The following is a 54,647-nucleotide window of genomic DNA, read 5'->3' on the forward strand; positions in this document are numbered from 1 at the left end:
GATCGGAACCCTCCTCGACCACTTCCAACCTGCCGAATGCGCGAACTACCTCGCAAACAGCGGATATGCTTCAGTCTAAGATGATCATGCTCTAGAGGGCCGCTACGCCCGTTCCTTCATCACCCAGGCGCTTCTCACGCGAACGGCAGGAGGACCGGCGCGGCTCCTGTCGCCGCCCGGTCAGCGGCCTTCGAACTTCGGGGAACGCTTTTCGAGGAAGGCGGCAGTCGCCTCGGCGTGGTCGGCGCTTGCCATCGTCACCATCTCGAGCGCGATCGAGCTGTCCAGGACGATGTCGAGCTGCGCGCGGATGCCCCGGTTGACCGACAGCTTGGTCCATTGCACGGCGAGCGGCGCCTTTGCCGCCAGCTCCTGGGCGAGCTCGAGCGCGCGAGGCAGCACGTCGTCGGCAGGGGCGACGTGGCCGGCGAGGCCCATCGCCTGAACCTCGGTGCCGCGAAGCAGCCGCGCCGTCATGAGCAGCTCTTTCGCCCGCGCGGGGCCGATCAGCAGCGGCCATATGACGGCGCCGCCATCGCCCGCGACGAGGCCGACATTGACATGGGTGTCGCCGAACTTCGCCTGCTCGGCTATGACGACGATGTCGGCAAAGAGGGCCAGCGTCGCACCCAACCCGGTGGCATGGCCGTTCACCGCGGCGATGATCGGCTGCGGCGTATCCAGGATGTTGGTGAAGAGGCGCCGGGTGGAGGCGGCGAGGCCGATCGAGTGAGTCACCGCTTTGGGCGTCCCCGCCCGCGCGGCCATCGCCTCGATGTCTCCGCCTGTCGAAAAGGCCTTTCCAGCGCCGGTAAGGACGATCGCCCGCACTTCGGCATCGTCCGCGAGCAACGGCCAGACATCCTCCAGCTCGCGATGTCCCGCCCGGTCTATCGCATTGTCCTTGTCCGGGCGGTTCAGGGTGACGGTCGCGATACCGTCGCGGCGTGCGACGCCCAGGAACTCGAACCGATCATATCTGCTCATCGCGCGTCCCGGGTCACAGCAGCGGCTCAGGCACTTGCCTCGGCGAGGTCGGCCGGCGCCGCCTGAGCGTCGGTGCTGTACTCGGCCGGAATGCAGACCTCCACCACCGTATAATCCTTGGTGAAGGCGGTGACATTATGCCGCAGTCCGGCCGGGATGAACATCGCGTCGCCTCGCTCGAGGCGGGCATGGCCGAAGCCTTCCACCCAGAGCTCCAGCCATCCGGTGAAGGGCATGAAGAACTGGTCCATGCTGTGATTGTGCCAGCCCGTGCCGCCCGGCGGCTGGTCGGCGATTCCGACGATGTGGATGTGCATGCGATTGCCGGTCGCAGCGATCGCGCCGATGTCGCGATAGGTGAAGAAGGAGCGGGGGCCGTTGCCGACGATATAGGATTCGGGCTCGTCCCGGCTGATGTGGAGTGCGTCGACCTTCGGCTCGCTGACGGCGACGCCGGTGCGGCGCATATAGTCCTCGATCAGCGCGAAGCTGCCTTCGCTGGTGAATTCCAGGGCCTCGAAATCGGGGCTGAAGGCGAACACGTTCGGATCGAGGTCGAAGGGCGGAAGCACGAGCGTGTCGCCCGTCGCGAGCTCGACCGGCTCGCCATTCGTCCGGCGCAGCTTCAGGCTCCCGGCCATGACGTGGAAATAGAGGAACTCGACATCGTCCGAGAACCAGCCACGGCGATTGCCGCCGGCGGTGGCGCGCATGTGCTGCGCGCCGAGGAGGCCGTGCGATCCGGCGTGGAGCTTGAGGTCGCGAAATTCGAGACCGGAGCGTGCGCTCCGGCGCCACACCGCCTCGGAGACGGGCGCAAAGCCGAAGGTCAGCGGAAGGGGGCCGCGCTGGGTCCACTTCTGGCTCGTCACATTCATTCTCAACAACCTTTCCTGGTGCCGCTTGTCGTCAAAGCCTGATCCTCAGGCCGAAATAGCCTCGATGTGAAGGGCGCTGGTCAGCGTCACGCCGCCGTCGACGACGAGCGCCTGTCCGGTGACATAGCCGGCGGCGGGCGAGGCGAAGAACAGCATGGCCTCGGCGATGTCGGCGGGTGCTCCGCCCCGCTTCATGGGGATGCGCGCGATCGAGCCGTTGACGAAATCGGCCATTTCGGGTGCCGACAGCTTCTCGGTGACGATGAAGCCCGGCTCGACGGCATTGACCGTGATTCCTCTCGGCGCGAGCTCCAGCGCGAGATTGCGGACGAGACCGTTCAGCCCCGCCTTGGAGGCCGAATAGTGGGCGAGGCCGACGGCATAAGCATGGTTGCCGGAGACGGACGAGGTGAAGAGGATCCTTCCGGATGACGACGCTTCGATCAGCGGCAGGGCAGCCTGAACCAGCCAGAAGCAGGCCTTGAGGTTCACCGCCATCGTCCGCTCGAGATCGTCTTCGCTCAAGTCGCCGATCTGGGCGAAGGGCCAGACGCCGGCATTGTGGACGAGAATGTCGAGCGCGCCCTCCTGGTCGCGGATCCGGTCGACGAGGGCGAAGACCGCATCGCGCTCGCCGATGTCGACGAGCTCGAGCCGGGCCTTGCCGCCGCTTTCCTCGATCTCGCGCACAGTCTGCTCGCCCGGCGGCGCGCTCAGCGTCGCGACGACGACCTCGGCGCCTTCGGCGGCGAACCGCTTCGCGATCGCCCGGCCGATTCCCTGGCCGGCGCCGGTGACGAGCGCGACCTTTCCGGCAAGCGCGCCGTTCATGCTTCGGGAGCCTGCGGCGGCGCCACGAAGCGGTGGCCCCACAGGCTTCCCCTGGTGGCTTCGAAGACGGGCTCCTGGCTCCAATCCTCGATCTGCCGACCGCCATGGCCATATTCGACGGTGAAGCCGGTCGGCGAGTACATGTAGAAGGACACCATCTGGTCGTTGATATGCTTGCCCAAGGTCACCTGGAGCGGGATCTTCATGTCCTCGGCACGATAGAGGCCGCGGCCCACGTCGTCGAACGACTTCACCTCCACCAGCACGTGGTCGGCTCCGGCCGGGTTGGGCATCTCGACGATCGCCACGCTGTGCTGGCGTGGGTTGTTGCAGTGGTAGAAGCGGATGCGGACCGGCGGCACGTCCGGCCCCATGTTGAAGTTGACCAGATCGGACAGGGCGAAGCCGAGCACCTGGGTCAGGAACTCGTCGGTCGCGTCGAAGGCGGCAGGGGCATTGAGCACGACATGGCCCATGCCGAGCGCACCGGTGACGAAGCCGGAGACGCCGATCGGCGAGATGCAGGGCTCGTGGTCGGAGATCGCGCCCCAGAACAGCTCGTGCCGGTTGCCGGCGGGATCGCTGACGCGCAGGAATTGCTGGACCTTGCGCAGCGCCACCTCCTCGGCTGAGCCGTGGCTATATTCGATGCCCCGTGCCTTGAGCTCGCTTTCGGCTTCGTCGAAGGCGGCCTTGGTCGGCAGCTCCCAGCCGGTGGCGAGATAGGCCTCGCTGCCATGGGGGACGATCGCATAGCGGAAATGGCGCTCGTCCATCTTCAGGTAGAGCGTGTCATTCTCTCCCTCGATCGGCATCAGGCCGAGCATGTCGACGCCGAAGCGCCGCCACCGGGCCATGTCGGCCGATCCGATGATCGCATAGCCCATGCCGCGAATGTCCATAATGCCTCCCGCTTCAGAGCGATTCCTCGCCGGATGGGCTCATCCAGCGACCCGGAAATCGCGACAGTCCAAGAAGCTGAAGCGCCCGACCCGATGCGATCGGATCACGCCCCAGCGCATGTCGGTTCGAGGATAAGGTCACGCAAATGCCCAAGAGCGGCCAACCCTCATTGATCGGGAGCCTTCCGAGATTTTGTCGGCCTTGCAAGCGTTCAGGAGGGAAGCAGCGCCTCGTGCGGCTCCATCTCGTCCCAGAGTGGGCCGAACAGGAAACGTAGGAACGCCTCGTCCGCGTAGAGGCGCTCGCCGCGTAGTTTCTCCTGCCCGTAGACGAGGATGGTGAGCAACTGGGTCACCCTCACGCTGCCGTCCGCCGCTCGCCACCACACGGTACTTTCCTTCTGGTGACCGGGCCGGTCGGTGCTCTCGTAATGCACGGTCGCATCGACGAAATTGTGCAGCACGTTCTCCATGAAATAGCTGTAGTAGCGTCGGACCTTGCCGGTGCCGCACAGCTTCAGGCCGACGGGAAACAGTTCGTAGATCGGATCCGCTTCGAGCGTCGCCAGCGTCCCTTCGAGATCGCCGCCCATCTCCGCCACCGAGTGTCGACGCGCCACTTCGACGAAATGCTCGATGCCGGCCATGCCCTCATCCTCAATCGTTGGCGCCGACCGCATGCTTGGCGGCCAGGAATCCGAAGGTCATCGCCGGACCGAGGGTCGATCCCGCTCCGGGGTAGGAATGGCCCATTACCGAGGCGGAGCAATTGCCGCAGGCATAGAGGCCGGCAATCGGCTCGCTTTGCTCGTTGAGCACCCGACCACTCTCGTCGGTGACGAGGCCGCCATTGGTGCCGATGTCGCCCGGATAGATGGGGAGGCCATAGAAAGGCGGCTTCTCCAGCGCCCGCAGGTTCGGGTTGGGCTGCACCTTGGGATCGCCGTAATAACGGTCATAGGCGTTGCCGCCCCTCTGGAAATCCTTGTCGTCGCCGCTGCGCGCGAAGCCGTTGAATCGCTCGATCGTCTCTTTCAGCGCCGCGGCCGACAGGCCGGCCTGACGCGCGAAATCGTCCCAGTCGCCGGCCTTGACGAGGATCGACCGCATCTCCTTGGGAATGGTGCTGTCGGGCATGCCGGGCAGCATCGGCCCCACGGGATAGGCGGCGCGATACTGGCTGTCGAAAATGAACCAGGAGGGGATGGTCGGCGCCTCGGGACGGTTCTCCGAGAGCATCTTGTGTCCGGCGACATGATAGGACAGCGCCTCGTTCATGTAGCGGCGGCCGATTTGGTTGACGATGATGCAGCCCGGCAAGGCTCGCTCGAACGCCATCATCCGGGCGCGGTCCTCACCGGGTATCTTGATCGAGGGCGACCACCAAGCGGAGTCCATGTTCATGACGGCCGCGCCCGCGGCCATGCCGGCCCGGATCGCGTCGCCGGTATTGTTCTCCTGCGCGCCGGTCCATGCCGTCGTCGCCGCCGCGTCGGGCAGATACTGACGGCGCATGTCGGTGTTGCGCTCGAAACCGCCCGCCGCCAGCAGCACGCCGCGTCGCGCGCGTATCCGGATGGTACGGCCGTCGCTCTCGGCGAGCACGCCGGAGACCTGGCCGTCGGAGCCGATCAGCTCGACGAGCTTCGTGTTGAGCCACAGCGGCACGCCCAGGCGGTCCATGGAGAGCTTCAGGCGGCCGATCAGGGCATTGCCTAGCGTCAGGCGCCGGTCGCGCTTCGAGCGGAGCCGCTGCGGGATGTCGAACAGATAGCCGGCCATGACGCGCATGAAGACCTTGGTCCAGCCTGGCGGCCGCGTCAGCAGAGGGACCGACTCGATCGTCGTCCAGCTGACCCGTCCCAGGAAGGTCGTCAGCGGGTGCGGCGGGCGCAGATGCTCGAAATCCTTGCCGAGCTCGCGGCCGTGCAGCGGATAGCATTCGTGCGAGCGGTAGCCCAGCTTCGCGCCCGGTTTCTCCTGGTGATAGTCGGTATAGGGGAGGGGGCGCATCCTCAGCTCGGAATGGGCTTCCATCCATTGGAGCATCCGCGGAGCGCCGCGGACGAACGCCCAGACCTTCGCGTCCGGTACTTCGGGATCGGTCAGCGATCGGACATAGGCGAAGGCATCCTCGGGCGAATCCTCGCGTCCTTCGGCCAGCGCATGGTGGCTGGCCGGAATCCACACGCCGCCGCCGGAGGTGGCGGAGGTCCCGCCGTAAAGGTCGCTCTTTTCGATGACGAGTGCCTCGTGGCCATGCACGGCCGCGGCGATCGCGCCGGTCATCGCGCCTGCCCCCGAGCCGACGACGAGCAGGTCGACTTCCTTGTCCCACGCATTCTCGGCCATGTTCACCTTTCCAGGAATTCAGTCGCCGAACGCGCTGCCGTCGCTGCGTCCGCTCGACAGGACCCGCGCGATTCCGTCCTCGCCGACGCGGCTCATCAGGAACGAGGTCTGTCGGAACCGCATCTCCCGAATCAGCCAGCCCTGCGCCCCGCGGACGTAGCGGTCGCGATATTCTCCGGTGAGCTGGATCGTGAGGCGCTCGGCGAAGCCCCACTGCCAGGAGGGAGGGGCCATGACGCTGAGGAAGAACTGGTCCCACAGGCCTTCGGCCTCGTTCTCGCCGGTCAGGGTGATGCGCGGATTCTGCCCCGAATGCATGTTGAAGGCGCCGGGCGCCGCGCCGGCCCGGCGTACGAAGTCGATGAACGCTTCCGGCCCGTCGACCTTCGGCACCCCCTCCATGTCGATCGAGGCGTCGTCGGCGAAGCAGGCGCGGACCGCCTCCAGCTGACGGCGGTCGAGGCTCGTCCAATAATGCGACTTCAACTGGCGAATGGCCTCAATGTCCTCGAGCTTCCTCAGCCGACGCTCGAGCGCCTCCAGCCTTTCCGTCTCCGTGCCTGGCGGGGACTTCCTCACGCCGGAACGGCCGTTCGGGCTGCTTCAGGCGCCGGCGGCATCCCGCGTACCGGATGGATCCCCTCGACTCGGGCGAGAATCGCCTCGGCCTCCGATCGCGGCCGGTAGAACTGGCTGTACCAGATGCGCGCCTTTCCGAAAGGGCCGTCCGTCGGAAGTTGGAGCACGTTGAAGCAGGGCGCCTTGTTGGTCCAGATGTCGAAATCCTGCGCGAAGGCGAGCCGACTGGTCTCCTGATAGGCGCGGGCCGCAGCGACGTCCTCCTCCGTCGGAGAATCGCTCGGCGATTTGACCAGCAGGGCGTGCCAGGCCTTCACCACGCCGTCGTCGACGGGGGTATGGGCAATGAACATCATTGCCTCGAAAAGGCCCGTCACCCGCGACATGAGCACACCGGGGCCGGTATACCAGGTGCCGGTTTCCAGCATGGCGTTGTTCGTTACGAGGGTTCTATGGCCGCCGCCCTGCCGCTGCACGGCAACATGGGCGCGAAACTCGTTCTCGTAATATTCGACCGTAGAGCCGTGGACAGGTCCCAGATGCGTGAGATCGGCGATATTGTCGACGATCTCCTGCGGATGGCATTTCATCACGCCCAGACGATCGAAGGTCCAGCGGACGTAGGACGGATCATCCCATTGCGGCAGCGCGGGAAGGTCGTAGTCGGGCTCCCTCTCCTCGGGATCGTGCCACGTGAAGATGGCGCCGTAGCGCTCCTCCGCCCGGTAGGTCTTGATGCGGGCGGCGGCCGGAATGCGCCCGTCGAAATAGGGGATCTCGTTGCAGATTCCGTCCGGTCCGAAGCGCCACGCATGATAGGGGCAGCGGATATTGTCGCCCTCGATATGAGATCCGTCATGGACGACATAGGAGGAGCTGTTCGCGGCGAGATGCGTCTTCATGTGCGGGCAATAGGCATCCATCAGTACGACTCGCCCGCTCTCGCCTCGATAGAGGACGAGATCCTTGCCGAAGAAGCGCAGCGCCAGCGGCTTGCCCTCCAGCTCGTCGCTGTCGGCGATCATGAACCAGCCGCGGGGGTAGGTGAACGGCCCGATCTTGTATTCAGCGGTGGTTGCCATGTTCGCTCGCCCCTCGCCGGTCCGGCCGACCCGTCCGGATGGACGCGGGCGCTCGGAGACCGTTCGTCATCTCTCCTTCGGGCACCGCATCTGGCGCGCGATGGCCGCCGCCCGATCCTAGGCGATCGAGGCTGGGGCGCTAATCGCCTAGAGATTGGCGGCGATCCGACAAAATCTCGGCGCATCTCCCGGCTGCGACCAATTTGCAGTGGCGGGGAGAAGGTTGATCGGTCGCCGGCGCAGGCGCGGGCCGGCAGGAAAGAAGGATGCCGATCACGACGTCGGACGACATGTCCCATCACGAAGGCCGTCCGGCCGTACTCGACCCGCAGCTGTTTCGCCGGGTCTTGGGCCATTTCTGCAGCGGCATAGCCATCATAACCGCGCGCGACGGCGAGATGCCGATCGGCTTCACCTGCCAGAGCGTGTTCAGCCTTTCGGTCAATCCGCCGCTCGTGGCCTTCTCCCCGTCCCGTACGTCGAGCACCTATCGCCAAATCCGCGAGGCGGGAGCCTTCTGCATCAACGTGCTGGCGGAGGAGCAGCAGGAGTTGAGCGCGCGCTTCGCCTGCATCGCCGATGACCGGTGGTCGAATGTGGATTGGCGGGAAGGGCCGCTCGGAAGTCCGATGATCGCCAACTCGCTCGCCTGGATCAGCTGCCGGCTCCAGGCTGAGCATGAGGCGGGAGATCACTACCTCGTCGTCGGTGAGGTCGTCGACCTCGCGGCCTCGGACGGCAATCCGCTGCTCTACTTCAAGGGTTCCTACAAGGGGCTGGGTTCGCCGTCAGAGTCGGCGTGGCGCTGCGACAGGAGCCTTCGGCGGCAGCAGGGATCGTAGACGTCATGGGCTCGCGCAGATCTGTGGCCTTTCCGACGTCGCGTCGGCGGTGAGCTGAGGAGGCAGCGGATGAGCCGCTTGAATTGACATCGCTCGTCCCGGCGCCCGCTGGAGCGGAAATCAACGAAAGGATGGCGTGTGGAACCGATGGATGCGGCACTGTGGATGCGTGAACAGATACTGGAGAAGAGCAAATTGCGTCAGCGCGACGCTGCCGAGTTTCTCCTCCAGTTCGAGGATCGGCGGCTGGCATATGTGAACGACACCGATAGCCCCTGTGTGGGGCGCCATGTGCTGAAGCGCTTCAGGCGCAGCTTTCCCGATCTCGGCTACGATCGGCGGACAAAGAGCTGGCGCTTGCGGGCCGACCAGATCGTGCCCCCGACGTCTGACGGGGTACGCCCGTCGGGAAGTCGGGCCGCCGTCTAGGCCGATCCGCCGCCCTCCCTCAGCCTTTGTCTGCCAGCACCATGTCCCGATCGGCCTCTCCCGCGCGCGCCGGCCCGTGCGGGCACGCCGCCTCGTGGATCGCCAGCAGCGCGATGCCGAGAAGCAGCTGTTCCTCGGCCGAATAGTGGCGCGAAACCTCGCGCACCGCCGCCTCGATGGCGCCCGCATCGTCGCCGCGATGCACGGCCTCCGACCACGCGAGCACGGCCCGCTCCTTGCCGCTGAAGAGACGCGCGTCCCGCCAGTCCGGGAGCCTCTCGATCCGCATCTCGTCCACGCCTGATTGCCGGGCGGCTGCGCCGTGCGTCCGCCGACAGGCGGCGCAGCCGCCGAGCGCGGCGGCCTGGACGCGCACGAGCGCGAGAAGCGAGGCATCGAGCCCGTGGCCAGTGATTCGTGAGGAGATCTCGATGACCGGCTCGAGCAGCTCAGTCGGTCGCGGCGGGCGCTCTGATCGAATTTCCATGTCTCGTCCTCTGACCGGTGGCTTGCCTGGAAGATTGGCGGCGCCCCGCCGGCCATCCTCCATCCGGGGCAGGAGCAAGCGGTCGGAACGTATAGCGAACGGATCGACTATGGCCAATCCCCTTGAATGACGTCCCGACCGGTTTCGACCCGCATCGGGGCCGGCGCGGAAATAGGTGAAATCGTGCCGTCCCTCCCGGCGCGAAGCGGGTTGTCGCGATCATTCCTCGCGCGGGAGCGCCGTCAGGACGTGCTCGATGAAGATGTGGAACTCGGCCATGAAGTGGCGCAGGAATTCCTCGGTCGAGGCGTTCGTCACCTCGCCCTCCTCCGTGATCAGTCCCGGCTTGAACTGAATATAGGCTTCGGGCGCATTCATCTGGGGCGCATTGAGGAAGCCGAGCACGCTCCTCAGGCTCTGCTGCGCGACGGCGGTGCCGATCGCGCCGGGGGAAGCGCCGATCACCGCCGTCGGCTTTCGCGCGAAGGCATTGGTGCCATAGGGCCGGCTCGCCCAGTCGATCGCGTTCTTGAGCGCGCCGGGGATGGACCGGTTATATTCCGGCGTGATGAACAGGATCGCGTCCGACGACTTGATCGCCGCCTTGAACGCGCGCGCCACCTCCGGATAATCCTCGTCATAGTCCCAGCTGTAGAGCGGCAGGTCGCGAAACGGGATCTCGGTGAAGGCGAGAGCCTGCGGCGCCAGCCGGATCAGGGCCTTGGAGAGGGTGCGGTTGATCGAGCGGGTTGCGAGGCTGCCGATGAGGTAGCCGACCTGGTATTTCGTCATGGGAGCGGTCCTTTCGGAGCAGGCACGGCGCTAGCGGACAACTGTCGCCGCGGCGCGGAGTTGCAGCGCGCCTTCCCGGACGCGCTCCACCGCATGGGTGGCGAGGACGCTAACCTGCATCAAGATCAAAGTGCGGCTCCCTGACGGAACTGGCGAGTGATTGCTACGTTGACGAAATAGTTCCGTTTTTTCAGGGATTTCCACTTGGACACTGTCAGCAACGGCGCCGCCATGGCGGTCGCCCCGGCCCGTATGCGTTCCCGCCTTCCTGACACCCTGATCTGCTTTTCGCATCTGCGATGGGATTTCGTCTTCCAGCGGCCGCAGCATCTGATGAGCCGCTTCGCCCGATCGTGCAGGGTGATCTTCTGGGAAGAGCCCGAGCGCGCGCCGGACGGTGCCGCGCCTGCCCTCCGGACCCGCCGATGCCCGGACAGCGGCGTCACCGTCGTCACCCCTTGCCTGCCTGATGGGCTGGGCGAGGCCGAGCAGGAGATCGCCCTTAAGACGCTTCTCGATGATTTCCTCGCCGATCGTCCGGGCTCGCTTCTGCTTTGGTATTATACGCCGATGATGCTGCCCTTCTCGCGGCACGTCACGGCCGACTGCACGGTCTATGACTGCATGGACGAGCTTGCCAATTTCCGGTTCGCGCCGCCGCGCCTGCTGACGCTCGAGCAGGAGCTGATCGACGCGGCCGACCTCGTTTTCACCGGCGGGTACAGCCTCTACGAGGCGAAGCGCGATCGCCACGACCGCGTCCATCCCTTCCCCTCCAGCGTCGACCGCGGGCATTTCGCGCAGGCACGCGCGCCGCTGCCGGAGCCCGAAGACCAGTCTGTCCTGCCGGGGCCGCGTCTGGGCTTCTTCGGAGTCGTCGACGAGCGGATGGATGTCGATCTCCTCGCGGCCGTCGCCGATGCCCATCCGGACTGGTCGATCGTCGTCGTCGGCCCGGTGGTGAAGATCGATCCGGCGGACTTGCCGGTGCGGCCGAACCTCCATTTTCTCGGCGGCAAGACCTATGGCGAACTGCCCGCTTACCTGGCGGGATGGGACGTCGCGCTGATGCCGTTCGCGATCAACGAGGCGACCCGCTTCATCTCCCCGACCAAGACTCCGGAATATCTGGCCGGGGGCCGTCCGGTCGTGTCGACGCCGATCAGGGACGTGGTCCGCCACTATGACGATCTCGAAGCGGTGTTCATCGCCGAAGGCGCCGCGGACTTCGTGCGCGCCTGCGAGGCGGCGCTCGAATTGGTCCGGGGCGGGGACGATTGGCTCGCCCCCGTCGACGAGAAGCTGTCGACCTTGAGCTGGGACATCACCCAGGCGCGCATGGCCGAGCTCGTCGCCGGCATCGCCTCGCTGGGCCCTGCCGCGCCCGCCTTGTTCGCCGGCCGCCGCAAGCGCTACGACTATCTCGTGGTCGGCGCCGGCTTTGCCGGATCGGTGGTCGCGGAGCGGCTGGCGAGCCAGCACGGTGCCTCCGTCCTGATCATCGACAAGCGTCCGCATATCGGCGGCAACGCTTATGACCGGCTCGATTCCGCCGGCCTGCTCATCCATCAATATGGACCGCACATCTTCCACACCAATTCGGACGAGATCGTCGACTATCTGTCGCAATTCACCGCCTGGCGGCCCTACGAGCATCGCGTCCTGGCCCAGGTCCGCGGCCAATTGGTGCCGATCCCGATCAACCGGACGACGCTGAACAGGCTGTTCGGGCTCGATCTTTCGAGCGACGAACAGGCGGCGGCCTATCTCGCCAGCCGCGCCGAGCCGGTCGGGGAGATCCGCACCTCCGAGGACGTCGTGGTCTCGGCCGTCGGCCGCGAGCTCTACGAGCTGTTCTTCCAGGGCTATACGCGCAAGCAATGGGGGATCGACCCGAGCGGCCTCGACAAGGCGGTGACTGCCCGTATCCCGACCCGCACCGATACCGACGACCGCTATTTCGCCGATCGCCACCAGATCATGCCGCGCGACGGCTACACCGCGATGTTCGAGCGCATGCTCGACCAGCCGACCATCGACGTGCAGCTTTCTACCGGCTTCGACGAGCTACGCGACGAGATCGTGGCCGGGCACATCGTCTATACCGGCCCGGTCGACGAATATTTCGGCTACCGCTTCGGCCGGCTGCCTTATCGCAGCCTTCGCTTCGAGCACCGGATCGTCGATCGCGAGAATTTCCAGCCCGTCGCCGTCGTCAATTATCCGGATCCGCAAGTCACTTATACCCGGATCACCGAGTACAAGCACCTCACCGGCCAGGCGCATCCCCGGACGAGCCTCACCTACGAATATCCGACGGATGAGGGCGATCCTTATTATCCGATCCCCCGTGCCGAGAACCAGGCGCTCTACAAACGCTACGAGGCGCTTGCCGACGCGGCCCGGGACGTCACGTTCGTCGGCCGGCTCGCCACCTATCGATACTATAATATGGACCAAGTCGTCGGTCAGGCGCTTTCCGCCTTCCGCCGGCTCGATCGGCACCGCGGGATATCTTCCGTCCCGGTCGAGAACGGAACGGCGATCGCCGCCGAGTAGTACGGCTCCGGCCTCCCGGCAGCCTCAGGCCGGGGCCGGCGTCGTTCTGGCGGGCGCGGCGTTCATCTCGTCGAGACAGGCGGCCAGCGCCTGCTCCAGCGGCCGCAGGCTTGCGCCGCGAACGCTCACCAGGGCGGTGCTGCGCGGCTGCGGTTCCGGATTTTCGACCACCAGCCGCGGATCGAGGCCGCTCGCCTCCGTCACGCGCCGGGCGAAGCCGTGCCAGCTCACCGAACCGAGATTGGCGAGATGGCGAATGCCGGTCTCACCGTCGATGAGCAGGTCCAGCACCGCGTGGCAGAGGTCGGGAACGAAGGTCGGCGAGACGTGAGTGAGCGGGCAGGCGCCCACCCGCTCGCCCCTTCGTGCCGCGTCGATCACGTTGTGAACGAAATTGTACCGGTCCCAGGGGCCGAAGAAGGCGGCCGTGCGGACGATCAACGCGCGCTCATTGGCCTCTGATACCCCGCGCTCTGCGATCGCCTTGCTCTCGCCGTAGACGCAGGCCGGGCTGACCGGATCCTCCTCCTCATAAGGCCGTCCCTGCTTGCCGTCGAAGACCAGATCGGACGAGAAGGCGACGATGGGAATCCCGGCGCGGTCGCATGCTTCGGCCAGATTGACGGCGCCGCGCGCATTCCACGCGAGGCAGGTGTCGCGTTCGCGCGCGGCATCCGCGACCCGGACGAAGCCCGCGCCATTGATCACCGCCCAGGGGCGATAACGCTCCAGCGCACGGGCGATCGCATCCGGGTCGCAGATGTCGATCTCGTCGCGTCGGGTGAGGACCGCCGCAAGGCCGCGCGCTCGACAGACCCTGCCGAAGGCGGCGCCCAGCGTTCCGCTCGCCCCGGTGACGAGGATCGGCCGTCCGGCGGGCCGCGTGTCGGAGCGGCCTCGTTCCCAGGCATGGAAGCGGGAAGGTCGGCGCCACCAGCCGTCGCCGTCGAGGATCGGGTGATCGAATGGCTCGCCGCGCGCATAATGCGCAGCCGCCTGCGCGATGGCGGTCGGTCGCGGCGCTGGGCCGCGAATGTCGAAGGCGCCCGGATCGTAGCAGCCCTGACGCTGGGTCAGCAGCGAGCGCCAGTCGACATTCCCGAACAGCGACCAGAGCGTGACGGCCCTGATGTCGACGCCTTCTGCCCGGAGGTCTCGGGCGGATCGCCAGGCTTCCGCGACCCAGCGCAGCTGTTCGTCGCGGGTGCAGCCATGATGCACCTCCGTGAGCGCGATCGGCCGCCGGTAGCGCCGCCAGGCCTCGCGCAGGCGAGGGACGAACCCGGTGCGACCCGCAAGCCGCCTCACCCGCACGGCCTCGACGTCGACATAGGCATCGCGGCCGTTCCCGCCGGCCGGCTCGCCCGGATAGAGATGGAGGCGATCGTCGAGGAAACGCTCGCTGGTCAGATAATGGTTGAGACCGACAATGTCGGGGCTGCCGCCGCCCTGCTCGAGCCGTTCCAGTTCGGCGGCGGCGATCCCGGCGCCGGTGAGGAACGGGTGCATCGGGTGACTTGGGCCGACCCGCCCGGACAGCAGGTCGAGGCTGAGCCAGCGGCGGTGATTTTCATGCCTGGCCTGGCCCTGCAGAGGGCGGGTCGCGAAGGTTTTGCCGAGATCCTCTGTCTGCACCAGCCGCGCCCGCGGCACGCAGGCGCGGATCGCCGACATGGCCGCATCCACCGCCAGGCACTGGTTGACAAGGGCGCGCAGGAACGCACCGAGGTCTCGGGCATGGGGGTACCAGTGGCCGTAGAGCGCGGAGAAGCGGGCGGTGGTCAGCGGTTCGTTGACCGGGGTCCACATCTCGATCCACGGATAGCGCTCGGCCACTCTTGCGGCGAAGTCGCCCAGTTTCCGTGGGAAGTCCGGATCGAGCAGGCTCGTTCCGGCGGGCCCGGAGCCGTGATGGACCAGCCCGGCAACGGGGCGGATGCCGAGTTCGCGCAACCGGTCCAGACGCATGTCGGTCCAGGCGAAGTCGCACCGGTCCGTGCCCTCCGGCGCGATCGACTCCCAGAGGATCGGGAAACGCAGGGTCCGGATGCCGAGGCCGGCGATGAGGTCGAGATCGGCCGCTCGCCCGCGATGACCGGTTTCCGCGGCCTGGTCGCGCCAATGGTCGCCGATGCGAACGATCGTGCATTCGGCGCCCCCCCACAGCTCGAGATCTTCGGCCTTATCCGCCATCGGCTCGTCCTGCGGTCTGAATGGGGCGTGGCCGACAGGCCGGGCGGAAGCAAGCCATTCGTGCCAGGGGCGATCCGCGCCTAAACTGGATCAGCACGAATCCGACTGCGCACGCGAGGATGGCCGCGCTGATTTGTGGCGCTATGAAGCGACGCCCGCCATCGATGGCGGCGGGCTGGTCAGGATGGAGAATGGGAATGGCGGACGGGATTTGCGCGAGGGCCGGCGAGACGCGCGGGGGCAGGCGATGAGCGGCGAGCCCCGTCTTCCCGTTCTGGTCACCGGCGGTGCCGGCTATATCGGCAGCCATGCGGTGCTCGCCCTGCTCGACGCCGGCTGGCCGGTGGTGGTGATCGACAATCTCTGCACCGGCTTCGAATGGGCCGTGCCCGAGGGCGCGATCTTCGTCCGCGGCGACGTCGCCGACACCGAGCTCGTCGGCGACCTGATCCGGCGCCATCGGATCGGCGCGATCATGCATTTCGCCGGATCGGTGGTGGTGCCGGAATCGGTGGCCGACCCGCTGAAATATTATGACAACAACACCGCCCGCACGCGCACCCTGATCGAGAGCGCGGTGCGCGGCGGCGTCCCTCATTTCATCTTCTCGTCGACCGCGGCCACCTATGGCATTCCGGAAGCCGTGCCGGTGGCGGAGACGGCGCCGACAGAGCCGATCAATCCCTATGGCTGGTCCAAGCTGATGATCGAGCGGATGCTCCGCGACGTCTCCGCCGCCCATCCGATGAATCACTGCGCGCTTCGCTACTTCAACGTCGCCGGGGCCGATCCGAAGGGGCGATCGGGCCAGTCGACGGCGGGCGCGACCCACCTCATCAAGGTCGCGGTCGAGGCGGCCACCGGCAAGCGGGCCCATATCGACGTCTATGGCACCGACTATCCGACACCCGACGGAACCGGGGTGCGCGACTATATCCACGTCACCGATCTCGCCCTCGCCCATGTACTCGCGCTGGAGCATCTGATCGCGCAGCCGCAGGCCAGCCACCTGATGAATTGTGGCTACGGCCGCGGCTTTTCCGTCCTCGAGGTGCTCGACGCCGTCGATCGTATCACCAACCAGCCGATCGATCGGCGGATGCAGTCCCGCCGGCCCGGCGATCCCCCCGCGCTCGTCGCCGACAATGCCCGCATCCGCGCGACCCTCGACTGGAAGCCGCATTTTGCCGATCTCGACACGATCGTGGCCGACGCGCTGGCTTGGGAGCGGCGCCTCGCCGAGAGAGATTGAGGATCAGCCGCCGGCCGAGCTGCGCATCGCAAAGGAGGAGGTGATGCGGGCCACGCCCGGAAGGCGGCTCAGCACTTCCTTGTGGAAGGACTCATAGGCGCGCATGTCCGGCGTCTGCACGCGCAGGATATAGTCATATTGCCCCGCCATCAGGTGCCATTCGCGCACGTCCGGATGCTGGCGTAGCGCCTTCTCGAAGCGGGCGAGATATTCTTCGGTCTGCCGCTCCAGGGTCACGTGGACGATGGCCGTGACGCCATCGCCCGCGCCGGGGCCGGCGATGATCGCGGTATAGCCCTGGATGATGCCGCTTCGCTCGAGCGTTCTCAGCCGGCGAAGACAGGCCGATGGCGACAGCCCGACCTTTGCGGCGAGCGCCTGATTGGTGATCCGTCCGTCGAGGCGCAGTGCCGACAGGATCCTGCGATCGACACTGTCCAGAATCTCGGTCTGCGGCATATTCTCTCGTCTCTCGGCTGAATGTGCGAAAACAGGCTCGATAATCGAATATCATGGCACAGTTGTGCCGCCAATTCGACGATCCTTCCGCTATCAGCGGAGGATCGCCGCTGCGAGGCGCTCTGGGATCAGGACATGAAGGTCATCATACTCGGCGCCGGAGTGATCGGCGTCACCTCGGCTTGGTATCTGGCGGAGGCCGGTCACGAGGTGACGGTGATCGAGCGCCAGCCCGGACCCGGGCTCGAGACCAGCTTCGCCAATGCGGGCGAGATCTCGCCCGGCTACGCGTCGCCCTGGGCCGGTCCGGGGATCCCCGCGAAGGCGATCAAGTGGCTGCTGATGAAGCACCCGCCGCTGATCCTGCGTCCCGCGCTCGACATGGCGATGGTCCGCTGGGTGCTGGCGATGCTGCGCAACTGCACCGCCGGGCGTTACGCGCTGAACAAGGGGCGGATGGTCGAGATTGCCGAATATAGCCGCGACGCGCTCGACGATCTGCGCGGCCGGCTCGCGCTCGACTTCGATCATCGTGCGAAGGGGACGCTCCAGCTCTTCCGCACCGAACGGCAGGTCGAGGCGAGCGCCAAGGATATCGAGGTCCTTCGCCAATACGGGGTCTCCTATGAGCAGCTCGACCAGGACGGCTGTATCCGGGCCGAGCCGGGGCTCGCTTTCTCCCGCGATCGCTTCCGCGGCGGCCTGCGCCTGCCCGGCGACCAGACCGGCGACTGTCGGATGTTCACCGAGCAGCTGGCGCGCCATGCCGCCCAGGCAGGCGTCGACTTCCGGTACGGCGTCACCGCGTCGCGGCTGGTGGCGGAGGGCGGCCGCCTCTCCGCCGTCGAGACCGATGCCGGCCGGATGGCGGGCGACGCCTTCGTCGTCGCGCTCGGCAGCCATTCGCCCGCCTTGGTCCGGCCGCATGGCGTCAGGCTGCCCGTCTATCCGGTGAAGGGCTATTCGATCACGGTGCCGATCGTCGATGCCTCACGGGCGCCGGAATCGACCCTGCTCGACGAGACCTACAAGATCGCCATCACCCGGCTCGGCCATCGCATCCGCGTCGGCGGCATGGCCGAGCTATCGGGCTACAACAACGAATTGCCGCCGGGCCGGCGCGACACTTTGTCTCATTGCGTCGAGGATCTCTTCCCCGGCGCCGGAGACGTCTCGGCCGCCGATTACTGGTCGGGTCTCAGGCCGATGACTCCGGACGGTCCCCCTGTCCTCGGCCGGGCCGGGCTGCCCAATCTCTATCTCAACACCGGCCACGGCACGCTGGGTTGGACGATGGCCTGCGGCTCGGGCCGGGTGATCGCGGATCTGGTCTCCGGCAAGACGCCGCCGGTCGACCCCTCTGGCCTGTCCATCGCCCGCTACCGCGGCTGACCGGCGCCGCGCCTCAACTGGACCGGTGCCGGGCGCTTTTCTATAAGCGACTCGAGAGGAGCCGCCATGTCCGTCCATCAGCTTCCCATTCGCTCGGTCCGCGACCAGGTCAGCGCCGAGGAATGGCAGACCCGCGTCGATCTCGCCGCCGCCTATCGCCTGTTCGCGGTCCACGGCTGGGACGATCTCATCTTCACCCACATCACCGCTCGCGTGCCTGGCGAGGATGATCGCTTCCTGATCAATCCCTATGGCATGCTGTTCGAGGAGATAACTGCCTCGAGCCTGGTCAAGGTCGATCGCGCCGGCGCGGTGGTGCTCGACAACGGCTATCCGGTGAATCCGGCCGGCTTCGTCATTCACAGCTGCATCCACGAGGCGCGCCACGAAATGGGCTGCGTGATGCACGCCCATACGCCCGCGTCGATCGCCGTCTCCGCGCAAAGGGACGGCCTGCTGCCTTTGTCCCAGCAATCAACCTTCGTCCTCCAGTCGCTCGCCTATCACGGCTATGAGGGGCTGGCGGTGGACGAGGACGAGAAGCAGCGGCTGGTCGCCGATCTCGGCGATCGGGTCTTCATGCTGCTGCGCAATCACGGCATGCTCACCGTCGGGCGCAGCGTCGCCGACGCCTTCCTGTCGATGTACGTGCTCGAATCGTCATGCCGCATCCAGCTCGCCGCGCAATCCGCGGGCGTCGAGCTCCATCGGATACCGGACGAGATCCTGACCGGGGTCGAGTCGCGCCAGCAGGTGGTGATGCTCGGCATGGGCGGCGCGCTGGCCTGGCCCGCCTTGATCCGCAAGCTCGACCGTATCGATCCCGGTTTTCGGGACTGAAGTCGACAGGGCCGCGGCGATGTTTCGCGGGATCGCCGTCGTCTCCATCCCGGTGCCGGACCTCGAGGCCGCGCGTCGCTTCTATGGCGAGACGCTCGGGCTGGGAACGCCCGTCTATGACCTGCCCGAGGCCGGTTGGATCGAGTTCGCCAGCGGTGGGCGCGGCGGCAACGTCTCGGTGACGACCGAGGGCTGGGAAGGACCGCGCGGCGGAGCGACGATCGTCTTCGACGTCGCCGACTGCGCCGCTGCGGTCGAGGGGCTGCGGGCGCGCGGCGTCCGCTGCGACGATCCGCAGACCTTTCCCGGCTATGTGACCTTCGCCAGCTTCTACGATCCGTTCGGCAACCGATTGCAGATGTGCAGCCCGGCCTGAACCCCCGCCTCAGCGGTAGCGATAGAGGCGCACACGCTGGAGGCCGAAGCGGCCCGGCGGCAGGCGCAAGTGCCGTCCCTGATGGCTTTCGTCGCCGTTGAGGAGCCGCCCGGGGATCCAGCTACCATCCGCATAGCGACCTTCCCAGATGCTCTCGATCCCGGCCCGATCCGCGCCCACGGCGGCGGCGAAGGTCAGGGTGACGCCGCTCCCGGCGACGAGAAACTCGTCCGGTCCGAGCTGGATCGCGAGTGCGCCATGCTCGGCGATCCGCTGCTGCTCGCGCGGTGTCCAGGGGTCGACGAAGCGCGCCGTCAGCCGCCACCGCCCCATCGTCACCGACTGGTCGGCCTCGTCGAGCGCGCCGTCGAAGGCGCGCGGCGGCCGCAAGCCCGTCATCGTGCCGCGGCCCTGATGGGACAGGATGAGCGGCGACAGCGCGCGCAGCCCGGCATAGGCCTCGGCCAGGCTCGCCAGCTCGGCCTCGGTCGGACTGTCGATCGAGAAGGGGCTGAAGCCGATCGCGTTTAAGGCGCCGATCGCGAACAGGGCGTCGGCCGGCGCCTCGCCGGCGCCGGCGCGGCCGGCCTCGGGAATGAAGAGCGGCTGGCCGGCCTCGCGGTAGCGGCGGGTCCATTCGACGAAATTGGGGTAATAGATGTCCGGCGCCAGGAAATCGATCGAGGGAGCGCCGGCGCGCCAGATCGCCGCCAGATGGGGCAGCGGGCCGCCGCTCGGATACTCGCCCGGCCGCCGCCCCGGCCGCGGCAAGGCGGCATTGGCGAACATCGGCAGTGCATGCTCGGCCTTGCCCGCCGCGGCGACGCGCTCGACGTAGCGGGCGAAATGCCAGGCGGTGAAGCTCTCCTCCGCCGCTTCCCCGAACTGGCTGTGCCAGCTGCCGCGGCGCTGTCCGGACGGGACGAGCGCCGCCGGCACCGGCTCGGCGAAGGCGGCTTCGGCGAGCGGATGATGATCGCGGGCATCGGGGATCATGCCGACCTCATTCTCGACCTGGACCATGACGACCGTGCGCTGGGAGTCGCTGCGCGCCAGATGGCGCATCAAGGCGGCGAAGGCGCGCGCGTCCGCCTCGGCATTGGCTTCGGCGAAGGGCGAGAGCATCTCCATCGCCGTGCCGTCGGCGGCTCGGGCACGGGGAAAGCGGGTGAAATCGTTTTTCACCCAGGCTGGGACATAGCTGGACTGGCTGTTCTTCCAGCTGCCGAACCAGAGCAGGACGAGCCGGAGGTCGTGGCGGCGCGCCTCGCGCAACATTCCGTCTACCAGGCTGAAGTCGAACCGCCCTTCCTCCGGCTCGATCAGCTCCCAGCTCACCGGCGCCAGCACGGTATTGAGGTTCAGCGCGCGCAGGCGCGGCCAGATCGGCGCCATATAGTCGAGGCTCGAGGCGCTCGAATTGGCGAGCTCGCCGCCCAGGATCAGGAAAGGTTCGCCGTCGACGATCAGCTGCCGCGCAACGCCCTGCTCGCGCAGGTGCGGAAGCGGGGCCTGGGCCGCAGCCGGAGCGCTCGCGAGCAGCAGCAGGAAGATGAATGCCGCAATTCCGCGCATGCCCGCTTTTCGCCCCCAGCCTCGCTTCGTCCATCAAGCCGCCGATCCGGCGCGAGCGCAAGCCCAGGCAGCGCTTCAGGAGACGGGGTGTGCCAGGACCGGCCGGACGTAACGGTTCAGCAGCGCCAGGATTTGCTCGGGAAAGACGAACAGATTGTGTCCCGCGGCGGGGACGATCTCGAAATGCTTGGTGGGTGCCTCGATCCAGTCGAGCCAGTCGCGGGCCAGCGAGACCGGCGCGTTGAGGTCGTTCTCCCCCTGGATGACGAGGACCGGCATTGCGAATCGTCGGCCTTGGTCGCGCGCCTCCCAGTCCCAGGTCTCGGCGAAGGTGGCGCGCTGCGTCTCCAGGAACACGTTCCAGGCGTCGTAAGGCGGCAGGTCGCGGGCGATGTAGCGGGCCTCCGGCGAGGGCGGCTGGCTGAGGAGGGCGCCCTGTGCCGCGCTTGCGGCCGCCTCCTCCTCGCTCGGCGGCAGGCTCGGCGGGTTCGTATAGCGCTGCCGCACGAGGAAGTCCTCGAAGCGGGCATAAGGCGGCGGCCCGGCCCGCTCGAGCGCCGCCACTGCCTCCGCGTCGCCGCGCGCCCGGGCCGCTTCGAGCCCCAGCTCATAGCCGGTCCGCGCCCCTTCAGGCCCGCTTACCGCCTGGGCGACGCCGACATAGGCGGAGAAGAGGTCCGGCCGCCGGCGCGCCATCGTCACGCCAAGCATCGATCCCCAGGAGGTGCCGAGCAGCACGATCTTGTCGGTGCCGAGATGCGCGCGCGCCCACTCGGCCACGGCGAGGCCGTCGGCGACGTAGCGATCGACGGTGAGCGGTCCGGGATCGCGGCCTAGATTGCGTGCATGGGTGGCGCCGCCGCCCGGCTGGTCCCACTGGACGATCGTGTAATCCCGCTCCCAGTCGGCCAGGGCCGGCGCGAGGAAGCTCATCGGGAAGCCGGGCCCGCCATGAAGGATGAGGAGCACCGGGTTGGCGCGGTCGCGGCCGCGGACGGTGATCCATTGCTCCATGCCATTGATGGGGACGAAGAGGCCCTCGTCGATCGCGCCCATCGCATTTCCTCCCTGAGCCGCCGCCCCTGTTGCCAAAGCGAGTGCGGCCGCGAAAGCCAGCGTTCCGAAGTCCCGCCGCGAAAGCGCTTGCATCTTCCTCTCCCCCCTTGCCATCGGTCGGACGGCACCCGCCGCACGAAACATTCTTATGGTACGTACTAACGGTATGTCAATTGGACGAGCCAGGGCCGGCATGAGCGAGCGGCGCGCGCGGACGCGCGCCAAGCTGCTCGACGCAACTCTGGCGGCGATGGCGGAAGGCGGGCTGCACGGCGTGTCGCTCGACGCCGTCGCCCGGCGGGCGGGGGTCACCAAGGGCGCCATCTACGACAATTTCGAAAGCAAGGACGCGATGATCGTTGCCGCGCTCGCCTCGCTGCCCGAGGTGGCGCTGGCGCCGATCCGATGGCCCCGGGGACGGGAAGGGACGGTGGGCGAGCGGATGCGGCGGCTCGCGGAGGCGGTGATCGAGGCCACCGATCCAGGCGCGAAGCGGGCGCTCGGCGCGGCCGAGTTCAGCCTCTACGCGCTCACCCACGAGGATCTGCGCAGCCGCCTCGTCGAGCTCGAGGCGATGGGGCCGACCCGCGCTCGCGAGCATCTGCTCGACCTGTTCGCGCCGGACGAGCTGCCGATGCCGGTCGAGGCTTTCGTCCTGCTCCTGCAGGCGCTGGTGCCCGGCCTTGCCCAATATCGCGCCATCGCCCCGCGTCCGCCCGAGCCGGAGACGATCCGCGCGATGTTCGAGGCCATGACAGGCAAGGGATCCCGTCTCCCGGGAGGGGAAGCGTAGGGAGGGGCCCGCTCCACCTGGCCGGGACAGACCTTAGATTGCTCGCAGCGCCTGCGCCGGCCGCACCGACAGGACCGGCAGCGATCCCAGCAGGCCGATCCCCAGGGTCAGCACCGCGCCTCCGCCGAGGGTCGCCAGCACCACCGCCCAGTCGGGCCGCCATTCGAACTCGAAGATTCCGGTGATGACGTACCAGGCGGCGGCGAGGCCGAGGGCGAGCGAGACTCCGGCGAGGACCAAGGCGAGCAGCCCATATTCGATCGCCTGCGTCCCCAATATCTGGCCGCGGGTCGCCCCGAGCGTCTTCAGGATGACGCTGTCATAGCTGCGCGCCTGCCGCGAGGCGGCGATCGCGCCGATCAGCACGGCGATGCCGGCGAGGATCGCCACCGATGCGGCGAGCAGGATCGCGCTCGACATCTGGCCCAATATGTCGGTGACCCGCGTGATGATCTCGCCCACGTCGATGATCGACACTGACGGGAAGTCGGCGAGCAAAGCGCGGGAGATGGCCGGCTCGCTTCTCTCTTCGGTGCTGATCGTCGCGGCGAGGTTGTGCGGCGCCGCTTCGAGCACCGACGGCGGGAAGACGAGGATATAGTTGAAGCCCATCGTATCCCAGTGGATCTCGCGAAGCGAGGCGACCCTTGCCTCGATCTCGCGGCCGAGCACGCTCACCGTCAGCGTGTCGCCGACGCCGATCCCCATCACCCGGGCCGCCTCGCGGTCGATCGAGACGAGAGGCGAGCCGGAATAGTCGGCCGGCCACCATTCGCCGTCGGTCAGTTCGCTGCCCTGCGGCAGGGTGCGGCTGTAGGTGAGACCGCGCTCGCCGCGCAGGAACCAGGCCCCTTCCGGAAGCTCGGCGAGGTCGGCCACGCGGGTGCCGCCATAAGCGGTGATCGTGCCGCGCAGGGTCGGCACGACATTGAGTTCGGCGCCCGGCGCGGTCCGCGCGATCAGTGCCTCGAACTCGGCGCGTCGCTCGGACGGGATGTCGAGTACGAATTGGCTCGGCGCGCGATCGGGAACGGTGCTCTCGAGTTCCGCGGACAAGCTCGTCTGGATGCCCGCCAGCGTGACGAACAGGGTCAGCGCCAGCCCCAGCGCCACCACCAGGGCGACGGTCTGCGCGCCCGGCCGGTGCAGGCCGGCAATGGCCAGCCGCAGCAGCGGCCGGCGCGGCCGCGGCAGCGCCTTGGCCGTCCGCCTCACCGCCCAGCCAATGCCGAGCAGCACCAGAAGGACCCCGCCGGCGCCGCCGAGGACGACGGCCGAGAAGAGCGGCTCGCGCGAGGTCAGGATGGCGAGCGCCGCCACCGCGGCGGCCGCGGTCAGCGCCAGCAGCAGGCTGCGCCGGTCGAGCCGGACGCGATCGTCCAGGCCAGGCCGGAACAGGCTCGCCACCGGGAAGATCCGTGCCCGTGCCAGCGGCGGCAGCACGAAGATATAGGCGACGAGCAGCCCGTAGGCGGCGGCCAAAGCGAGCGGCAGCGGATGCAGCGCGAAGCCCGGCCGTACCGGCAGCGCTTCGCCGGCGATCGCGATCGCGGCCGGCGGCAGCAGCGCGCCGACGACGAGGCCGGCGGCGACGGCGAGCAGGGTCACCAGGCCGACCTGCGCGAGATAGATGCGGCCGATGTCGGTCGAGCTCGCGCCGAGCACCTTCAAGGTCGCGATCCCGTCCCGCTTGAGTCGGAGATAGGAGGAGACGCCGTTGCTGACGCCGATCCCGGCGATGATCAGGGCCGCGAGGCCGATCAAGGCGAGGAACTGGCCCATCCGCTCGAAGAAGCGGCTCGCGCCCGGAGCCGCCCGATCGCGGTCGCGGACTTCCCAGCTCGCCGTGGGGAACCGCGCCTGCAGCTGCTCCGACACCGCTTCGGGCGATGCCCCGGCCGGCAGGCGCAGGCGATACTTGCTGGTGAACAGGCTGCCCGGCTGGATCAGGGCCGTGCGCCGCAAGCCCTCCATCGAGACGATCGCCACCGGGCCGAGGGTGAAGCCCTCGCCGACTCGGTCGGGCTCGTCGGCGATGGTGGCGGCGATGCGGAAATCCGCCTCGCCGAAGCGCAGCCGGTCGCCCGGCCGCACCAACAGCCGCTCGGCCAAAGCGGGGGCGATCACCACCTCGTCCGGGGCCAGCCCCTCGAGCGCGACGCCGTCGCCGACGGTGAGCGTGCCGTAAAGCGGGTAGGCATCGTCTACCGCCTTCAATTCGGTCAGCACCGCCGCGGCGCCGTCTCCGGCGGCAGGGCGGGCCATGGCGCGCAAGCGGATCGTCTCGCTCAGCGTGCCGGCGGCGGCGAAGGCGGCCTTCTCCTCCGCATTCGCCTCTCGCTGCATCATCGAGATCTGGAGGTCGCCGCCGAGCAGGGCGCGGCCGCGCTCGGCGAGCTCGGCGGTGATCGTCGCGGTAAGGCTGCCGATCGCCGCGAGCGTGGCGACGCCGAGGAACAGGCAGAGGAAGAGAAGCCTGAGGCCGCGAAAGCTGGCATGGAGGTCCCGCCGCGCGATCCTCCAGGCGAGACGCCAGCCCGACGCGCTCACGCGGCGCGGTCCGCGACGATCAGCCCGTCCTGCATCTCGACGATGCGGCCGCAGCGTGCGGCGAGCTGGTGGTCGTGGGTGATGATCACCAAAGTCGCCCCGGTCGCCTTCTGCCGGGCGAAGAGCAGGTCGATGATCGCGGCCCCGGTCTCGCCGTCGAGATTGCCGGTCGGCTCGTCGGCGAAGACGATCTCCGGGCCTGGCGCCACCGCTCGGGCAATGGCGACCCTTTGCTGCTCGCCGCCGGACAGCTGCGTCGGATAATGGCCGAGCCGATGGCCGAGGCCGACCGCTTCGAGCTCGGCCCGGGCGCGGCCGAACGGGTCGTCAATGCCGGCAAGCTCTAGCGGCACCGCGACATTCTCCAGCGCCGTCATCGTCGGCAGCAGGTGGAAGCTCTGCAGGACGATGCCGATCCGGCCCCGCCGCGCTCGGGCCAGCGCGTCCTCGCCGAGCGGCCCATATTCGGTGCCGGCGACGCGCACGCTGCCGCCGCTCGCCCGCTCGAGGCCGGAGAGGATCGCCATCAGCGACGACTTGCCGGACCCCGAGGGGCCGAGGATGGCGAGGCTCTCGCCGCGATGGATGTCGAGGTCGATACCCTTCAGCACCTGCGTGCGCGCCTCGCCGCTGCCCAGCGAGAGCGTGACATTCTGCGCGCTGATGACGATATCGAACCCGGCTTCGGCACGCATCAGGAGGACCCCCAAGGATGAATCGTTTCGGTCGATATGTGGCGCTCGCCCTCCTGGTTCAATTGGCGGCGGCCTGTTCCGGCGAAAACGAGGCTCCGAGCCAGACGGAAAATCACCCTGCCGCCGCCCAGGCGCCGGCCGCTCGGACCGAGGCCGCGCAGGCCGACAATCTCGTCCTGGCCTTCGGCGACAGCCTCTATGCGGGCTACCGGCTCGGCCAGGACGAGGGCTTCGCACCGATGCTCGAACGCGAGCTCACCGAACGCGGCGTTTCGGCGCGGGTCGTCAATGGCGGCGTATCCGGCGACACGACGGCGGCCGGGCTCCAGCGGCTCGCCTTCACGCTCGACGGGCTCGACCGCAAGCCCGACCTCGCTCTGGTCGGCCTGGGCGGCAACGACGTGCTGCGCGGCCTCAGCCCCGACGAAACCCGGCGCAACCTCGCCTCGATCCTCGATGAACTGCGCCGCCGGCAGATACCGGTGGTTCTCACCGGCATGATGGCCCCGCCCAACATGGGCGCCGACTATGTCGGCCGGTTCAACGCGATCTTTCCGGAGCTCGCTCGCGAACATGGCGCCGATCTCTATCCCTTCTTCCTCGATGGCGTGATCACCCGGTCGGACCTGCTGCTCGAGGACGGCATCCACCCGAACGCGCAGGGTGTCGCCCTGATCGCCGACCGCGTCGCGCCGGTGGTGGCCGAGGCGCTGGCGGAAGGGGAGACGGGGTGAGCCTGCACCTGAAGTCGCGCCGGCTTAGATGACCCCTTCGGCCAGCCGCGCCAGCGCGTCCTTTTCCAGAGCGTCGAATCGCCAGCGCGCGGCCTGCGACAGTCGTTGGCGCCGCTCGTGGCCCAGTTCGTCCCAGCTCGGCGCGCGGGCATGTTCGGCGCAGCGGTCCAGGATCGTCGCGAATGCCTGGTTGGAGGTGAGGTGGGCATCCATCGCCTCGTCGCGCTGCATTCCGGTGAAGTGCGCGGCCCATCGGCCGGACCGGTCATCGATGCAGGCCGTCCAGGCGAGGAGGCCCGGATCGGCGTGAAGCCGGTACCATCGATCATGGGGCGATGCGCACGCGGCGGACATGATGAGAAGACTTGCCAGCAACAGCTTGCGCACAGGGATGCGCTGGCGGCGTGCCGTCGGCTGCGGACGGGCTGGAGCCGCTCGTCCGATCAGCGGCACCGCATCCTGATCCTGAACGGTGCGCGGGAAAAATCCCGGGCGCTCCATGCCTGAGGTTCCTCGCCATAGCCCCTGAACAGGCGGCCCTTGCAGCTTTGACTGCGGACGCGAAAGCGGCACCGAGCCGAGCCGTCTCGCTGCCCTCGGCAGTCGAGACCTTCTATCGCGGCGGCCGGAGTGGCGAGTGCGCCGTCGCACTGGTCGATCAACTGCCGGCACGGCTCGTTCACATACTCGCTATGCGCCTGCGCGATGTCCTGCGCATTGGGCGTATCGCTCGCCTGGGCAGCGGCCAGCACTCCGCTTGTCGGCAGGATCATAAGGAGGATCGCCAGCCCCTTCATCCTCCTGGTCTAGCATGCGGCGAGGCGGGTCCGCCATGCCGGCTTGCGCCGACGCGTTCGCACGCCTTTATCGCCGCCCCAGCCAGATCACGTGCCGCGCGCCCTTGCGCCCGCGCGCCCGCACGATTTCCTCCTCGACCCGGAAGCCCGCCCGGCGCAGGCGCGCGGCGAAGGCGGCGTCCGGCGCGGCCGACCACACGGCCAGCACCCCGTCGGGGCGAAGCGCCGTCCGCGCTGCGGCGAGCCCGGCCTTATCGTAGAGCCGATCATTGGTCTCGACCGTCAGTCCGTCCGGCCCGTTATCGACGTCGAGCAGAATGGCGTCATGAGCGTTGTTCGCCTGTCGATCAGCGACGCCACGTCCGCCTGCACCACCTCCACCCGCGGATCATCGAGCGACCCGCCGAAGACCTCCGCCATGGGCTCTCGAGCCCATTCGACCACCGCCGGCACCAGCTCGGCGACGGTGACTTGCGCTTCCGGCGGCAGCCGATCCAGCGCGGCGCGCAGGGTGAAGCCCATGCCGAGGCCGCCGATCAGCACCGAGGGCGCTTTCCTCCCGCCGATCCGCGCCAGCGCCAGCTCGGCCAGCGCCTGTTCGGACCCGCTGACCCGGCTGTTCATCAGCTCGTTGCCGCCGAGCATGATCGAATATTCCTCGCCGCGCCGGAACAGCTTGAGCTCGCCGCCGCCGGGGAGGGGAGCCGTGTCGATCAGCAGGCGGGGTATCATCGCGCCCGCTCCTAGGGCTTCGAGCCGGCAATTGCATCCTTGCCGTCCGGAAAGAGGGACCTTGACCCCGCCCCGGAACCCCGGTTGGGCGGCCGGCAATGTCCCCTCCCGATCCCGCTTATGATGCGATCGTCATCGGCGCCGGCGCCGCCGGGCTGTTCTGCGCCGCGATGGCCGGCCAGCGCGGGCGCCGGGTCCTGCTCGTCGACCATGCCGATCGGCCTGGCAAGAAGATCCTTATCTCGGGCGGCGGTCGCTGCAACTTCACCAATGTCGGTGCCGGCCCCGAAAACTATCTCTCCGCCAACCCCCACTTCGCCCGATCCGCGCTCAGCCGCTACACGCCGCAGGATTTCATCGACCTGGTCGAGCGTCACCGCATCGCCTGGCACGAGAAGACGCTTGGCCAGCTCTTCTGCGACGGATCGGCGCGCCAGATCGTCGACATGCTGCTCGACGAGTGCGCGCAAGGCGGGGTCGAGCTCGCCTTCGGCCGGACTGTTTCGTCGCTCGACCATGGCGACGGCCGCTTTCGCATCGGCGTCGGCAACCGCACGGCCTTGGCCCCCGCTCTGGTGCTCGCCACCGGCGGGCTGTCCATTCCCAAGCTGGGCGCGACCGGTTTCGCCTATGAGGTCGCCCGCCGCTTCGGATTGAAGATCGTCGAGCCGCGGCCGGCTCTGGTGCCGCTGACGCTCGGTCCGGACGAGGCCTTGTTCCGCACCTTGTCGGGCGTTGCCGCGGAGGTCGCGGTCCGGTGCGGTCCGGCCGCTTTTCGTGAAGCCGCCTTGTTCACCCACCGTGGCCTGTCCGGACCCGCGATCCTGCAAATCTCCTCTTACTGGCGCCATGGCGAGGCGATCGAGGTCGATTTCGTGCCGGACCAGGCGCCAGGCTGGCTGCGCGAGGCGAAAATGGCGCGGCCGCGCATCACCCTGCGCCGGCTGCTCGCCGAGCCGCTGCCGGCGCGGCTGGCGGAGGCGCTGGCGGAGCGGTTGGGCCTCGAGGGAGAGCTCGCCAACCTGCCCGACCGGCGCCTGGAGGCGGCCGAGCAGGCCCTGCGGCGATGGCCGTTCGCGCCCAACGGGACCGAAGGCTTCGCCAAGGCCGAGGTGACGATCGGCGGCATCGCCACCGCGGGCCTGTCCTCGCGGACGATGGCGGCCGAGCGGGTGCCCGGGCTGCACGCGATCGGCGAGGCGGTGGACGTGACCGGCTGGCTGGGCGGCTACAATTTCCAGTGGGCCTGGGCGAGCGCCTGGGCCTGCGCCCAGATACTATAGCTCAGCGCTGTAGCTTACCATTTCCGGGCGAACTCCGTCCGCAGCACCGGGCCTTTTATCGAGTCGTGGCGGCAGTCGATCGCCTGCGGGTCGCCGGTCAGGCGGATGCGCTTGATCGCCAGGCCGCGTTTCAGCGTCTGGTTCTTCCCTCAAGGTCCAACTCGACCGGGAAACGGTCGCCGCTTCGCGGTCCGCCGGAGGCGGCGGCTGGCGGCGTCGATCGGCTCGGCCGGGCTTTCCGACTCGGCCTTGCCATTGACATAATAAGTATGCTTATTATGTGTGCGCCCATGGAAAGATTCGCTTTCGAGGTCGCCGAGACCGCACGGTTCATCCGCCGCGAGGCCAACCGCCGCGCGGCCATACTCGGCTCGACCGGCGCCCAGTGGCGGGTGCTCGCCCGCCTCAGCCGCCGCGACGGCCTGCGCCAGATCGAGCTCGCCGAAGCGCTCGACGTGGAGCCGATCACTTTGTGCCGCATGGTCGACCGGCTCGAGCAGGCCGGCCTCGTCGAACGGCGCAAGGACCCGGAGGATCGCCGCGCCTGGCGGATCCATCTGACCGAGGCGGCGGCGCCGGTCATGAACGAGCTGCAGGCAATGGGCGACGCCTTCCATGACGACATGCTGCGCGGGATCCCGGCGGCCGACCTCGCCGTGGTGCGGGGCGTGTTCGATCGGATCCGCGCCAATCTCGCCGACCTCGATCGGCCGATGGAGGAAGTTGCGTGAGCCGCGTGAAGGAGAAAGCTCCGAGCGAGCCGTTGCTGACCGAAGCCGACGCCGCCGAGCCGCCGCGGCCGGCGCGCCGCTGGCGCCTCGTGCTGATGCTGTCCGTGCCGCTGTTGCTGGCGGTCGCCGGCGGCTGGTACTGGCTGACCTCTGGTCGTTACGTCTCTACCGACAATGCCTATGTCCAGCAGGACATGGTGCCGGTCGCGCCCGAGGTGAACGGCGTCATCGGCGAAGTGGCGGTCCGCGAGAACCAGTTCGTCCGCAAGGGCGACCTCCTGTTCCGGATCGATCCGCGGCCCTACCGCATCGCCTTGGCCGAGGCCGAGGCGCAGATCGCCGCGGCGGAGGTCCAGGTGAACCAGCTCGCCACCCAGTCGCAAGGGACCGCCGCCGACATTGCCGGCGCGCAGGCCAATCTCGAATTCACCCAGCGCGAGCTCGGTCGCTATCAGGCTCTGCTCGACCGCGGCTTCACCACCCGCGCCCGCTACGATTCCGCGCTGCACGACGTCCAGGAAGCGCGCGAGCGCCTCGCCAATGCCCGCGCGGCGGCGGCGACGGCGCGCTCCGCCCTTCGCGGCGGCGGCTCCGCCAACGAGCCGGCCGTGCGCGCCGCCCGGGTGGCGCGCGAGCAGGCTTTGCTCAACCTGCGGCGGACCGAGATCAGGGCGCCTTCGGACGGCTTCGTCAGCCAGACCGACCGGCTCCAGGCCGGGGCCGCGGTCGTCTCCGGGGTGCCGGTGGTCACGCTCGTCCGGCGCGACACCACCTATGTCGAGGCCAATTACAAGGAGACCGATCTCGCCGGCATGTATGTCGGCCAGGCGGCCGACATCGAGCTCGACGCCTATCCGGGCCTGCACGTGCGCGGCCATGTCGCCAGCATCGGCGCCGGCACCGGATCGCAATTCTCCGTGCTCCCGGCTCAGAATGCGACCGGCAACTGGGTCAAGGTCACCCAGCGTGTGCCCGTCCGCATCGCCATCGACGGCGCACCCGACCGGCCCCTTATCGCCGGCCTGTCGGCCGAGGTTACCGTCGACACGCAGCCGCGCGCCGAGCGCCGCGAGACCGCGAGCCGATAGGCCGCTTCCCGAAATGGACGCCCATCAGATCTCGCCGATGGAGCGCGGCCTCGCCATGGCCGCGCTCATCCTGGCGATGCTGATGCAGGTGCTCGACACCACCATCGCCAATGTCGCGCTGCCGCACATGCAGACCAGCCTCGGCGCGACCCGCGACTCCGTCAATTGGGTGCTGACCAGTTACATCGTCGCCAGCGCCATCTTCATCCCGATCACCGGCTGGCTCGCCGACAAGGTCGGCCGGCGTCCGCTTTTCATCTGGTCGGTGGCCGCGTTCACTTTCGCCTCCGTCCTCTGCGCGATGGCGCAGAACCTGACCGAGATGGTCCTCTTCCGCGCCGCCCAGGGTGTCGCCGGCGCCTTCATCGTCCCCCTGGCGCAGGCGACGATGCTCGATATCAATCCGCGCGAGAAGCACGCCCGCGCCATGGCGATCTTCGGCGCCGGCGTCATGATCGGCCCGATCCTGGGGCCGGTCCTCGGCGGCTGGCTCACCGACAATTTCAACTGGCGCTGGGTGTTCCTCGTCAACCTGCCGGTCGGCGTGCTGGCGATCGCGATGATGATCCGTTTCCTTCCGGCGACGCCCAGGCGCGATCGACGCTTCGACTTGTTCGGGTTCGCCCTGCTGGCGCTGGCCCTGGGCTCGCTTCAGATGATGCTGGACCGCGGCGAGCAGGTCGACTGGCTCGAGAGCTGGGAAATCTGGGTCGAGGGCGGGCTGGCGATCGCCGCCGCGTGGATGTTCACGGTGCACATGCTCACCGCGCGCGACCCCTTGTTCGATCCCAAGATGTTCAGGGATCGCAACTTCTCCGTCGGGCTGCTGTTCATGGCGGTGACCGGGGTGATGCTGCTGGCGGGGCTCGCCTTGCTGCCGCCCTTGCTCCAGGGCCTGTTCGGCTATTCGGTGCTCCAGTCCGGCATCCTCACCATGCCCCGCGGCGTCGGCACGCTGATCGCGATGATCCTGTCCAGCCGCCTCATCGGGCGGATCGATTCCCGGCTCATCGTCCTTGCCGGCATGTCGCTGATGGCGCTGTCGCTCTACCAGATGAGCGGCTTCTCCCTCGACATGGATTCGCGGCCGGTGATCGTCAGCGGCCTCATCCAGGGGCTCGGCATCGGCTTCGTCTTCGTGCCGCTCAACACAGTCGCCTTCGCGACGATGGACGCGCGCTTCCGCACCGCCGGCGCGAGCCTGTTCAACCTGTCGCGCAGCATCGGCGGCTCGATCGGCATCTCGATGGTGTCGGCCTTCCTGGCGCGCAACCTCCAGGTCAGCCATGCGGACCTGGCGGCGCATGTCACGCCCTATTCGCTGCCGCCGGTCAGCGTCAACGCGACCCAGGCCGCACCGCCTCTGTCCGGCGTCGCGCTCGCGGCGCTCGATGCCGAGATCAACCGCCAGGCGCAGATGATCGCCTTCATCGACGATTTTCACCTGATGATGCTGATCACCCTCTCGGCGATGCCGCTGCTGCTCCTGCTCAGGCGCTACCGGCCGGGAGCGTCGGGCGCGGGCGGCTGACGATCCGTCCGGTTCGCGGCTCGCAAGGCAAGGCTACCGGCCGTCACGGAATCCGGCCAGCTCCTCTTCGAGCATGTCCTCCGGGAGCGTGGCGCCGTTGCGGCGCAGCTCGCTATCCATGTCCAGCAGCCGCCGCTTCATCCGCGACAGGATGTCCTCCATCGCCGCGATCTCGTCGGCGCTGATTCCCGCCATCATCTCCCGGTTCAGCGCCGCTGCCTGATCCTGGATCGACGCCAGCAGCTTCGCGCCGGCCGGCGCCAGCTCGACCCGCTTGGCACGCCGGTCGACGGGATCGGGACGGCGGACGATATAGCCGTTGCATTCCAGCCGATCGAGCAGCCCGCCGAGCGCGACCTTGCCGATGTCGAGCAGGCGGGCGAGCTCGGTCTGCATCATGCCCTCTCCCTCGTCGCGGGAAAGGTTGGCCAGAACCCACCATTGCGACCGGGTAATGCCGAGCGGACCCAGCGCCTTGTCGACGACGGTGCGCCGCAGCCTCGACACGTCGTGGATGAGGAAACCGAGGCGGAACTGGCCGGGCTTCAATTGGATCCTTGTCTCCGGCATGCGCGCGAAATCCTTCCCCCTGAAAGACGTTAAGGACGATCTTCTTTCCGCCGCCCTGGCTCCGGCAAGGAAAGGAGGGCCTATAGCCAAGGTCGACTGTCGTTGGCGAGCCTGTCCTTGCAGAAAAGCCGGTCGGCGCGGAGCGCGAGCGGCCAGCCGCCCGCGCGAACGGACGACATGGCTTCGAAGCGCCTTGCGCCGTTCTCGAACCTGCGTCAGGCTTGCGCGGCGCGCTGTGCGCCAGCAACGGAGTCCGTCTTGACCGAGGAATTCTACCGCATCCGCCGCCTGCCGCCCTACGTGTTCGCCGAAGTGAACGCGATGAAGGCGGCCGCGCGAGCGCGCGGGGAGGATATCATCGACCTCGGCATGGGCAATCCGGACGGGGCGCCGCCCGCTCATGTCGTCGAGAAGCTCGCGGAGGTCGCCCGCGATCCCCGCGCCCATCGCTATTCGGCGTCGCGCGGCATACCCGGTCTGCGGCGGGCTCAGGCCGCTTATTATCAGCGGCGCTTCGGCGTCGATCTCGATTGCGAGCGCGAGGTGATCGTCACGTTGGGCTCGAAGGAGGGCCTCGCCAACCTCGCCCAGGCGATCACCGCGCCCGGCGACGTGGTGCTGGCGCCCAATCCCTCTTATCCCATCCACCAGTTCGGCTTCATCATCGCCGGAGCGGCGATCCGCTCGATTCCGGCGGCGCCCGGCCCCGATTTCTTCGACAGCCTCGATCGGGCGGTGCGCTTCACCGCGCCCAAGCCGACGGTGCTGGTGATCGGCTATCCGTCCAATCCGACCGCTTATGTCGCCGATCTCGCTTTCTACGAGCAAGTCGTCGCCTTCGCCCGCGATCACGGCCTGTGGGTGATCAGCGATCTCGCTTATGCCGAGATCTATTTCGGCGAGAAGCCGACGCCGTCGATCCTGCAGGTGCCGGGCGCAAAGCAGGTCGCGGTCGAATTCACGTCGATGTCGAAGACCTATTCGATGGCCGGGTGGCGGATCGGCTTCGCGGTCGGCAATCCGGAGCTGATCGGCGCCCTCGGCCGGGTGAAATCCTATCTCGATTACGGCGCCTTCACGCCGATCCAGGCGGCCGCGGTCGCGGCGCTGAACGGCCCGCAGGACATTATCGAGGCGAACCGGCGTCTCTACCGGTCGCGCCGGGACACCCTCGTCGAATGCTTCGGACGGGCGGGCTGGGACATTCCGCCGCCGGAGGCGAGCATGTTCGCCTGGGCGCCGATACCCGAGCCGTTCCGCCATCTCGGCTCGATGGAATTCTCGAAGCGGCTGCTCGCCGAGGGCGGCGTCGCCGTCAGCCCCGGAGTCGGATTCGGCGAGGAAGGAGAGGGCTTCGTCCGCATCGCCCTGGTCGAGAACGAGCAGCGTATCCGCCAGGCGGCGCGCGGCGTGAAGCAATTGCTCTCCGGAGCGAGGGCGGCGGCATGAGCGTCCGCGAAGCGAGCTGCGCCTGCGGGAAGCTCACCGCCCATGTCGAGGGCGAGCCGGTGCGGGTCTCGGTCTGCCAGTGCCTGGACTGCAAGCGCCGCACCGGCAGCGCCTTCGCCTGGAACGCCGTCTTCCCGGCCGAGCAGGTCCGCATCGAAGGGGATTTCACCACGTTCGAGCGTGGCTCCGAGGACGGCTTCTGGGCGCGCCACCATTTCTGTCCTGCCTGCGGGTCTACCGTCTTCTACGAGATCGAGCGGCGGCCGGGCATGATCAGCATTCCCGTCGGCGTCTTCTCCGATCCGGATTTCCCGGCGCCGACGGTGGAGGTCTATGGCGAGCGCCGACCCGCCTGGCTTCCGGAGCTGGCGCCCACCCAGGAGTGAGGCGCCGGTCCGGGCTCGTGCCGCTTCCGTAGCAGATCCTTTACCCTTGCCTCCTATCGGTGCCCTCGGGAGTGGGTGATCGACATGGCGGAATACGAGCAGATCACGCGTGAGCTGCAGGCCCTCGAGCGGGTCCATGCGGAGCTTCATGCGATTGCGGGCCGCAGCGACGAGCGCCGCCGCCACGATCTTGTCGAGCTTCGCCGCCGTTTCTCGCAGCAACTGGCCGATGTCGGCCGCCTCGCCGAGCCCTTCTTCGCCGCGATGCCCGACCGCTCGCTCGAGCAGGATTATCGCCGCCATTTCTCCCGGATTCGGTCGGAGGCGGCCGCCCATCAGGCGAAATGGCCGGCGATCAAGGTCGACGAGGCATCCGAGCTCTACCGCCGCTCCGCGATCGCGGTCGGCGAAGCCCACCGCGATTTCGTCGGCTGGATGCGGGACACGCTCGGTCGGCTCGAAAGAAGCCTCTGACCGCGACCGGCGGCCACAGCAGGTTCAGGCCGCCAACCCTTCGAACTGCAGCCGCGCCAGCTTGGCATAGAGGCCGCCGCGCGCGTTGAGGACGTCGTGGGCCCCCTCCTCGACGATCCGGCCATGGTCCATGACGATGATCCGGTCGGCGGCGCGGACGGTGGCGAGCCGATGCGCGATGACGATCGTCGTGCGCCCTTCGAACAGCCGCTCGAGCGAGGCCTGGACCAGCCGCTCCGATTCCGCATCCAGGGACGAGGTCGCCTCGTCGAGCAGCAGCAAAGGCGAGTCGCGCAGCAAGGCGCGGGCGATGGCGACGCGCTGGCGCTGCCCGCCCGACAGCCGGGCGCCGCCTTCGCCCAGATAGGTGTCGAGTCCGTCGGGGAGCTTGCGGAGGAACTCGGCCGCGTTGGCGGCCTCGGCCGCCTCCCAGAGCCGCTCGTCGCTCGCGTCCCACATGCCGTAGCGCAGATTGTCGCGCGCCGAGGCGGCGAAGATCATCGTCTCCTGCGGTACCAGGGCGATGCGGCCGCGCAGGTCGGCAGGCTCGGCGTCGCGCAGGTCGAGGCCGTCGAGCCGCACCACGCCCTCGTCCGGATCGTAGAAGCGCAAGGCGAGCTGGAACAGGGTCGACTTGCCGGCGCCGGACGGGCCGACCACTGCCAGCGTCTCCCCCGGCTTCACGTCGAGGTCGAACCCGGCCAGCGCGCTCACCTCGGGCCGGGTCGGGTAGCGGAAGGTGACGCCCTCCAGAGTGAGGGCACCCAGAGCCGGCTCGGGCAGCGGCTTCGGTTCGGCCGGCGCCCTGATCTGCGGCGTCTCGTTGAGCAGCTCCGCCAGCCGGCCGGCGGCGCCGGCGCCGCGCAGCAGCTCGCCATAGACTTCGGTAAGGGCGCCGAGCGATCCGGCGACGAGGCCGCCGGTGATGACGAAGGCGGCGATGGTGCCGCCGCTGATATTGCCCTGGGCGACGTCGACCGTCGCCTGCCACATCAGCATGGTGATCCCGCCGAAGACGAGCGAGATGACGATCGCCGTCATCGCGGCGCGGACGACGACCCGGCGCCGGGCGGTGGCGAAAGCCGATTCGACGGCGTCCCGGAAGCGGCGGCTCTCCCTGCGCTCCTGGGCGAAGGCCTGGACGATCCGCATCGCCGCCAGGGTCTCGGCGACGATCGAGCCGACGTCGGCGATCCGGTCCTGGCTGCTGCGCGACAGGTTCTTCACCCGGCGGCCGAGCAGCATGATCGGCACGATCACCACCGGAATGCCGACGAGGAGGCCCGCGGTCAGCATCGGCGCCAGCGTGAACAGATAGATGATCCCGCCCACCGCCATGACGATGTTGCGGAGGGCGACGGAGACGGTGCTGCCGACCACCGTCTCGATCACCGCGGTGTCGGTGGTGATCCGCGAGGCGATCTCGGAAGGGCGGTTCTCCTCGAAGAAGCGCGGCTCGAGCCGGAGCATGTTGTCATGGACGTCGGCGCGGATGTCGGCGACGACCCGCTCGCCCAGCCACGAGACGAAGTAGAAGCGCGAGGCGGTCGCCAGCGCCATGACCAGGACGATGAAAAGGAGATATTGGAAATGGGTGCCGATCGCGGCCGCGTCCGCGCCCGCGGCGGCGCCGCCGAAGCCCTGGTCGATCACTCGCCGGAACCCGTCGGGAATGGCCAAAGTAGCGCCGGCCGCGACCAGCAGCGACAGCGCGGCAGCGGCGATCCGCCCCTTGTAGCGCACCGCGCGGTCCCAGATCATGCGAAGATCGCCGATCTGCCTCAGCGGCGCGGGCTCGGGACGGGCAATGGCCATGCGAGGCGGTTAGCAGCGGCCGGCCCCGAGGCCAACCTCGGCGAGGGCGGGCGGCGAGCAGCGCCGCCGATCTCCTCTCCCCGGAGGGGGAGGGTAGGGTGGGGGTGCTCGGTGCTGGAGGTCGATCCTTGGCAGGCGCGCCCCTCGCGACGCCCCCGGGATGGGAATGTCACCGCGGCGTCGTCCGGACGTCCGCCCCGCGACGCCCGAATTTCCGTTGCCCAAAGCAACCCTTTTTTGCGCCGGTGATTAACAAGCGTATGGATTAATCTCCTATGAGACTCCATATGTCTCGCAGGGGGTGGAGGATCGATGCTTTACGACGCCTATGAGGTCCAGCGCTCGCTGCTCGCCGGGGCCAGCACCCTCGCCAATATCGGCGCCGGCTGGATGCAGAATCCCGCCAATCCCTTCTCTTACTCCCACATGGGTCCGATCGTCGCCTCCGCGCTCGATGTCTTCGCCCATGCCGCGGCGCCGCGCGGCAAGCCGGAATTCGGGCTCGATACCACCATGGTCGACGGTCGCGAGGTCGCCGTCCACGAGGAGATCGTGCTCAGGAAGCCGTTCGGGCAGCTGAAGCGGTTCCGCCGCGAAGGCGTCGAGGACGGCCCCCGCCTGCTCATCGTCGCGCCGATGTCCGGCCACTACGCCACCTTGCTTCGCGGCACGGTCGAGCGGATGCTCCCGCGCCACGACGTCTACATCACCGATTGGCGCGACGCGAAGCTGGTGCCGCTCGATCAGGGCCGTTTCGATCTCGACGACTATATCGACTATCTGATCGCGTTCATGGAGGCGATCGGCCCGGGCGGCCACATGCTCGCGGTCTGCCAGCCCTCCGTCCCCGCCTTCGCCGCTGCGTGCCTGATGAGCGCCGACAAAAATCCCTGCCGGCCGCGGACGCTGACGATGATGGGCGGTCCGATCGACACCCGCAAGGCGCCGACCGCGGTCAATACCCTCGCCACCCAGCGGCCCTACAGCTGGTTCGAGAACAATGTCATCGCCACCGTGCCCTATCTCTATCCGGGCGCCGGAAGGTCGGTCTATCCGGGCTTCCTGCAGCTCGCCGGCTTCATGACGATGAATCTCGGCAACCACCTCGTCAGCCACTGGGAGATGTTCAAGCATCTCATCGAGGGCGACGACGACAGCGCCGAGGCGACCAAGTCCTTCTACGAGGAATATCGCTCGCTCTGCGACATGACCGCGGAATTCTATCTGCAGACGGTCGACACCGTCTTCCAGCGCCACCTGCTGCCCAAGGGGCAGCTCACCCATCGCGGCCGCAAGGTCGATCCCGCCGCGATCCGCGACGTCGCCCTGCTCGCCATCGAGGGCGAGCGCGACGACATTTCCGGGGTCGGCCAGACCCGCGCAGCCCTCGACATCGCCACCAAGCTGCCGGCGAAGCGCAAGCTTTACCATCTCGCCAAGGGCGCCGGCCATTACGGCATCTTCCACGGCGGCAAATGGCGCACCCGCATCGCGCCCGTCGTCGAGGACTGGATCGCCGGCCACGACTGAGCCGTGCCATTCGGCACTTCGGAGGCAGCCGGCCTCCGTCCTCGCGGAAACTACGTAATTTCAGCCACGCCGGACGGGGCTAGGCGCACGGCTATTGCGTGCGAACGCGGCGGTGCGGCGCATCGCCCTGTCCGTCCGCGCAAGACCCGGGGGCGGGGGAGGGCGCGTTCGGCGGCACTGCCGGGCGCGCCTTCTGCCTTCGCACCCTCCGGCGTCGACGCCTGCACTCAGGCGGGCTGGCTCACCGCCTCCATCAGCCCTTCGAACAGGCGGCGGCCGTCGGTGCGGCCATGGGCGTCCTCGACCGCTCGTTCGGGATGCGGCATCATGCCGAGCACGTTGCCCGCCTCGTTGACGATGCCGGCAATGTCGCGCGCCGACCCATTGCATTCGCCGGTATAGCGGAACACGATCCGGCCCTCGCCCTCGAGCCGGTCGAGCGTCTCGGCATCGGCCTGGTAATTGCCGTCATGATGGGCGACCGGGATGACGATCTCCTCGCCCGCCTCGTAGCGCGACGTGAAGATCGACTGGCTGTTCTCGACCCGCAAGGGCACGTCGCGACAGACGAAGGAGATTCCGGCATTGCGCATCAGCGCGCCGGGCAGGAGATGAGCCTCGGTCAGGACCTGGAAGCCGTTGCACACGCCGAGCACCGGCACGCCGCGCTCGGCCGCTTCTCGGACGGCGCGCATCACCGGCGACTGCGCCGCCATCGCGCCGGAGCGCAGATAATCGCCATAGGAGAAGCCGCCCGGGATGGCGACGAGGTCGACCCGGTCGGGAAGCGCGCTTTCGCGGTGCCAGACCATGTCCGGCGCCCGGCCGGTGACCAGCCGAAGCGCCTCGGCCATGTCCCGGTCGCAGTTGGAGCCGGGAAAGACGATGACGGCGCTCCTCACGCCGCCGCCTCGGCCCGCTCGATGCGGAAATTCTCGATCACCGTGTTGGCGAGGAGCTTGCGGCACATTTCCTCGACCTGCTCGTCGGGAACGCCCGGCTCGAGGTCGAGCTCGATCAGCTTGCCGGCGCGCACGTCGTTGACGCCGGCGAAGCCGAGGCCCTCCAGCGCATGGTGGATCGCCTTGCCCTGGGGGTCGAGCACGCCGTTCTTGAGGGTCACGTAGACGCGGGTCTTCATCGGCCGTCCGTCGCTGCTGTGGTGATGGCGGTCCTATGGAGCCGGGAAAGCGCCGGCACAAGCATTCACGCCCGCTTTACCCTTTTGTGGGAGGCTCCTCGGGTCATCAGGGGAGCGTAAGTCCATGTTCGGGCTGGCTATGTGCATGTTCATCGGTCTCTTCGCCTTCGGCCAGCAGCTGATGGGCTGGTCGGATCCGCATGGGCAGGTCCAGCTCGGCCTGTTCATGGCCTTCATGGCAGGCATCATCTGCGGCTATCGCGCCAAGCCCTGATTCCTCCCGACGGGCGCCTCTGGTCTTCGGGGCGGCGCCACCCTATCTCGGTCTCATGACCGACACCGCCGAAATCTCCCTCTCCCCCAGCGCCGCCGCCCGCGTCGCGGCGATCGCGGCGCGTCAGAACAAGCCCGCCATCCTTCGCCTCTCCGTCGAAGGCGGCGGCTGCGCCGGCTTCCAGTATCGGTTCGGCCTCGCCGACGAGGCCGAGGCGGAGGATGTTTCGGTCGATCGCGACGGAGTCACGCTGGTCGTCGACCCGGTCTCGCTCGATCTCGTCCGCGGCGCCGTCGTCGATTTCGTCGAGAGCCTCGGGGGTGCCGCCTTCCAGGTCACCAATCCCAACGCCGCCTCCGGCTGCGGCTGCGGCACCAGCTTCAGCATCTGAGGCCGCCGCGCAGGGCGTTTCGGGTCCAACGGCCTGATGACGGCCCACGCCCGCTCGGCTAAGCCCGCATCATGAAGATCGTCAGCTACAATCTCAACGGCATCCGCGCCCGGCTGCCGCGCCTCGTCGAATATCTGGACGAGCAGAAGCCGGACGTGCTCTGCCTCCAGGAGGTGAAATGCGCCGACGAGGCCTTCCCGATCGCGGACATCAGGGCCGCCGGCTATGACGGGATCTGGCATGGCCAGAAGGGCTTCAACGGTGTCGCCATCCTGACGCCGGGGGCGCCGCCGAAGCTGCGCCGGATGGGCCTGCCCGGCGATCCCGACGACAGCCACAGCCGCTATATCGAGGCGGAGGTGGAATCCGAGGCAGGGAATATCGTCGTGGCCTCGATCTATCTGCCCAACGGCAATCCGGTCGGCACCGAGAAGTTCGACTACAAGCTGCGCTGGATGGACCGCCTGCGCGCGCATGCGCTGGAGCTGCTCGCCGAGGAGCGCTCGACGGTGCTCGCCGGCGACTGGAACGTCATCCCGACCGACGATCCCGACGACGTCTTTTCGGCGCGGGCGATGGCCAGCGACGCGCTGATGCAGCCGGAAAGCCGCGCCGCCTACCGCCGCGTCCTCCATCTCGGCTTCACCGACGCGATCCGCGCCCGCTATCCCGACGGCGCCGTCTACACCTTCTGGGACTATACCGCCGGCTGCTGGCAGCGCGACGCCGGCTTCCGCATCGATCATCTCCTGCTGTCGCCGCAGGCCGCCGACCGGCTGCTCGATGCGGGCGTCGACAAGGAGTATCGCGGCCGCGAGAAAGCGAGCGACCATGCCCCGACCTGGGTCGCCCTCGAAGGCTGAGGCGCTTGCCCGAGGATCTCCAGGAGCTGGTCGCGGCCGAACTGGCTGAACCGGTCGATCCTCGCGTCGCCGCGATGGCCGCGGCGATCGCCGCCCGCTACGGCGCTGCGTCGCGCGCCGTCCTCTTCTACGGTTCCTGCCTGCGCCAGCGCGAGCTGGATGGGCTCATGCTCGATTTCTACCTGATCGTCTCGGACTATCGCCAGGCCTATGGCCGGGGATGGTTCGCCCTGGCCAACCGCCTGATCCCGCCGAACGTCTACCCGTTCGAGCATCAGGGGCTCGCCGCCAAATATGCGGTGCTGAGCGAGGCCGATTTCGCGAGGGAGATGGGGCCTCGCGCGCGCAGCACGTCGGTCTGGGCGCGCTTCGCACAGCCTTCGCGGCTGGCGTGGGCCGCGGACGAGCGCGCGCGTCGCCAGGTGGTCGCGACCATTGCCGATGCCGCGCCCACCTTGTTCGAATCCACGCTGCCGATGCTGCCTCCCGATGACGAAGGCGATGACGGTGACGATGCCGGGTCCGATATCGGCACTATCTGGCGGCGCGGGTTCGAATTGACATACGCGGCCGAGCTGCGGGCCGAGCGAAGTCAGCGGCCCGGCGCGATCATCGACGCCGATCCACGGCGCTACGAGAGGTTCGGCCTGGCCGCTCTCGCCCGGATCGCACGGGAGAAGGGCGTCGGAGCCGGCGGTGAGGTCGCGCTGGCCAGGTCCCCCGCCGCCATGAACCGCTGGTGGCGGCGGATGCGCCGCAAGGGCAAGGCCCTGACCTTGCTGAGACTGGCGAAGGCGAGCACCACCTTCGCCGGCGGGATCGATTACCTGGCCTGGAAGATAAACCGCCACGCCGGCACCGACATCCAGGTCAAGCCCTGGCAGCGGCGCTGGCCGCTGGTCGGTGCCCTCATTCTGCTGCCTCGCCTGTTGAAGCGAGGCGCGATTCGCTGAACCGGGCCATCGCCGTCTCGACTGCCTGCGCCAAGGCGGAGACGGTGAACGGCTTGCGCAGCAGCTCGCCGCCGACCAGGTCGTCGGCCTCGCCGGCCTCGCCGACATAGCCGGTGACGAACAGAAGCGGCATTTGCGGGTGGCGGTGCCGGATCGCGGCGGCGAGCTCGGTGCCGGTCATTTCGGGCATCATCACGTCGGTGACGACGAGGTCGATCGCCGGTTCCTCTTCCAGCACCGCCAGCGCCTCGCGGCCGCTGGCGCAGGCGACCGGACGATAGCCGAGCTCCTCGAGCGCGGCCATGGTCGATCGGCTGACCCGCGGATCGTCCTCGACGACGAGGATCGAGGCGCCGTGGCGGCTCGGCGTCGGATCCGCCGATGCCGCCGAAGTGGGCGGCAGCGTCCGCACCGTGTCGCGCCGCTCGGCGGCGAGGTCGCGGGGCAGGAACAGCGAGACGCATGTCCCCTCGCCGACCTTCGACCTGATCGTGGCGTGGCCGCCGGACTGGCGGGCGAAGCCGAAGATCTGGGTGAGGCCGAGGCCGGTGCCCTTGCCGACGGGCTTGGTCGTGAAGAAGGGCTCGAACACCCGCTCGAGATGCTCGGGGGCGATGCCGGCGCCGCTGTCGGTGACGCTGATCCGGACATAGTCGCCGGTGGCGAGGTCGTCGATCTCGCCCGCATCGAGCGTGACGTTGGCGACGTCGATCATCAGCTCGCCCTGGCCGTCCATCGCGTCGCGGGCGTTGACGGCAAGGTTGAGCAGCGCATTCTCGAGCTGGGTCGGGTCGGCGCGGACCGCCCAGGGATCGTCCGGGAAGCGGCAGCGCACCGTGATCCGCTCGCCCAGCGATCGGTCGATCAGCTCGAGCATGTTCTCGACATGATCGGACGGCACGATCTCCTCGGCGAGCAGCGGCTCGGCGCGGGCGAAGGCGAGCAGCCGCCGGGTCAAGGCGGCGGCGCGGGTGGCGCCTTCCATCGCATTGTCGAGATGGAACTCGACCTCGCGCGTCGGCCCGTGCAGCCGGCGCTTGGCGAGATCGAGGCCGCCGACGACGACGGCGAGCATGTTGTTGAAGTCGTGGGCGATACCGCCGGTCAGCTGGCCGACCGCCTCCATCTTCTGGACCTGCCGCAGCTGCGCCTCGGCGGCGGCGCGCTCGGTCGCCTCGGCCTGCAGCCGCTCATTGGCGACGCTGAGCTGGCGGGTGCGCTGCTGGACGGCCCGCTCCAGCTCCATCGCGCGCCACGCCTCGACATCCGCCTCCTGGCGCGCGGTAACTCCTTCGCGGAAGGCGCGCAGCGCGAGGATGGCGAGCCCGACCGCGCCGATCCCGATCAGGATGGCGAGCCAGCCGAGCCATTCGGTGAATGCATCGGCGCGGGCGACGAAGATCTGGGTCTGCTGCAGCCGCTCTCCGAGATTCTGGCGTTCCGCCGCGGCGACCGCCTCGAGCTCGCGGCGAAGCGCCGGCAGCGTCGGCGACTGCGCCGCCTGGTAGAGGATGCTGAGGCCGCCGGCGCCTTCGCGCCGTTCGGCGGCGCTGGCCGCCGGGCCGAGCTCGTTGTTGCGGCGCTGGAACAGCTGGTTGAGCTGCGCCACCCGCCGTGCCTGCGCCGGATCCTGGCGGACCAGCCGCTGCAGCTGGCCGATCTGCCAGCCCGCGCTGCGCCATTCGTTATAGTAAGCGGTGCCGGTATTCTGGTTCTCGTCGAGCACGTAGCGGCCGAGCGCCGCTTCCGACCGGGCGATGGTGGCGTCGATGTTCCGGGTGAGCAGGATGACGTCGTAGGTCCGCCGCTCCCAGCCCAGCGCCTCGTCGCGCGCGCGGTTGGACCAGGTGATGAGGAAGATGAGGCCGATCAGCGCCAGCGTCGCCAGCAAGGCGGCGGCGCTCACCCACAGCGCCCGCCAGGGCCGCGGCCCGCCATAGTCGGCTGCGGCTTCGATCGGCTCATCCGCCATGACGTCAGCCTAGTGGAAGCGCGCGTGCATGGAAAGGCTCCGGCGTGAGATCCTCCCCTGCAAGGGGAGGGGGACCAGCAATAGGCTGGTGGAGGGGTGTCAGCGCTCCGTCTTCACCGAGCCTGCCGCGATTTGCACTGATGCTGACACCCCTCCACCGCCCTCGGGCGGTCCCCCTCCCCCCACGGGGGAGGATTGTGGGCTGCCGGCCATTCTGGCGCAGTCGCGAGCTCGTCAGCCGATCACCCCCGTCGCCCGCCCGGCGCCGGCGAACATCTCGATGATCTGCCCGACTTCCTCGTCGGTGTGGCTGGCGCAGAGCGAGCAGCGCAGCAGGAAGGTGCCGGTGGGAGTGGCGGGCGGGCGCGCCATGTTGACGTAGAGGCCGGCCTCGAGCAGCGCCTGCCACATCCGCACCGTCGTCTCCTGGTCGGCGAGGAGCACCGCGATGATCGCCGACTGCGCCTCCGGGGTCGCCAGGGTGAAGCCGAGCTCGCGCAGCCCCAGATGGAGGCGGCGGCTGTTCTTCCAGAGATGGGCGCGCTTCTCCTCGGCGTGCATCAGCTTGCGGATGGAGGTGGCGGCGGTGGCGACCACCGAAGGCGGCAGCGACGCGGTGAAGACATAGGGGCGGCAGACGAGCCGCAGCACCTCGAATTTGGGATGGTTGGAGACGACGAAGCCGCCGACCGTCCCCACCGACTTGGAGAAGGTGCCGACGACGAACTCGACCTGGTCCTCGACTTCCGCCTCCTCGAACACGCCGCGCCCGTGGGCGCCGAAGAAGCCCATGCCGTGCGCCTCGTCGACCACGACCATCGCGCCGTGGCGCTTGGCGACCTCCACCATCGCCTTGAGCGGCGCGATGTCGCCGAGCATCGAATAGACGCCCTCGAGAACGACCAGCTTGCCCGCTTCGGCCGGCAGTCGCGCCAGCCGGCGGGCGAGGTCGTCGACATTGTTGTGGCGGAATCGGACGATCTGGGCGTCGCCGAGGAAGCAGCCGTCATAGATGCTGGCATGGCTGTCGGCGTCGAGGATGATGTAATCCTCCTTGCCGGCGATGGTCGACATCAGGCCGAGATTGGCCTGATAACCGGTCGAGAAGACCATGGCATGGTCGGTGCCGTAAAACTCCTTGAGCGCTTCCTCGCACTCGCGGTGGCCCTGGTAGGTGCCGTTGAGGACCCGGCTGCCGGTGGTTCCGGATCCATAATCGTCCAGCGCCTTCTTGCCCGCCGCGATCACGTCGGGATCGAAGGTCATCCCCATATAATTGTAGGTGCCGAGCAGGATCGTCTCCTTGCCGCGGATGATCGCCCGGGTGGGCGAGAGCACCTTCTCCATCACCAGCCCGAACGGATCGCGCACGCCGGTCGAGAGCAGGGCCTCGCGCTCGGCGATCAGCGGATCGAACTTGGCGAACAGGTCGCGGCCCGGTGCCGCGACGGGCTGCGCCTCGTCGGCCGGATCCATCGCGTTCTGGAGTGCTTCGGTCATCTTCCTGCCTTTCCCCCCTCCCTGCGCGCAGGAAGGGGCAGAGGGTGGTCCGGCGACGAAAGGCCGCTGGCCGGGGCGACCGGCCCACCCCGGTCCCTCCCCTGTCCGGGGAGGGGAACGGATTATCCTTCGGCCTTGAGCTTGGCGACGGCGTCGACCAACTGCCCGACCGTCTCGATCTCGGCCTGCATGTTCATCGTGATCAGGATGTCGAACTCGTCCTCGACGGAGGCGACGAAGTCCATGACCACCAGGCTGTCCCATTCGAGATCGCCGGCGAAGGTGGTGGAGTCGGTGAGCGCCACGCCCTTCTTGTTGAATGGCTCGATCAGCTCGGCGACCTTGGCGAAGGTCTGGTCTCGGTCGGTCATGGCTGCCCTCTAGAGCATCGCACGAACAAGTGGGAACCGGTTTTTGCTTCGGGGCGATGCGGTTTCGAACTCCGGGTCCGGCGCCCGTCTGCCAAGTGAATGGGGCCGGAAAGGGGCGAATGCTTGGCAAGGCGCCCACCGGCATGGCATGAGGCGGCCAAGCAGTTGAACGGGGGCGAAGTTTTCGTGGCCGAAGAGAAGAACCCGGTTCCGCCTCATTATCCGGCCAATGCCGTGCACCTGATGCGCACGACGCAGCTGGCGCAACTCCAGCTTTCGGCGATGGCCGATACCAAGGCCAATATCGTCATGGGCGCGACCTTCGTCATCTTCACCATCACGATCGGCAAGGCCCAGGGCGCCTCGGCGCCGCTGCCCTTGCTGATCCTCGGCGCCGCCGCCTTCTTCTCCGCGATCTTCGCCATCCTCGCCGTGCTGCCGGTGACGCGCGGCCGCCGCTCGGCGTCCGAGCCGAACCTGCTCTTCTTCGGCGTCTTCACCCGGATCAAGGAGGAGGAGTTCATCGACCGGCTGATGACGCGGCTGGAGAGCGACGACAGCGTCTACCGGACGATGGCGCGCGACATCCACCAGCAGGGGACGGTGCTTCAGACCAAGAAATACCGGATGCTGAACTACGCCTACCGGACCTTGCTGCTCGGCCTGGTGGCGAGCGGTATCGCCTATCTGGTGCTCTACTTCACCGAGGGCTGACGATCCCGGCACCTCCACCTGGCCAGGACAGACTCTATTTCAGCCAGCCCTGCGCCTTGTACCATTCCGCCGTGTCCTTGAGGCCGGTCGGCGTGCGGATCTCGGGCTTCCACAGCGATTCCGGCGGTCGGTGGCGGGCGGTCACCACCCAGTCGGGATGGCAGAAATAGCGGACCCGGTCCGCGGTGAGCTTGGCGCGGTCGCGCCGCACCAGCCGCTCGACCCGCGAGGCGCCCTGCATGACCAGCTTCGGCATCGGCAGGGTCGCCGGCCGCTTGCCAAGCACGCGGCCCAGGGTCCGGGCGAAGTGGCGATGGTCCCAGCCCTCGTCGGTGCCGTCGTCCGGCTCGTAGGTCTCGAAATGGGTGTCCGGCTCGTCGATCACCGCCAGGATCAGGCGGCACAGATCCTCGACGTGGATGACCGAGAAGCGTCCGCGCGGCGGCAGCGCGACGAGCCCGCGGCGCGCCATCCGGAAGAGCTCGAACGTCTCGCGGTCGCCGGGGCCGTAGACCGCCGGCGGCCGGATGATCGTCCAGTCCAGGCCGGACGCCGCGACGACCCGCTCCGATCGCGCCTTCGACCATCCGTAATCGGACAGGTCCGGCTCGCGCGCCGCCAGCGACGAGACGTGGACGAAGCGGCGCAGGCCGGCATGGCGCGCCGCATCGACCATGTTGGCGGTGCCGCCGACATTGACGCTGTCGAACGCGTCGCGCGTCGCGGCGTTGATCAGGCCGGCGACGTGGATGACGGCGTCCGCGCCTGCGCACAGGCGGGCGAGGCTGTCCGGCCGGTCGAGCGCGCCCTCGATCCAGTCCACGCCTTCCTCGGGCGGCCGCCACTTGCGGGTGAGGGCGCGCACGGAAAGGCCGCCGGCGCGGGCGACGCGCATCAGATGGGCGCCGACGAAGCCGGTTCCGCCGGTGACGGCGAGAGTCGCGGTGTTGCGCGGGCGCCCGGACCTTGCGGGCGGCGGCCTGCTCACAGCGGCGACCAGCCTTCCTCCTCGTCCGCCGCCGCCTCGGCCCTTCGCCCGAGCCGCTCGACGATGGCGTCGAGCACGGCGTCGACTCCTTCGCCGGTGATCCCGGAGACGGGGAAGACCGGGGCGCCGGATTCGGCGGCGAGCTCCTCGGCCAGCGCCGCGGTGAGCTCCTCGTCGATCGTGTCGGTCTTGTTGAGCGCGATGACCTCGGATTTGTCGTCGAGCCCGGCGCCATAGGCTTCGAGCTCGTCGCGGACGGTCCGATAGGCCGAGCCGACATCCTCGTTGTTCGCGTCGACCAGATGGACCAGCACGCGGGTGCGCTCGACATGGCCGAGGAAGCGGTCGCCGATGCCCGCGCCCTCGGCGGCTCCTTCGATCAGCCCCGGTATGTCGGCCAGGACGAAGTCGACGCCCTTGTGGCGGACGACGCCGAGCTTGGGGTGGAGGGTGGTGAACGGATAGTCGCCGACCTTCGCCTTGGCGTTGGAGACGGCGTTGAGGAAGGTCGACTTGCCGGCATTGGGCAGGCCGATCAGGCCGGCATCGGCGATCAGCTTGAGGCGCAGCCACACCCACATCTCCTCGCCCGGCCAGCCGGTGCCGTGCTGGCGCGGCGCCCGGTTGGTCGACGTCTTGTAGCTGGCATTGCCGCGGCCGCCGTCGCCGCCCTTGAGGAAGACGATGCGCTGGCCGATCTCGGTCATGTCGGCCAGCACATGCTCCTTGTCCTCGGACAGGATCTGGGTACCGACCGGGACCTTGATCACCAGGTCCCTGCCGCCGGCGCCGGTCTGGTTGCGCCCGGCGCCGCCTTTGCCCCGCGGCGCCTTGAAATGCTGGGTGTAGCGGAAGTCGATCAGCGTATTGAGGCCCTCGGCCGCCTCGAACACGATGTCGCCGCCTTTGCCGCCGTCGCCGCCGTCGGGCCCGCCATATTCGATGAACTTCTCGCGCCGGAACGAGACGGCGCCGGGGCCGCCTGCGCCGGAGCGGACGAAGATCTTGGCCTGGTCGAGGAAATGCATGGCGACTCTATAGGTCGCGAATCGCCGGAGGGAAGGGCGGGGCCGTCGCGGCTCCCGGCTTCGGCAGGGCAGATCGCCGCGCGGGCCGTCCTGACCGGATATGGGCCGCGAGCGCCCCGGCGGTCGGCGGGAGGCCGCGTCACCACCCCGACATGGAAGTCACATCGCATCGAAACCCGACAGGCCCGAAACCGTCGCAGCCGATGGTTAACGAGGCGTTGCAGGAGTCGTTCGCCTCGCGCCGGCTTCCGCGCCCACCGGCCATGAAGCCATAAGAAAAGGGTTGAAAATGAAGCGCATCATCTACGCCACGATATCCACTCTCGCCCTCGTCTCCGCTGCGCCCTTATTCGCGCAGAATAACGCTTCCGATGTTGCGCAGGCCGGCGAAGCCGGGCTGGTGCTGGTCGAGCAGCAGCAGGGCTCCGACAATGATGCGGTCGCGGAGCAGGCCGAAGGCTCGGTCGATTCCGACATCAAGATCTACCAGACGGGCAACGGCGCTACCGCGACGTCGACGCAAGGCGAGGGCGTCGGCAACGAGTCGATCATCGGTCAGACCGCGGCCGGATCGGTCGTCGTCGGTCAGGACGGCGATCGCAACGAGTCCAGCGTGGTCCAGAACGGCGATTCCTCGGTTGAGCTGTCTCAGACCGCCGGCCAGGGCGGCTATGTCAACAATGACAGCATGATCTCGCAGACCGGCGACGGCTCGATCATCCGCGTCAGCCAGACCAATCTCGAAGCCGAGGATACCAACCGGTCGAATGTCTTCCAATATGGCGACTTTCAGTCCGCCGATGTGACCCAGGTCGGGCCGCGCGTGGGATCGACCGTCACGCAGGAAGCCTCGGCGACCGGCGCGTCCGCGACCGTCGACCAGTCCGGCTTCTCGCACAGCGCGATCGTCAGCCAGTCCGCCGCCGACGCGAGCGTCTCCGTCGTCCAATCCGGGATCGGCGCCGGCATGGGCAGCTTCATCGCGCCGATCACCCACTCCGCCCGCGTGACCCAATGGTCCTCGGCCACCGGGAGCGACGCTTCGGTCATCCAGTCGGGCGAAGGCAGCGAGGGGCACAACGCCATCGTCAGCCAGCGTGGGACGGAATCCTCCGCCTTCGTCTCCCAGTCCGGAGACGGCGTCGAGCAATATTCGCTCGTGCTCCAGAGCGGCGCCGGCGCGCAGGCGCTCGTCGACCAGCAGGGCGAGGGCAATGACGCCGACATCACCCAGGACGGCGACGCCACCTATGCGCGCGTCTATCAGCAGGGCGGCTTCAACACGGCGACCGTCGATCAGCCGAGCGATGGCGCGAGCGCCTATGTGGCGCAGATCGGCGATACCAACGCGTCCGAAGTGACGCAGACCGGCGCCAGCCTCGCCGCCGTGGCCCAGATCGGCTCCGGCAACGTGGCGACCGTGGAGCAGACGGATGCGGGCAACCGCGCCGGCATCGGCCAGGGCGTGACCGCCGATCTCGCCGAGCTCCTCGAAGGCGACTATGACAGCGTCGGCTTTGCTTCTGCCGCCGACAGCCATGCCAGCATCGTCCAGAACGGCGCCGGCAGCGATGCGGCGATCCTGCAGACCGGCTCGGGCCACGATGCCGCGATCACGCAGGCCGCGGGGACGACCGGCAACCTGGCGCTGGTCACGCAGGCGGGCACGGCGAATGTCGCTACCGTCCTTCAGGCGAGCAGCGACAACCAGGCCGTCGTCAATCAGTCCGGCATGGGCAACAGCGCGACGGTGCTCCAATAAATGAAAGGATCCGGCGCCTCTCGAAGAGGGGCGCCGGACCTGATTGGCAGGCCGGCCGGATCAGTCGGGCGTCTGCTGGTGGAAGGCCATCAGCCAGCCTTCCTCGATCCGGACATAGAGGCTCCCGCACCAGGCGCGATACGGCTCGGCCATGCCTTCGCGGCCGGCGACGGCGCGATAGGCGATGACGGCGACGCCCTCGGCAGGCTGGTCGCAGCGCCAGCCGGAGATGTCGAGGTGGGACCAGCGCGGCCCCTTCTCGATCCCGGCGATCAGCGTCTCGCGGTCGAGCACGCCGATCTGAGGGAAGACCATCATGCAGTCCGGCGTCAGCCTGGCGCGATAATGGCCGGCGTCGCCGAACCAGAAGGCGCGCTCGATCGCCTGCAATTCCTCGCTCGCCTGGGTCACGGCCGCTCGTGATAGGCCTGGTAGAGGCCGATCCTGCCGCCGCCCGGAAGCGGCACCGAGGTGGCCCGGCTCCAATCGGCCGTCATCGGCTCGCTGCAGGTCACCCCTTTCTCCGCCAGCCGCGCCATCGCCCCGTCGAGATCCTCGCAGATCAGATGGATTTCGTGGAGGTCGTTGCGCACGTGGCCGTGCACGCCGAGCTCGGTCGGCGGCAGCTTGAAGATCAGCCGGCCGCCGCCCGAATCGATGCTCGGCAGCTCGATCATTTCGCTCAGGAAGGCCCGGTCGGCGGCCTCGTTTTGGGTGTAGATCATCACATGGGCGCCGGTGATCAGGGTCATTGCCTCTGTCCCTCCTCGAGCCGCGTCGATCCGATCAGCTGGCGGCGCGCCACCTCGCGCGCCTGGCCGCGGGCGAGCCCTAGCGCCTCGGCCATCGGCTCGCCCAGAAGCGAGTCGCCGATCGCCGCGAGGACCAGCCACAAGGTCGTCTCGTGCACCGGGCGGTCCTCATGTCCCTCGCCCAGCCGGTCGACGAGCTGGTGGATCGAGTCCAGGATGGGATTGAGCGCATCGCGGTTCCCGGAAAGGATCATCCAGGCGGCGAGGGCCCCGGCCCCCTCGCGTCCGAAGGCGTCGAAGGTCCTGTCGACGATCTCGATCGGATCGGCCTCGCCCTGGCGGCTGCGCTCGACGGCCTCGGCGATGCCGGCGCAGACCCGGTCGCTGATCAGCTGTGCCAGAGCCGCCTGCAGCCCCGCCGCCGAGCCGAAATGGTGGAGCAGGTTGGCGTGGGTCTTGCCGATCTGCGCCGCCACCGCTTTCAGGGTCACCGCCTGCGGCCCCTCGTCGATCAGCAGCCGGCGCGCGGCTTCGAGCGCGGCCGCGCGGCTCTGCTCCGGGCTGAGGCGTTCGCGGCTTATTGACATTGTTGTAAGTATTCCATAGCCCGACAGGGGAGTGGAGATACAGCATGGCGCGACTCGGTACACCCGAAGACTTGACCATCACGCCTCGCGACCGTCGCTTCGGCCGGGGCGACCGCCAGGACCGCTGGTGGATGGGCGGCGATGCCGTCGCCACCGCTTTCTACAATGCGCTGTCGGCCACCTTCCCCAAGGGCGAGGCTTTCTTCGTGGAGAGCGTCCGCCGGTTCCGCGACGGCGCGCCGCCGAAGCTCGAGCGCGAGATCAGGGCCTTCGTCACCCAGGAGGTGATGCACAGCCGCGAGCATGTGCAGTTCAACAAGCGGGCGCACGAGGCCGGCTACGACATCACGACGCTCGAGGATCGGGTGGAATGGCGTTTGTCGATCACGAGGTCGCGGCCGCCGGTCGTCAATCTGTGCGCGACCATGTGCCTCGAGCATTTCACCGCCATTCTCGCCCACGAGCTGCTCGGGGACGACCGCCATCTCGCGCCGGCCGATCCGGAGAGCCAGGCGATGTGGCGCTGGCACGCGATCGAGGAGATCGAGCATAAGGGCGTCGCCTACGACACCTGGCTGCACGCCACCCGGGCGTGGCCGCGGCGCAAGCGCTGGAGCGTCAAGGCGCGGGTGATGCTGTTCGTCACCCGCAACTTCGTCGTCGATCGCTCGCTCGGCACGCTCGAGCTGCTCCGGCAGGACGGGATCACCGGACCGAAGGCGTGGGCGCGGATGCTCTGGTTCGCCTGGGTGCGTCCCGGCATGCTGCGCAAGATTCTCGGCGCCTGGATCGCCTTCTTCCTTCCTGGCTTCCACCCCTGGAAGCATGACGACCGCCACCTGATCGCCGCCGCGGAAAAGAAACTCGGCGCCCCCACGGAAGCGCTCGCCTGAGTATCTCCCCTCCCTGCGTGCAGGGAGGGGCAGGAAGTTACGCCGCCATCGCGCAGGCCGCGTCGGCATCCGCCTCGAGGCAGGTCTCCGTCTTGGCCAGGTTCAGCACGAATTCGCGCGACGGCGCCTCGGCGCCGCGGCCGGCGCTGTAGCGGGTGACGATCCGGCCGGTCGGCCGGAAGCCGAGCTTGGCCAGCACCCGGCCCGAGGCGGGATTATCGAGGAAGTGGCCGGCTTCCAGCCGCGGCAGGCGCAGCGAATCGCGCGCATAGGCGATCACCGCCCGGCTCGCCTCGGTGGCGAAGCCGAGGCCCCAATAGGGCCGCGCGATCCAGTAGCCGAACTCCGACTCGCCATGCTCGCTGGCGGCGAAGCCGATGCCGCCGATCAGCTTCGGCGCGCCGCGCGTGCGCAGGAAGATGAGGCAGGCCGCTTCCCTCGGGTCGCGCTCGCGGGTGAGGAACGCCTCCGCATCGGCAGGCGTGTAGGGCCAGGGCGCCTGGGCGAGATTGCGGACGATCCGCTCGTCGGCGATCGCCCTGAACAGGGCCGGAGCGTCCTCCCTCCAGCCGGGCCGCAGCAGCAGTCTTTCGGTTCTCGCGAACATGTTCTTCCCTCCTGGCCGCGCCGCTAGACCCTTCGGGTGACGGTCCGGCGACAGTTTCGAGGGAGAAACAAAAAGAGAGAGAGGGGGCGACCCTCTCCCTCGAACGATCCTTTCGGATCCGGGCCGCCCCTTGGGGGACAGCCCGTCATCGGCTGTCCCTATTCGGCTGCGTTCGCTTGCATGTCCACGCACACGAACTTGCGACCGAGTCGGCCGTCGCGGAACGCGACGCGGCCGTCGGTAAGCGCAAAGAGGGTATGGTCCTTGCCCATGCCGACGCCGGAACCCGGATAATATTTGGTGCCGCGCTGGCGTACGATGATGTTGCCCGGGACGACCGTTTCGCCGCCGAACTTCTTCACGCCCAGACGCTTGCTCTGCGAGTCGCGACCGTTGCGCGACGAACCGCCTGCTTTCTTATGTGCCATGACGAAACTCTAACCTCGTAGCTCTTTACGCGTTCTTATCGGCTGCCGGCTTCTTTGTCGAAGCCTTCTTCTTCGGCGCGGCCGGCGTGTCGGTCTGCTCGCTCGCGGTCCCTTCGGCCTTGGCGGGCGTCTCGGCCTTCGCTTCCTTCGGCGCGGTCTCCTTGCGGGCCTTCTTCGGCGCCGGCGTGTCGGTCATCGCGCTCTCGGCGCCCTCGACCTTGGCCGGGCCTTCGGACGGCTGCGGCGCGGATTCGGCCTTCTTGGCCGGCTTCTCGGCGGCGGCCTTCTTCGGCGCCGCGGCCTTCTCGTCGCCGATGCCGACGATCCGGAGGATCGTGTGCTGCTGGCGGTGGCCACGCTTGCGGCGGTAATTGTGGCGGCGCTTCTTCTTGAAGACCGTCA

Annotated in this window: 55 protein-coding genes and 3 pseudogenes (1 of these 58 running past the window's edge); 24 read left to right on the forward strand and 34 right to left on the reverse strand. The window is 68.3% G+C overall.

What is annotated here, in order from left to right:
* Positions 1 to 180 precede the first annotated feature (180 nt).
* The 8 genes from DDE10_RS11985 to DDE10_RS12020 all read right to left on the reverse strand — a co-directional run bounded on the left by DDE10_RS11985 (position 181) and on the right by DDE10_RS12020 (position 7,611).
* Complete coding sequence (locus DDE10_RS11985) at positions 181 to 987, reverse strand: enoyl-CoA hydratase/isomerase family protein (protein WP_114953027.1); 807 nt, start codon at positions 985 to 987, stop codon at positions 181 to 183.
* Positions 988 to 1,013: 26 nt separating this feature from the next.
* Positions 1,014 to 1,865 (reverse strand): cupin domain-containing protein, encoded by an 852-nt coding sequence (locus DDE10_RS11990; protein ID WP_114953028.1) that lies wholly within the window; start codon positions 1,863 to 1,865, stop codon positions 1,014 to 1,016.
* A gap of 45 nt (positions 1,866 to 1,910) precedes the next feature.
* Entirely contained in the window at positions 1,911 to 2,696 is a 786-nt protein-coding gene (locus DDE10_RS11995; RefSeq protein WP_114953029.1) for an SDR family NAD(P)-dependent oxidoreductase, read from the reverse strand.
* Entirely contained in the window at positions 2,693 to 3,598 is a 906-nt protein-coding gene (locus DDE10_RS12000) for a VOC family protein (protein WP_284734622.1), read from the reverse strand. The genes DDE10_RS11995 and DDE10_RS12000 overlap by 4 nt, the downstream gene beginning before the upstream one ends.
* 212 nt (positions 3,599 to 3,810) lie before the next feature.
* On the reverse strand, positions 3,811 to 4,245 hold the full coding sequence (locus DDE10_RS12005) for a hypothetical protein (RefSeq protein WP_114953031.1): 435 nt from the start codon (positions 4,243 to 4,245) through the stop codon (positions 3,811 to 3,813).
* Between the two features lie 10 nt (positions 4,246 to 4,255).
* A complete protein-coding gene (locus DDE10_RS12010; RefSeq protein WP_114953032.1) occupies positions 4,256 to 5,950 on the reverse strand; it encodes an FAD-binding protein in 1,695 nt (564 codons plus the stop codon).
* A gap of 18 nt (positions 5,951 to 5,968) precedes the next feature.
* On the reverse strand, positions 5,969 to 6,529 hold the full coding sequence (locus tag DDE10_RS12015) for a nuclear transport factor 2 family protein (RefSeq protein ID WP_114953033.1): 561 nt from the start codon (positions 6,527 to 6,529) through the stop codon (positions 5,969 to 5,971).
* Entirely contained in the window at positions 6,526 to 7,611 is a 1,086-nt protein-coding gene (locus tag DDE10_RS12020; RefSeq protein WP_114953034.1) for a Rieske 2Fe-2S domain-containing protein, read from the reverse strand. Before DDE10_RS12020 ends, DDE10_RS12015 begins: the two co-directional genes overlap by 4 nt.
* A gap of 266 nt (positions 7,612 to 7,877) precedes the next feature.
* On the opposite strand from DDE10_RS12020, the gene DDE10_RS12025 reads away from it, so the two are divergent.
* Together DDE10_RS12025 and DDE10_RS12030 are read left to right on the forward strand one after the other, a co-directional pair.
* A complete protein-coding gene (locus DDE10_RS12025) occupies positions 7,878 to 8,453 on the forward strand; it encodes a flavin reductase family protein (protein WP_284734623.1) in 576 nt (191 codons plus the stop codon).
* Between the two features lie 147 nt (positions 8,454 to 8,600).
* Positions 8,601 to 8,882, forward strand: coding sequence for a DUF6953 family protein (locus DDE10_RS12030; RefSeq protein WP_114953035.1), 282 nt, complete (start codon positions 8,601 to 8,603; stop codon positions 8,880 to 8,882).
* 19 nt (positions 8,883 to 8,901) lie between these two features.
* Here DDE10_RS12030 and DDE10_RS12035 read toward each other — a convergent pair whose 3' ends face one another.
* Positions 8,902 to 9,369 (reverse strand): carboxymuconolactone decarboxylase family protein, encoded by a 468-nt coding sequence (locus DDE10_RS12035; protein ID WP_162806576.1) that lies wholly within the window; start codon positions 9,367 to 9,369, stop codon positions 8,902 to 8,904.
* Positions 9,370 to 9,588: 219 nt separating this feature from the next.
* Positions 9,589 to 10,161 carry an NADPH-dependent FMN reductase gene (locus DDE10_RS12040; RefSeq protein ID WP_114953037.1) on the reverse strand — a complete coding sequence of 191 codons (573 nt, stop codon included), beginning with the start codon at positions 10,159 to 10,161 and terminating at the stop codon, positions 9,589 to 9,591.
* A gap of 204 nt (positions 10,162 to 10,365) precedes the next feature.
* Here DDE10_RS12040 and glf point away from each other — a divergent pair, with 204 nt between their 5' ends.
* Positions 10,366 to 12,720 (forward strand): UDP-galactopyranose mutase, encoded by a 2,355-nt coding sequence (gene glf, locus DDE10_RS12045; protein WP_284734624.1) that lies wholly within the window; start codon positions 10,366 to 10,368, stop codon positions 12,718 to 12,720.
* Positions 12,721 to 12,744: 24 nt separating this feature from the next.
* Here glf and DDE10_RS12050 read toward each other — a convergent pair whose 3' ends face one another.
* Positions 12,745 to 14,913, reverse strand: coding sequence for a family 1 glycosylhydrolase (locus DDE10_RS12050; RefSeq protein WP_114953038.1), 2,169 nt, complete (start codon positions 14,911 to 14,913; stop codon positions 12,745 to 12,747).
* A 247-nt stretch (positions 14,914 to 15,160) separates the two neighbouring features.
* Between DDE10_RS12050 and galE the strand changes: the two genes are divergently transcribed.
* Positions 15,161 to 16,165 carry a UDP-glucose 4-epimerase GalE gene (galE, locus tag DDE10_RS12055; protein WP_114953239.1) on the forward strand — a complete coding sequence of 335 codons (1,005 nt, stop codon included), beginning with the start codon at positions 15,161 to 15,163 and terminating at the stop codon, positions 16,163 to 16,165.
* 3 nt (positions 16,166 to 16,168) lie between these two features.
* Here the strand turns inward: galE and DDE10_RS12060 are convergent, their stop codons facing one another.
* Entirely contained in the window at positions 16,169 to 16,624 is a 456-nt protein-coding gene (locus DDE10_RS12060; RefSeq protein WP_114953039.1) for an Lrp/AsnC family transcriptional regulator, read from the reverse strand.
* Positions 16,625 to 16,645: 21 nt separating this feature from the next.
* Between DDE10_RS12060 and DDE10_RS12065 the strand changes: the two genes are divergently transcribed.
* From DDE10_RS12065 to DDE10_RS12075, 3 genes are all read left to right on the forward strand, one after another.
* Positions 16,646 to 18,016, forward strand: coding sequence for a D-amino acid dehydrogenase (locus tag DDE10_RS12065; RefSeq protein WP_284734625.1), 1,371 nt, complete (start codon positions 16,646 to 16,648; stop codon positions 18,014 to 18,016).
* A 66-nt stretch (positions 18,017 to 18,082) separates the two neighbouring features.
* On the forward strand, positions 18,083 to 18,856 hold the full coding sequence (locus DDE10_RS12070; protein ID WP_114953041.1) for a class II aldolase/adducin family protein: 774 nt from the start codon (positions 18,083 to 18,085) through the stop codon (positions 18,854 to 18,856).
* A gap of 19 nt (positions 18,857 to 18,875) precedes the next feature.
* Positions 18,876 to 19,232, forward strand: a complete 357-nt coding sequence (locus DDE10_RS12075) for a VOC family protein (protein ID WP_114953042.1) — start codon at positions 18,876 to 18,878, stop codon at positions 19,230 to 19,232.
* A 9-nt stretch (positions 19,233 to 19,241) separates the two neighbouring features.
* Here DDE10_RS12075 and DDE10_RS12080 read toward each other — a convergent pair whose 3' ends face one another.
* Complete coding sequence (locus tag DDE10_RS12080; protein ID WP_114953043.1) at positions 19,242 to 20,807, reverse strand: GH35 family beta-galactosidase; 1,566 nt, start codon at positions 20,805 to 20,807, stop codon at positions 19,242 to 19,244.
* 75 nt (positions 20,808 to 20,882) lie between these two features.
* Positions 20,883 to 21,956: an alpha/beta fold hydrolase gene (locus tag DDE10_RS12085; protein ID WP_162806577.1), complete on the reverse strand. Its 1,074-nt coding sequence runs from the start codon at positions 21,954 to 21,956 to the stop codon at positions 20,883 to 20,885.
* Between the two features lie 100 nt (positions 21,957 to 22,056).
* Between DDE10_RS12085 and DDE10_RS23465 the strand changes: the two genes are divergently transcribed.
* Positions 22,057 to 22,656, forward strand: a complete 600-nt coding sequence (locus DDE10_RS23465; protein ID WP_162806578.1) for a TetR/AcrR family transcriptional regulator — start codon at positions 22,057 to 22,059, stop codon at positions 22,654 to 22,656.
* 33 nt (positions 22,657 to 22,689) lie between these two features.
* Here DDE10_RS23465 and DDE10_RS12090 read toward each other — a convergent pair whose 3' ends face one another.
* On the reverse strand, positions 22,690 to 25,206 hold the full coding sequence (locus tag DDE10_RS12090) for an ABC transporter permease (protein ID WP_114953045.1): 2,517 nt from the start codon (positions 25,204 to 25,206) through the stop codon (positions 22,690 to 22,692).
* Positions 25,203 to 25,901 (reverse strand): ABC transporter ATP-binding protein, encoded by a 699-nt coding sequence (locus DDE10_RS12095; protein ID WP_114953240.1) that lies wholly within the window; start codon positions 25,899 to 25,901, stop codon positions 25,203 to 25,205. Before DDE10_RS12095 ends, DDE10_RS12090 begins: the two co-directional genes overlap by 4 nt.
* 17 nt (positions 25,902 to 25,918) lie before the next feature.
* Between DDE10_RS12095 and DDE10_RS12100 the strand changes: the two genes are divergently transcribed.
* Entirely contained in the window at positions 25,919 to 26,635 is a 717-nt protein-coding gene (locus DDE10_RS12100) for an arylesterase (RefSeq protein WP_114953046.1), read from the forward strand.
* 24 nt (positions 26,636 to 26,659) lie between these two features.
* On the opposite strand, the gene DDE10_RS12105 is transcribed toward DDE10_RS12100, so the two are convergent.
* The gene (locus DDE10_RS12105; protein WP_162806579.1) at positions 26,660 to 27,136 is read right to left on the reverse strand and encodes a hypothetical protein; all 477 of its coding nucleotides are present in this window, start codon (positions 27,134 to 27,136) and stop codon (positions 26,660 to 26,662) included.
* A 363-nt stretch (positions 27,137 to 27,499) separates the two neighbouring features.
* Positions 27,500 to 28,164 (reverse strand): annotated as a pseudogene (locus DDE10_RS12115) (spermine/spermidine synthase domain-containing protein).
* A gap of 98 nt (positions 28,165 to 28,262) precedes the next feature.
* Here DDE10_RS12115 and DDE10_RS12120 point away from each other — a divergent pair.
* Entirely contained in the window at positions 28,263 to 29,447 is a 1,185-nt protein-coding gene (locus DDE10_RS12120; RefSeq protein ID WP_114953049.1) for a BaiN/RdsA family NAD(P)/FAD-dependent oxidoreductase, read from the forward strand.
* Between the two features lie 14 nt (positions 29,448 to 29,461).
* Here the strand turns inward: DDE10_RS12120 and DDE10_RS12125 are convergent.
* Positions 29,462 to 29,584: pseudogene (locus tag DDE10_RS12125) on the reverse strand (PhnA domain-containing protein); the annotation flags it as partial.
* Between the two features lie 153 nt (positions 29,585 to 29,737).
* Between DDE10_RS12125 and DDE10_RS12130 the strand changes: the two are divergent.
* The 3 genes from DDE10_RS12130 to DDE10_RS12140 are packed head-to-tail and all read left to right on the forward strand — an operon-like array spanning position 29,738 to position 32,797.
* Positions 29,738 to 30,178 carry a MarR family winged helix-turn-helix transcriptional regulator gene (locus tag DDE10_RS12130; RefSeq protein ID WP_162806580.1) on the forward strand — a complete coding sequence of 147 codons (441 nt, stop codon included), beginning with the start codon at positions 29,738 to 29,740 and terminating at the stop codon, positions 30,176 to 30,178.
* Complete coding sequence (locus tag DDE10_RS12135) at positions 30,175 to 31,266, forward strand: HlyD family secretion protein (RefSeq protein WP_349356541.1); 1,092 nt, start codon at positions 30,175 to 30,177, stop codon at positions 31,264 to 31,266. Before DDE10_RS12130 ends, DDE10_RS12135 begins: the two co-directional genes overlap by 4 nt.
* 13 nt (positions 31,267 to 31,279) lie before the next feature.
* Positions 31,280 to 32,797, forward strand: a complete 1,518-nt coding sequence (locus tag DDE10_RS12140; RefSeq protein WP_114953051.1) for a DHA2 family efflux MFS transporter permease subunit — start codon at positions 31,280 to 31,282, stop codon at positions 32,795 to 32,797.
* Between the two features lie 33 nt (positions 32,798 to 32,830).
* Here the strand turns inward: DDE10_RS12140 and DDE10_RS12145 are convergent, their stop codons facing one another.
* Positions 32,831 to 33,367: a MarR family winged helix-turn-helix transcriptional regulator gene (locus tag DDE10_RS12145; RefSeq protein ID WP_114953052.1), complete on the reverse strand. Its 537-nt coding sequence runs from the start codon at positions 33,365 to 33,367 to the stop codon at positions 32,831 to 32,833.
* A 258-nt stretch (positions 33,368 to 33,625) separates the two neighbouring features.
* On the opposite strand from DDE10_RS12145, the gene DDE10_RS12150 reads away from it, so the two are divergent.
* The 3 genes from DDE10_RS12150 to DDE10_RS12160 all read left to right on the forward strand — a co-directional run bounded on the left by DDE10_RS12150 (position 33,626) and on the right by DDE10_RS12160 (position 35,676).
* Positions 33,626 to 34,816, forward strand: coding sequence for an LL-diaminopimelate aminotransferase (locus DDE10_RS12150; protein WP_114953053.1), 1,191 nt, complete (start codon positions 33,626 to 33,628; stop codon positions 34,814 to 34,816).
* Complete coding sequence (locus tag DDE10_RS12155) at positions 34,813 to 35,202, forward strand: GFA family protein (RefSeq protein WP_114953054.1); 390 nt, start codon at positions 34,813 to 34,815, stop codon at positions 35,200 to 35,202. Before DDE10_RS12150 ends, DDE10_RS12155 begins: the two co-directional genes overlap by 4 nt.
* Before the next feature lie 84 nt (positions 35,203 to 35,286).
* Positions 35,287 to 35,676 carry a hypothetical protein gene (locus DDE10_RS12160; RefSeq protein WP_162806581.1) on the forward strand — a complete coding sequence of 130 codons (390 nt, stop codon included), beginning with the start codon at positions 35,287 to 35,289 and terminating at the stop codon, positions 35,674 to 35,676.
* 24 nt (positions 35,677 to 35,700) lie between these two features.
* Here DDE10_RS12160 and DDE10_RS12165 read toward each other — a convergent pair whose 3' ends face one another.
* Positions 35,701 to 37,491, reverse strand: a complete 1,791-nt coding sequence (locus tag DDE10_RS12165) for an ABC transporter transmembrane domain-containing protein (protein ID WP_114953056.1) — start codon at positions 37,489 to 37,491, stop codon at positions 35,701 to 35,703.
* A gap of 312 nt (positions 37,492 to 37,803) precedes the next feature.
* Between DDE10_RS12165 and DDE10_RS12170 the strand changes: the two genes are divergently transcribed.
* Entirely contained in the window at positions 37,804 to 39,021 is a 1,218-nt protein-coding gene (locus DDE10_RS12170) for a polyhydroxyalkanoate depolymerase (protein ID WP_114953057.1), read from the forward strand.
* A gap of 227 nt (positions 39,022 to 39,248) precedes the next feature.
* Here the strand turns inward: DDE10_RS12170 and purQ are convergent, their stop codons facing one another.
* Positions 39,249 to 39,923: a phosphoribosylformylglycinamidine synthase subunit PurQ gene (gene purQ, locus DDE10_RS12175; protein ID WP_114953058.1), complete on the reverse strand. Its 675-nt coding sequence runs from the start codon at positions 39,921 to 39,923 to the stop codon at positions 39,249 to 39,251.
* Entirely contained in the window at positions 39,920 to 40,162 is a 243-nt protein-coding gene (gene purS / locus DDE10_RS12180) for a phosphoribosylformylglycinamidine synthase subunit PurS (protein WP_114953059.1), read from the reverse strand. The genes purQ and purS overlap by 4 nt, the downstream gene beginning before the upstream one ends.
* Before the next feature lie 124 nt (positions 40,163 to 40,286).
* Here purS and DDE10_RS23810 point away from each other — a divergent pair, with 124 nt between their 5' ends.
* From DDE10_RS23810 to DDE10_RS12195, 4 genes are all read left to right on the forward strand, one after another.
* Positions 40,287 to 40,436: a hypothetical protein gene (locus DDE10_RS23810; protein WP_284734626.1), complete on the forward strand. Its 150-nt coding sequence runs from the start codon at positions 40,287 to 40,289 to the stop codon at positions 40,434 to 40,436.
* A gap of 55 nt (positions 40,437 to 40,491) precedes the next feature.
* Entirely contained in the window at positions 40,492 to 40,827 is a 336-nt protein-coding gene (erpA, locus tag DDE10_RS12185) for an iron-sulfur cluster insertion protein ErpA (protein WP_114953060.1), read from the forward strand.
* A gap of 71 nt (positions 40,828 to 40,898) precedes the next feature.
* Entirely contained in the window at positions 40,899 to 41,690 is a 792-nt protein-coding gene (gene xth, locus DDE10_RS12190; protein ID WP_114953061.1) for an exodeoxyribonuclease III, read from the forward strand.
* 5 nt (positions 41,691 to 41,695) lie between these two features.
* The gene (locus DDE10_RS12195) at positions 41,696 to 42,643 is read left to right on the forward strand and encodes a hypothetical protein (protein ID WP_114953062.1); all 948 of its coding nucleotides are present in this window, start codon (positions 41,696 to 41,698) and stop codon (positions 42,641 to 42,643) included.
* On the opposite strand, the gene DDE10_RS12200 is transcribed toward DDE10_RS12195, so the two are convergent.
* From DDE10_RS12200 to DDE10_RS12210, 3 genes are all read right to left on the reverse strand, one after another.
* Positions 42,600 to 44,615 carry an ATP-binding protein gene (locus DDE10_RS12200; RefSeq protein ID WP_114953063.1) on the reverse strand — a complete coding sequence of 672 codons (2,016 nt, stop codon included), beginning with the start codon at positions 44,613 to 44,615 and terminating at the stop codon, positions 42,600 to 42,602. The two genes, DDE10_RS12195 and DDE10_RS12200, sit on opposite strands and share 44 nt — an antisense overlap.
* 234 nt (positions 44,616 to 44,849) lie before the next feature.
* The gene (gene spt, locus DDE10_RS12205) at positions 44,850 to 46,091 is read right to left on the reverse strand and encodes a serine palmitoyltransferase (protein ID WP_114953243.1); all 1,242 of its coding nucleotides are present in this window, start codon (positions 46,089 to 46,091) and stop codon (positions 44,850 to 44,852) included.
* A gap of 146 nt (positions 46,092 to 46,237) precedes the next feature.
* On the reverse strand, positions 46,238 to 46,486 hold the full coding sequence (locus DDE10_RS12210) for an acyl carrier protein (RefSeq protein ID WP_114953064.1): 249 nt from the start codon (positions 46,484 to 46,486) through the stop codon (positions 46,238 to 46,240).
* Positions 46,487 to 46,672: 186 nt separating this feature from the next.
* On the opposite strand from DDE10_RS12210, the gene DDE10_RS12215 reads away from it, so the two are divergent.
* The gene (locus DDE10_RS12215; RefSeq protein ID WP_114953244.1) at positions 46,673 to 47,200 is read left to right on the forward strand and encodes a Pycsar system effector family protein; all 528 of its coding nucleotides are present in this window, start codon (positions 46,673 to 46,675) and stop codon (positions 47,198 to 47,200) included.
* 34 nt (positions 47,201 to 47,234) lie between these two features.
* Here DDE10_RS12215 and DDE10_RS12220 read toward each other — a convergent pair whose 3' ends face one another.
* A complete protein-coding gene (locus DDE10_RS12220) occupies positions 47,235 to 48,188 on the reverse strand; it encodes an NAD-dependent epimerase/dehydratase family protein (protein WP_284734627.1) in 954 nt (317 codons plus the stop codon).
* Positions 48,185 to 49,216 carry a GTPase ObgE gene (gene obgE / locus DDE10_RS12225; RefSeq protein ID WP_114953065.1) on the reverse strand — a complete coding sequence of 344 codons (1,032 nt, stop codon included), beginning with the start codon at positions 49,214 to 49,216 and terminating at the stop codon, positions 48,185 to 48,187. The genes DDE10_RS12220 and obgE overlap by 4 nt, the downstream gene beginning before the upstream one ends.
* Before the next feature lie 289 nt (positions 49,217 to 49,505).
* Between obgE and DDE10_RS12230 the strand changes: the two genes are divergently transcribed.
* Positions 49,506 to 50,978, forward strand: coding sequence for a hypothetical protein (locus DDE10_RS12230; protein WP_114953066.1), 1,473 nt, complete (start codon positions 49,506 to 49,508; stop codon positions 50,976 to 50,978).
* A 60-nt stretch (positions 50,979 to 51,038) separates the two neighbouring features.
* On the opposite strand, the gene DDE10_RS12235 is transcribed toward DDE10_RS12230, so the two are convergent.
* From DDE10_RS12235 to DDE10_RS12240, 3 genes are read right to left on the reverse strand one after another with little or no spacing between them, the layout of a single operon-like run.
* Positions 51,039 to 51,389, reverse strand: coding sequence for a nuclear transport factor 2 family protein (locus DDE10_RS12235; RefSeq protein ID WP_162806582.1), 351 nt, complete (start codon positions 51,387 to 51,389; stop codon positions 51,039 to 51,041).
* Entirely contained in the window at positions 51,386 to 51,730 is a 345-nt protein-coding gene (locus tag DDE10_RS23470) for a VOC family protein (protein WP_162806583.1), read from the reverse strand. Before DDE10_RS23470 ends, DDE10_RS12235 begins: the two co-directional genes overlap by 4 nt.
* Positions 51,727 to 52,317 (reverse strand): TetR family transcriptional regulator, encoded by a 591-nt coding sequence (locus DDE10_RS12240; RefSeq protein WP_114953068.1) that lies wholly within the window; start codon positions 52,315 to 52,317, stop codon positions 51,727 to 51,729. The genes DDE10_RS23470 and DDE10_RS12240 overlap by 4 nt, the downstream gene beginning before the upstream one ends.
* 44 nt (positions 52,318 to 52,361) lie before the next feature.
* On the opposite strand from DDE10_RS12240, the gene DDE10_RS12245 reads away from it, so the two are divergent.
* A complete protein-coding gene (locus tag DDE10_RS12245) occupies positions 52,362 to 53,210 on the forward strand; it encodes a metal-dependent hydrolase (protein ID WP_114953069.1) in 849 nt (282 codons plus the stop codon).
* A gap of 37 nt (positions 53,211 to 53,247) precedes the next feature.
* Here DDE10_RS12245 and DDE10_RS12250 read toward each other — a convergent pair whose 3' ends face one another.
* The 3 genes and pseudogenes from DDE10_RS12250 to rplU all read right to left on the reverse strand — a co-directional run.
* Positions 53,248 to 53,817 (reverse strand): GNAT family N-acetyltransferase, encoded by a 570-nt coding sequence (locus tag DDE10_RS12250; RefSeq protein ID WP_114953070.1) that lies wholly within the window; start codon positions 53,815 to 53,817, stop codon positions 53,248 to 53,250.
* 158 nt (positions 53,818 to 53,975) lie between these two features.
* Complete coding sequence (rpmA, locus tag DDE10_RS12255; RefSeq protein ID WP_114953071.1) at positions 53,976 to 54,245, reverse strand: 50S ribosomal protein L27; 270 nt, start codon at positions 54,243 to 54,245, stop codon at positions 53,976 to 53,978.
* Positions 54,246 to 54,507: 262 nt separating this feature from the next.
* Positions 54,508 to 54,647: pseudogene (rplU, locus tag DDE10_RS23815) on the reverse strand (50S ribosomal protein L21); its annotated part runs 202 nt beyond the window's last position; the annotation flags it as partial.

Origin of the sequence: Sphingosinicella terrae, assembly GCF_003347635.1 — a bacterium.
In the GTDB taxonomy this organism is placed as follows: Bacteria; Pseudomonadota; Alphaproteobacteria; order Sphingomonadales; family Sphingomonadaceae; genus Allosphingosinicella; species Allosphingosinicella terrae.

Bases quoted from the DNA above. Each gene is read 5' to 3' on its own strand.
- erpA (WP_114953060.1), top strand. From the start codon at position 40,492: ATGACCGACACCGCCGAAATCTCCCTCTCCCCCAGCGCCGCCGCCCGC.
- DDE10_RS23810 (WP_284734626.1), top strand. From the start codon at position 40,287: ATGTTCGGGCTGGCTATGTGCATGTTCATCGGTCTCTTCGCCTTCGGC.
- DDE10_RS12245 (WP_114953069.1), top strand. From the start codon at position 52,362: ATGGCGCGACTCGGTACACCCGAAGACTTGACCATCACGCCTCGCGAC.
- DDE10_RS12100 (WP_114953046.1), top strand. From the start codon at position 25,919: ATGAATCGTTTCGGTCGATATGTGGCGCTCGCCCTCCTGGTTCAATTG.
- DDE10_RS12085 (WP_162806577.1), bottom strand. From the start codon at position 21,956: ATGCAAGCGCTTTCGCGGCGGGACTTCGGAACGCTGGCTTTCGCGGCC.
- DDE10_RS12165 (WP_114953056.1), bottom strand. From the start codon at position 37,491: ATGGCCATTGCCCGTCCCGAGCCCGCGCCGCTGAGGCAGATCGGCGAT.
- DDE10_RS12035 (WP_162806576.1), bottom strand. From the start codon at position 9,369: ATGGAAATTCGATCAGAGCGCCCGCCGCGACCGACTGAGCTGCTCGAG.
- DDE10_RS23470 (WP_162806583.1), bottom strand. From the start codon at position 51,730: ATGACCCTGATCACCGGCGCCCATGTGATGATCTACACCCAAAACGAG.
- DDE10_RS12140 (WP_114953051.1), top strand. From the start codon at position 31,280: ATGGACGCCCATCAGATCTCGCCGATGGAGCGCGGCCTCGCCATGGCC.
- DDE10_RS12080 (WP_114953043.1), bottom strand. From the start codon at position 20,807: ATGCGCGGAATTGCGGCATTCATCTTCCTGCTGCTGCTCGCGAGCGCT.
- galE (WP_114953239.1), top strand. From the start codon at position 15,161: ATGAGCGGCGAGCCCCGTCTTCCCGTTCTGGTCACCGGCGGTGCCGGC.
- DDE10_RS12250 (WP_114953070.1), bottom strand. From the start codon at position 53,817: ATGTTCGCGAGAACCGAAAGACTGCTGCTGCGGCCCGGCTGGAGGGAG.
- DDE10_RS11990 (WP_114953028.1), bottom strand. From the start codon at position 1,865: ATGAATGTGACGAGCCAGAAGTGGACCCAGCGCGGCCCCCTTCCGCTG.
- DDE10_RS11995 (WP_114953029.1), bottom strand. From the start codon at position 2,696: ATGAACGGCGCGCTTGCCGGAAAGGTCGCGCTCGTCACCGGCGCCGGC.
- purS (WP_114953059.1), bottom strand. From the start codon at position 40,162: ATGAAGACCCGCGTCTACGTGACCCTCAAGAACGGCGTGCTCGACCCC.
- DDE10_RS12010 (WP_114953032.1), bottom strand. From the start codon at position 5,950: ATGGCCGAGAATGCGTGGGACAAGGAAGTCGACCTGCTCGTCGTCGGC.
- DDE10_RS12030 (WP_114953035.1), top strand. From the start codon at position 8,601: ATGGATGCGGCACTGTGGATGCGTGAACAGATACTGGAGAAGAGCAAA.
- DDE10_RS12145 (WP_114953052.1), bottom strand. From the start codon at position 33,367: ATGCCGGAGACAAGGATCCAATTGAAGCCCGGCCAGTTCCGCCTCGGT.
- DDE10_RS12020 (WP_114953034.1), bottom strand. From the start codon at position 7,611: ATGGCAACCACCGCTGAATACAAGATCGGGCCGTTCACCTACCCCCGC.
- DDE10_RS12210 (WP_114953064.1), bottom strand. From the start codon at position 46,486: ATGACCGACCGAGACCAGACCTTCGCCAAGGTCGCCGAGCTGATCGAG.
- DDE10_RS12070 (WP_114953041.1), top strand. From the start codon at position 18,083: ATGTCCGTCCATCAGCTTCCCATTCGCTCGGTCCGCGACCAGGTCAGC.
- spt (WP_114953243.1), bottom strand. From the start codon at position 46,091: ATGGATCCGGCCGACGAGGCGCAGCCCGTCGCGGCACCGGGCCGCGAC.
- DDE10_RS12000 (WP_284734622.1), bottom strand. From the start codon at position 3,598: ATGGACATTCGCGGCATGGGCTATGCGATCATCGGATCGGCCGACATG.
- DDE10_RS12240 (WP_114953068.1), bottom strand. From the start codon at position 52,317: ATGTCAATAAGCCGCGAACGCCTCAGCCCGGAGCAGAGCCGCGCGGCC.
- DDE10_RS12120 (WP_114953049.1), top strand. From the start codon at position 28,263: ATGTCCCCTCCCGATCCCGCTTATGATGCGATCGTCATCGGCGCCGGC.
- DDE10_RS12050 (WP_114953038.1), bottom strand. From the start codon at position 14,913: ATGGCGGATAAGGCCGAAGATCTCGAGCTGTGGGGGGGCGCCGAATGC.
- DDE10_RS12075 (WP_114953042.1), top strand. From the start codon at position 18,876: ATGTTTCGCGGGATCGCCGTCGTCTCCATCCCGGTGCCGGACCTCGAG.
- DDE10_RS12040 (WP_114953037.1), bottom strand. From the start codon at position 10,161: ATGACGAAATACCAGGTCGGCTACCTCATCGGCAGCCTCGCAACCCGC.
- xth (WP_114953061.1), top strand. From the start codon at position 40,899: ATGAAGATCGTCAGCTACAATCTCAACGGCATCCGCGCCCGGCTGCCG.
- DDE10_RS12170 (WP_114953057.1), top strand. From the start codon at position 37,804: ATGCTTTACGACGCCTATGAGGTCCAGCGCTCGCTGCTCGCCGGGGCC.
- rpmA (WP_114953071.1), bottom strand. From the start codon at position 54,245: ATGGCACATAAGAAAGCAGGCGGTTCGTCGCGCAACGGTCGCGACTCG.
- DDE10_RS12065 (WP_284734625.1), top strand. From the start codon at position 16,646: ATGTGCGAAAACAGGCTCGATAATCGAATATCATGGCACAGTTGTGCC.
- DDE10_RS11985 (WP_114953027.1), bottom strand. From the start codon at position 987: ATGAGCAGATATGATCGGTTCGAGTTCCTGGGCGTCGCACGCCGCGAC.
- DDE10_RS23465 (WP_162806578.1), top strand. From the start codon at position 22,057: ATGAGCGAGCGGCGCGCGCGGACGCGCGCCAAGCTGCTCGACGCAACT.
- DDE10_RS12160 (WP_162806581.1), top strand. From the start codon at position 35,287: ATGGCGGAATACGAGCAGATCACGCGTGAGCTGCAGGCCCTCGAGCGG.
- DDE10_RS12200 (WP_114953063.1), bottom strand. From the start codon at position 44,615: ATGGCGGATGAGCCGATCGAAGCCGCAGCCGACTATGGCGGGCCGCGG.
- DDE10_RS12155 (WP_114953054.1), top strand. From the start codon at position 34,813: ATGAGCGTCCGCGAAGCGAGCTGCGCCTGCGGGAAGCTCACCGCCCAT.
- DDE10_RS12095 (WP_114953240.1), bottom strand. From the start codon at position 25,901: ATGCGTGCCGAAGCCGGGTTCGATATCGTCATCAGCGCGCAGAATGTC.
- DDE10_RS12230 (WP_114953066.1), top strand. From the start codon at position 49,506: ATGAAGCGCATCATCTACGCCACGATATCCACTCTCGCCCTCGTCTCC.
- DDE10_RS12105 (WP_162806579.1), bottom strand. From the start codon at position 27,136: ATGGAGCGCCCGGGATTTTTCCCGCGCACCGTTCAGGATCAGGATGCG.
- obgE (WP_114953065.1), bottom strand. From the start codon at position 49,216: ATGCATTTCCTCGACCAGGCCAAGATCTTCGTCCGCTCCGGCGCAGGC.
- DDE10_RS12130 (WP_162806580.1), top strand. From the start codon at position 29,738: ATGGAAAGATTCGCTTTCGAGGTCGCCGAGACCGCACGGTTCATCCGC.
- DDE10_RS12025 (WP_284734623.1), top strand. From the start codon at position 7,878: ATGCCGATCACGACGTCGGACGACATGTCCCATCACGAAGGCCGTCCG.
- DDE10_RS12060 (WP_114953039.1), bottom strand. From the start codon at position 16,624: ATGCCGCAGACCGAGATTCTGGACAGTGTCGATCGCAGGATCCTGTCG.
- DDE10_RS12005 (WP_114953031.1), bottom strand. From the start codon at position 4,245: ATGGCCGGCATCGAGCATTTCGTCGAAGTGGCGCGTCGACACTCGGTG.